Origin of the sequence: Achromobacter sp. Bel (assembly GCF_012928505.1) — a bacterium.
In the GTDB taxonomy this organism is placed as follows: domain Bacteria; phylum Pseudomonadota; class Gammaproteobacteria; order Burkholderiales; family Burkholderiaceae_B; genus Achromobacter.
In genome coordinates this window covers 1-56,177 of record NZ_JABBJN010000019.1, presented here as the reverse complement: position 1 = coordinate 56,177, position 56,177 = coordinate 1, and the positions used below count along the sequence as shown (strand labels likewise).

54 protein-coding genes and 1 tRNA gene (1 of these 55 running past the window's edge) are annotated in these 56,177 nt (G+C 66.0%); 32 read left to right on the top strand and 23 right to left on the bottom strand.

Features of this window, described 5'->3' with window-relative positions; all coding sequences use genetic code 11:
* The 6 genes from HG262_RS13960 to HG262_RS13935 form a co-directional block, all read left to right on the top strand.
* Nucleotides 1-428, top strand: partial view of a DUF4390 domain-containing protein gene (locus HG262_RS13960; protein ID WP_169271593.1) — the 3' portion only. The gene continues 184 nt to the left of window position 1, outside the view; only the last 428 of its 612 coding nucleotides appear in the window; its start codon lies off the left edge, out of view; it ends in the stop codon at nt 426-428.
* Nucleotides 425-2,740: an ATP-binding protein gene (locus tag HG262_RS13955; RefSeq protein WP_169271592.1), complete on the top strand. Its 2,316-nt coding sequence runs from the start codon at nt 425-427 to the stop codon at nt 2,738-2,740. The genes HG262_RS13960 and HG262_RS13955 overlap by 4 nt, the downstream gene beginning before the upstream one ends.
* An 11-nt stretch (nt 2,741-2,751) precedes the next feature.
* Nucleotides 2,752-3,444, top strand: a complete 693-nt coding sequence (locus HG262_RS13950; protein WP_169271591.1) for a response regulator — start codon at nt 2,752-2,754, stop codon at nt 3,442-3,444.
* Entirely contained in the window at nt 3,441-4,820 is a 1,380-nt protein-coding gene (trkA, locus tag HG262_RS13945; RefSeq protein WP_169271590.1) for a Trk system potassium transporter TrkA, read from the top strand. The genes HG262_RS13950 and trkA overlap by 4 nt, the downstream gene beginning before the upstream one ends.
* Before the next feature lie 52 nt (nt 4,821-4,872).
* Nucleotides 4,873-6,342 carry a potassium transporter TrkG gene (locus tag HG262_RS13940; protein ID WP_169271589.1) on the top strand — a complete coding sequence of 490 codons (1,470 nt, stop codon included), beginning with the start codon at nt 4,873-4,875 and terminating at the stop codon, nt 6,340-6,342.
* A gap of 327 nt (nt 6,343-6,669) precedes the next feature.
* Nucleotides 6,670-7,911 carry a YbdK family carboxylate-amine ligase gene (locus HG262_RS13935; RefSeq protein WP_169271588.1) on the top strand — a complete coding sequence of 414 codons (1,242 nt, stop codon included), beginning with the start codon at nt 6,670-6,672 and terminating at the stop codon, nt 7,909-7,911.
* Nucleotides 7,912-7,935: 24 nt separating this feature from the next.
* On the opposite strand, the gene HG262_RS13930 is transcribed toward HG262_RS13935, so the two are convergent.
* Nucleotides 7,936-8,871 (bottom strand): methyltransferase domain-containing protein, encoded by a 936-nt coding sequence (locus HG262_RS13930; RefSeq protein ID WP_169271587.1) that lies wholly within the window; start codon nt 8,869-8,871, stop codon nt 7,936-7,938.
* Between the two features lie 252 nt (nt 8,872-9,123).
* Here HG262_RS13930 and HG262_RS13925 point away from each other — a divergent pair, with 252 nt between their 5' ends.
* Together HG262_RS13925 and HG262_RS13920 are read left to right on the top strand one after the other, a co-directional pair.
* On the top strand, nt 9,124-9,669 hold the full coding sequence (locus HG262_RS13925) for a phosphoribosyltransferase family protein (protein WP_248293355.1): 546 nt from the start codon (nt 9,124-9,126) through the stop codon (nt 9,667-9,669).
* A gap of 137 nt (nt 9,670-9,806) precedes the next feature.
* Nucleotides 9,807-10,277 (top strand): tRNA (cytidine(34)-2'-O)-methyltransferase, encoded by a 471-nt coding sequence (locus tag HG262_RS13920; RefSeq protein WP_088588732.1) that lies wholly within the window; start codon nt 9,807-9,809, stop codon nt 10,275-10,277.
* Between the two features lie 5 nt (nt 10,278-10,282).
* Here the strand turns inward: HG262_RS13920 and HG262_RS13915 are convergent, their stop codons facing one another.
* Genes HG262_RS13915 through HG262_RS13895 form a run of 5 tightly spaced genes read right to left on the bottom strand, consistent with a single transcriptional unit; the run spans nt 10,283 to nt 13,738 of the window.
* Nucleotides 10,283-11,275 carry a tripartite tricarboxylate transporter substrate binding protein gene (locus HG262_RS13915; RefSeq protein ID WP_169271586.1) on the bottom strand — a complete coding sequence of 331 codons (993 nt, stop codon included), beginning with the start codon at nt 11,273-11,275 and terminating at the stop codon, nt 10,283-10,285.
* Between the two features lie 50 nt (nt 11,276-11,325).
* The gene (locus HG262_RS13910; protein ID WP_169271585.1) at nt 11,326-12,408 is read right to left on the bottom strand and encodes an NAD(P)H-dependent glycerol-3-phosphate dehydrogenase; all 1,083 of its coding nucleotides are present in this window, start codon (nt 12,406-12,408) and stop codon (nt 11,326-11,328) included.
* Between the two features lie 15 nt (nt 12,409-12,423).
* The gene (gene secB / locus HG262_RS13905; protein WP_169271584.1) at nt 12,424-12,969 is read right to left on the bottom strand and encodes a protein-export chaperone SecB; all 546 of its coding nucleotides are present in this window, start codon (nt 12,967-12,969) and stop codon (nt 12,424-12,426) included.
* Between the two features lie 40 nt (nt 12,970-13,009).
* A complete protein-coding gene (grxC, locus tag HG262_RS13900; RefSeq protein WP_006224674.1) occupies nt 13,010-13,267 on the bottom strand; it encodes a glutaredoxin 3 in 258 nt (85 codons plus the stop codon).
* A 48-nt stretch (nt 13,268-13,315) separates the two neighbouring features.
* Nucleotides 13,316-13,738, bottom strand: a complete 423-nt coding sequence (locus tag HG262_RS13895) for a rhodanese-like domain-containing protein (RefSeq protein WP_169271583.1) — start codon at nt 13,736-13,738, stop codon at nt 13,316-13,318.
* Nucleotides 13,739-13,922: 184 nt separating this feature from the next.
* Between HG262_RS13895 and gpmA the strand changes: the two genes are divergently transcribed.
* The 7 genes from gpmA to HG262_RS13860 all read left to right on the top strand — a co-directional run bounded on the left by gpmA (nt 13,923) and on the right by HG262_RS13860 (nt 22,108).
* A complete protein-coding gene (gene gpmA / locus HG262_RS13890) occupies nt 13,923-14,675 on the top strand; it encodes a 2,3-diphosphoglycerate-dependent phosphoglycerate mutase (RefSeq protein WP_169271582.1) in 753 nt (250 codons plus the stop codon).
* A gap of 7 nt (nt 14,676-14,682) precedes the next feature.
* Nucleotides 14,683-16,278 (top strand): peptidoglycan DD-metalloendopeptidase family protein, encoded by a 1,596-nt coding sequence (locus HG262_RS13885; protein WP_169271581.1) that lies wholly within the window; start codon nt 14,683-14,685, stop codon nt 16,276-16,278.
* Between the two features lie 84 nt (nt 16,279-16,362).
* Nucleotides 16,363-17,808, top strand: coding sequence for a S41 family peptidase (locus HG262_RS13880; protein WP_169271580.1), 1,446 nt, complete (start codon nt 16,363-16,365; stop codon nt 17,806-17,808).
* Nucleotides 17,805-18,560: a molybdopterin-synthase adenylyltransferase MoeB gene (gene moeB / locus HG262_RS13875; protein WP_169271579.1), complete on the top strand. Its 756-nt coding sequence runs from the start codon at nt 17,805-17,807 to the stop codon at nt 18,558-18,560. The genes HG262_RS13880 and moeB overlap by 4 nt, the downstream gene beginning before the upstream one ends.
* A gap of 139 nt (nt 18,561-18,699) precedes the next feature.
* A complete protein-coding gene (locus HG262_RS13870; protein ID WP_169271578.1) occupies nt 18,700-19,896 on the top strand; it encodes a GGDEF domain-containing protein in 1,197 nt (398 codons plus the stop codon).
* Between the two features lie 83 nt (nt 19,897-19,979).
* Nucleotides 19,980-20,699: an FCD domain-containing protein gene (locus HG262_RS13865; RefSeq protein WP_169271577.1), complete on the top strand. Its 720-nt coding sequence runs from the start codon at nt 19,980-19,982 to the stop codon at nt 20,697-20,699.
* Entirely contained in the window at nt 20,696-22,108 is a 1,413-nt protein-coding gene (locus HG262_RS13860) for an FAD-binding oxidoreductase (RefSeq protein ID WP_169271576.1), read from the top strand. Before HG262_RS13865 ends, HG262_RS13860 begins: the two co-directional genes overlap by 4 nt.
* 609 nt (nt 22,109-22,717) lie before the next feature.
* On the opposite strand, the gene thiC is transcribed toward HG262_RS13860, so the two are convergent.
* Nucleotides 22,718-24,631, bottom strand: coding sequence for a phosphomethylpyrimidine synthase ThiC (gene thiC, locus HG262_RS13855; protein ID WP_169271575.1), 1,914 nt, complete (start codon nt 24,629-24,631; stop codon nt 22,718-22,720).
* Between the two features lie 329 nt (nt 24,632-24,960).
* On the opposite strand from thiC, the gene HG262_RS13850 reads away from it, so the two are divergent.
* Nucleotides 24,961-25,518: a preprotein translocase subunit SecD gene (locus tag HG262_RS13850; RefSeq protein ID WP_169271574.1), complete on the top strand. Its 558-nt coding sequence runs from the start codon at nt 24,961-24,963 to the stop codon at nt 25,516-25,518.
* A 139-nt stretch (nt 25,519-25,657) separates the two neighbouring features.
* On the opposite strand, the gene HG262_RS13845 is transcribed toward HG262_RS13850, so the two are convergent.
* Nucleotides 25,658-26,086 carry a helix-turn-helix transcriptional regulator gene (locus HG262_RS13845; RefSeq protein ID WP_211187294.1) on the bottom strand — a complete coding sequence of 143 codons (429 nt, stop codon included), beginning with the start codon at nt 26,084-26,086 and terminating at the stop codon, nt 25,658-25,660.
* A 100-nt stretch (nt 26,087-26,186) separates the two neighbouring features.
* Here HG262_RS13845 and HG262_RS13840 point away from each other — a divergent pair, with 100 nt between their 5' ends.
* A complete protein-coding gene (locus tag HG262_RS13840; RefSeq protein ID WP_169271572.1) occupies nt 26,187-26,870 on the top strand; it encodes a transcriptional regulator in 684 nt (227 codons plus the stop codon).
* An 18-nt stretch (nt 26,871-26,888) separates the two neighbouring features.
* Here the strand turns inward: HG262_RS13840 and proB are convergent, their stop codons facing one another.
* The 5 genes from proB to HG262_RS13815 all read right to left on the bottom strand — a co-directional run bounded on the left by proB (nt 26,889) and on the right by HG262_RS13815 (nt 31,044).
* Nucleotides 26,889-28,025, bottom strand: coding sequence for a glutamate 5-kinase (gene proB / locus HG262_RS13835; protein ID WP_169271571.1), 1,137 nt, complete (start codon nt 28,023-28,025; stop codon nt 26,889-26,891).
* A 55-nt stretch (nt 28,026-28,080) separates the two neighbouring features.
* Nucleotides 28,081-29,217, bottom strand: coding sequence for a GTPase ObgE (gene obgE / locus HG262_RS13830; protein ID WP_105558809.1), 1,137 nt, complete (start codon nt 29,215-29,217; stop codon nt 28,081-28,083).
* Between the two features lie 176 nt (nt 29,218-29,393).
* Complete coding sequence (rpmA, locus tag HG262_RS13825; RefSeq protein WP_105558808.1) at nt 29,394-29,654, bottom strand: 50S ribosomal protein L27; 261 nt, start codon at nt 29,652-29,654, stop codon at nt 29,394-29,396.
* 34 nt (nt 29,655-29,688) lie between these two features.
* Nucleotides 29,689-30,000 (bottom strand): 50S ribosomal protein L21, encoded by a 312-nt coding sequence (gene rplU, locus HG262_RS13820; protein WP_006216228.1) that lies wholly within the window; start codon nt 29,998-30,000, stop codon nt 29,689-29,691.
* A gap of 285 nt (nt 30,001-30,285) precedes the next feature.
* Nucleotides 30,286-31,044 (bottom strand): IclR family transcriptional regulator, encoded by a 759-nt coding sequence (locus HG262_RS13815; protein ID WP_169271570.1) that lies wholly within the window; start codon nt 31,042-31,044, stop codon nt 30,286-30,288.
* Between the two features lie 144 nt (nt 31,045-31,188).
* Between HG262_RS13815 and HG262_RS13810 the strand changes: the two genes are divergently transcribed.
* The 3 genes from HG262_RS13810 (at nt 31,189) to HG262_RS13800 (ending at nt 33,764) form a co-directional block, all read left to right on the top strand.
* Complete coding sequence (locus tag HG262_RS13810; protein ID WP_169271569.1) at nt 31,189-32,343, top strand: fumarylacetoacetate hydrolase family protein; 1,155 nt, start codon at nt 31,189-31,191, stop codon at nt 32,341-32,343.
* A gap of 160 nt (nt 32,344-32,503) precedes the next feature.
* Nucleotides 32,504-33,469 carry an octaprenyl diphosphate synthase gene (ispB, locus tag HG262_RS13805; RefSeq protein WP_169271568.1) on the top strand — a complete coding sequence of 322 codons (966 nt, stop codon included), beginning with the start codon at nt 32,504-32,506 and terminating at the stop codon, nt 33,467-33,469.
* Nucleotides 33,470-33,687: 218 nt separating this feature from the next.
* Nucleotides 33,688-33,764: transfer RNA gene (locus HG262_RS13800), tRNA-Pro, on the top strand.
* Nucleotides 33,765-33,804: 40 nt separating this feature from the next.
* On the opposite strand, the gene HG262_RS13795 is transcribed toward HG262_RS13800, so the two are convergent.
* Nucleotides 33,805-35,286: a PLP-dependent aminotransferase family protein gene (locus HG262_RS13795; RefSeq protein ID WP_169271567.1), complete on the bottom strand. Its 1,482-nt coding sequence runs from the start codon at nt 35,284-35,286 to the stop codon at nt 33,805-33,807.
* Nucleotides 35,287-35,408: 122 nt separating this feature from the next.
* On the opposite strand from HG262_RS13795, the gene HG262_RS13790 reads away from it, so the two are divergent.
* From HG262_RS13790 to HG262_RS13775, 4 genes are all read left to right on the top strand, one after another.
* On the top strand, nt 35,409-36,179 hold the full coding sequence (locus tag HG262_RS13790) for an arylamine N-acetyltransferase (protein WP_169271566.1): 771 nt from the start codon (nt 35,409-35,411) through the stop codon (nt 36,177-36,179).
* A 129-nt stretch (nt 36,180-36,308) separates the two neighbouring features.
* A complete protein-coding gene (locus tag HG262_RS13785) occupies nt 36,309-36,824 on the top strand; it encodes a DUF1801 domain-containing protein (RefSeq protein WP_169271565.1) in 516 nt (171 codons plus the stop codon).
* 337 nt (nt 36,825-37,161) lie between these two features.
* Entirely contained in the window at nt 37,162-38,208 is a 1,047-nt protein-coding gene (locus HG262_RS13780) for a hypothetical protein (protein WP_169271564.1), read from the top strand.
* A gap of 38 nt (nt 38,209-38,246) precedes the next feature.
* Nucleotides 38,247-38,921 carry a lysozyme inhibitor LprI family protein gene (locus HG262_RS13775; RefSeq protein WP_169271563.1) on the top strand — a complete coding sequence of 225 codons (675 nt, stop codon included), beginning with the start codon at nt 38,247-38,249 and terminating at the stop codon, nt 38,919-38,921.
* Here HG262_RS13775 and HG262_RS13770 read toward each other — a convergent pair whose 3' ends face one another.
* From HG262_RS13770 to HG262_RS13760, 3 genes are all read right to left on the bottom strand, one after another.
* Entirely contained in the window at nt 38,922-41,015 is a 2,094-nt protein-coding gene (locus HG262_RS13770; protein WP_169271562.1) for a PhoX family phosphatase, read from the bottom strand.
* 210 nt (nt 41,016-41,225) lie between these two features.
* Nucleotides 41,226-42,434, bottom strand: a complete 1,209-nt coding sequence (locus HG262_RS13765) for an ABC transporter substrate-binding protein (protein ID WP_169271561.1) — start codon at nt 42,432-42,434, stop codon at nt 41,226-41,228.
* 102 nt (nt 42,435-42,536) lie between these two features.
* Nucleotides 42,537-43,268 (bottom strand): enoyl-CoA hydratase/isomerase family protein, encoded by a 732-nt coding sequence (locus HG262_RS13760; RefSeq protein WP_169271560.1) that lies wholly within the window; start codon nt 43,266-43,268, stop codon nt 42,537-42,539.
* Between the two features lie 171 nt (nt 43,269-43,439).
* Here HG262_RS13760 and HG262_RS13755 point away from each other — a divergent pair, with 171 nt between their 5' ends.
* Nucleotides 43,440-45,062, top strand: a complete 1,623-nt coding sequence (locus HG262_RS13755) for an AMP-binding protein (RefSeq protein WP_169271559.1) — start codon at nt 43,440-43,442, stop codon at nt 45,060-45,062.
* 42 nt (nt 45,063-45,104) lie between these two features.
* Here HG262_RS13755 and HG262_RS13750 read toward each other — a convergent pair whose 3' ends face one another.
* Nucleotides 45,105-45,746 carry a TetR/AcrR family transcriptional regulator gene (locus tag HG262_RS13750; protein WP_006225908.1) on the bottom strand — a complete coding sequence of 214 codons (642 nt, stop codon included), beginning with the start codon at nt 45,744-45,746 and terminating at the stop codon, nt 45,105-45,107.
* Nucleotides 45,747-45,962: 216 nt separating this feature from the next.
* On the opposite strand from HG262_RS13750, the gene HG262_RS13745 reads away from it, so the two are divergent.
* Genes HG262_RS13745 through HG262_RS13725 form a run of 5 tightly spaced genes read left to right on the top strand, consistent with a single transcriptional unit; the run spans nt 45,963 to nt 50,624 of the window.
* A complete protein-coding gene (locus tag HG262_RS13745; protein WP_169271558.1) occupies nt 45,963-46,442 on the top strand; it encodes a MaoC family dehydratase in 480 nt (159 codons plus the stop codon).
* 5 nt (nt 46,443-46,447) lie between these two features.
* The gene (locus tag HG262_RS13740; RefSeq protein WP_169271557.1) at nt 46,448-47,323 is read left to right on the top strand and encodes an SDR family NAD(P)-dependent oxidoreductase; all 876 of its coding nucleotides are present in this window, start codon (nt 46,448-46,450) and stop codon (nt 47,321-47,323) included.
* Nucleotides 47,320-47,805, top strand: a complete 486-nt coding sequence (locus HG262_RS13735; RefSeq protein WP_169271556.1) for a thioesterase family protein — start codon at nt 47,320-47,322, stop codon at nt 47,803-47,805. Before HG262_RS13740 ends, HG262_RS13735 begins: the two co-directional genes overlap by 4 nt.
* A gap of 19 nt (nt 47,806-47,824) precedes the next feature.
* Entirely contained in the window at nt 47,825-49,402 is a 1,578-nt protein-coding gene (locus HG262_RS13730) for an aldehyde dehydrogenase family protein (protein ID WP_169271555.1), read from the top strand.
* Nucleotides 49,403-49,418: 16 nt separating this feature from the next.
* Nucleotides 49,419-50,624, top strand: a complete 1,206-nt coding sequence (locus HG262_RS13725) for an acetyl-CoA C-acyltransferase (RefSeq protein ID WP_169271554.1) — start codon at nt 49,419-49,421, stop codon at nt 50,622-50,624.
* Between the two features lie 18 nt (nt 50,625-50,642).
* Here the strand turns inward: HG262_RS13725 and HG262_RS13720 are convergent, their stop codons facing one another.
* The 5 genes from HG262_RS13720 to HG262_RS13700 all read right to left on the bottom strand — a co-directional run bounded on the left by HG262_RS13720 (nt 50,643) and on the right by HG262_RS13700 (nt 54,594).
* Nucleotides 50,643-51,032 carry a hypothetical protein gene (locus tag HG262_RS13720; protein ID WP_169271553.1) on the bottom strand — a complete coding sequence of 130 codons (390 nt, stop codon included), beginning with the start codon at nt 51,030-51,032 and terminating at the stop codon, nt 50,643-50,645.
* Between the two features lie 62 nt (nt 51,033-51,094).
* Nucleotides 51,095-52,615 carry a caspase family protein gene (locus tag HG262_RS13715; RefSeq protein ID WP_169271552.1) on the bottom strand — a complete coding sequence of 507 codons (1,521 nt, stop codon included), beginning with the start codon at nt 52,613-52,615 and terminating at the stop codon, nt 51,095-51,097.
* Nucleotides 52,616-52,623: 8 nt separating this feature from the next.
* Entirely contained in the window at nt 52,624-53,232 is a 609-nt protein-coding gene (locus HG262_RS13710) for a hypothetical protein (RefSeq protein ID WP_169271551.1), read from the bottom strand.
* A gap of 2 nt (nt 53,233-53,234) precedes the next feature.
* Entirely contained in the window at nt 53,235-53,900 is a 666-nt protein-coding gene (locus HG262_RS13705; RefSeq protein ID WP_169271550.1) for a sigma factor-like helix-turn-helix DNA-binding protein, read from the bottom strand.
* 115 nt (nt 53,901-54,015) lie between these two features.
* Nucleotides 54,016-54,594, bottom strand: coding sequence for a hypothetical protein (locus tag HG262_RS13700; RefSeq protein WP_169271549.1), 579 nt, complete (start codon nt 54,592-54,594; stop codon nt 54,016-54,018).
* A 174-nt stretch (nt 54,595-54,768) separates the two neighbouring features.
* On the opposite strand from HG262_RS13700, the gene HG262_RS13695 reads away from it, so the two are divergent.
* A complete protein-coding gene (locus HG262_RS13695) occupies nt 54,769-55,230 on the top strand; it encodes a hypothetical protein (RefSeq protein ID WP_169271548.1) in 462 nt (153 codons plus the stop codon).
* 127 nt (nt 55,231-55,357) lie between these two features.
* The coding region (locus tag HG262_RS13690; protein WP_248293354.1) for a hypothetical protein at nt 55,358-56,177 on the top strand (820 nt) is incomplete at its 3' end.

Here is a 56,177-nt window from a genome sequence, read left to right as displayed (position 1 = left end):
TGAACCAGCAGTTGCGGGACGCGGCCCAGCGCGGCGTCCCCCTGTATTTCACGGCCGACCTCACCATGACGCAGGAGCGCTGGTGGTGGTTCGACAAGTCCTTGGTCGACACGTCCCGCACGTGGCGGGTCGTCTATAACGCCCTGACCCGGCAATGGCGCGCGGGCGTGGGCGAACTGTCCTTCCCGGTGGCGTCGCTGGACGACGCCATGAGCGTCATCCGCCACATCCGCAACTGGTCGGTGGCGGATGCCGGCGACTTCGACGAAGGGGTGCTGTACGGCGGTCAGCTCCGGCTGCGCCTGGACACCTCGCTCTTGCCCCGACCGTTCCAGGTGAACGCCTTGAACAGCAGCTCGTGGGCGCAGGGGACTCCCTGGATGGACTTCTCGTTCACGCTGAGCGGCAAGGAGAAAGATCCCTCATGAGGCTGTTGCTCCGGCTGGCCCTGATGGTGGGTGCCGTAAGCGGCCTGGCGTTGCTGGGGTTGCTGGCATGGTCCACGGGCAATGCCTCGCGCTTTGCGCGCTACTACGACACGCTGCTGGTGCTGAACGGCATTTTCGCGCTTGCGCTCTTTATCTGGGTGGTGGCGCTGACGGTGCGGCTGGCGCGCCAGATCCGGCGCCGCCAGTTCGGCGCCCGCCTGACGGCGCGCTTTTCGCTGGCGTTCGCGCTGATCGGCGTGGTCCCCGGCGCCTTGATCTACACCGTGTCGGTGCAGTTCATGTCGCGCTCCATCGAATCCTGGTTCAACGTGCGGGTGGACACGGCGCTGGAGGCGGGCCTGAACCTGGGCCGCGCCGCGCTGGATTCGCTGCTGGCCGACCTGGATGCGCGCGCGCGCTCCATGGCGATGGAGTTGAACCGCAGCACCGACAGCGGCGTGATGCTGGCCTTGACCCGGCTGCGCGAAACCAATGGCGTGCAAGAGGCCATGGTGTTCACCGGTGGCGGGCGCATGGTGGCGTTTTCCACCAGCCAATATGGCCAGTTGCTGCCCGCAATGCCGCCGTCGACGGTCATGAACCAGCTGCGGCTGGCGCGCGGCTATTCCGCCGCCGAGGCCGATGACCCGGTCACGGCGGGCGCCGAGGGCGGCCTGCACCTGCGCGTGGTGATTCCGCTGACCGGGCCCGACCGCTACGACAACCTGCTGGGCGCGGCGTCCGAACCGCGCTGGCTGCAATTGCTGCAACCCGTGCCGGAGCAGATCGCGCACAACGCCAATCTGGTGCAGCAGGGCTTTCGCGACTACCAAGAGCTTGCGCTATCCCGCCTGGGGCTGCGCAAGCTCTACGGCATCACGCTGACGCTGGCGCTGCTGCTGGCCGCGTTCGGCGCCATCGCGGTGGCGCTATCGCTGTCCAAGCGCCTGGTGCGGCCGTTGCTGAGCCTGGCCGGCGGCACCCAAGCCGTGGGCGTGGGCGACTACCGCCCGCTGCCCGAGCCGCCCGAGCGCGACGAAGTCGGCCAGTTGACGCGGTCGTTCAACGCCATGACGCGCCAGCTGGACGAGGCCCGGCGCATGGTCGAAAGCAACCGCCAGCAGCTGGAGCGGTCCAACGTCTATCTGGAAAGCGTGCTGTCCAACCTGTCGTCCGGGGTGCTGGTCTTTGACGAATCGTTCCGCGTCACCACGGTCAACCAGGGCGCCCAAACCATCCTGGGGGTGGATCTGCGGTCGGTGATCGGCCGTCCGCTGGAAACCGTGGACGGCATGCTGGAATTCGCCAATATCGTCCGCCAGGCGTTTTCGACCCACGCGGCCGTGGGGTCCGAGCGCCAGCACTGGCAACAGCAGTTCGAAATCAGCCCGGCCCAGGGCGACGCGCCCGCCGCGCCGCAGCCGCTGACCCTGCTGGCGCGCGGCACCCACCTGCGGGTGGACGGGCGCGGCAACGGGTATCTGGTCGTGTTCGACGATATTACCGAAGTGATTTCGGCCAACCGGACCGTGGCCTGGGGCGAAGTGGCCCGCCGGCTGGCGCACGAGATCAAGAACCCGCTGACCCCCATCCAGCTGTCGGCCGAGCGCCTGGCCATGAAGCTGGAAGGCAAGCTGCAGCCGGCCGAGGCGCAGATCGTCGAGCGTTCCACCAACACCATCGTCAACCAGGTGGCGTCGCTCAAGCAGATGGTGGACGATTTCCGCGAGTACGCCCGCACGCCGCCGGCTGTCATGCAGCGCATCGATTTCAACGCGCTGGTGGCCGACGTGCTGTCGCTGTACGGCTGGGAACCGGACGGCGGTTCGTCCCGCCTGACCGGCAAGGCGCTGAACCTGGACGTGAACCTGGGGGCGGACCTGCCGGCGATCGAAGGCGATCCGACGCAGCTTCGCCAGGTGATCCACAACCTGATGTCCAACGCCCGCGACGCAATCGCCGAACTGGGCGGCGAGGGGCGGGTCAGCGTGACGACCCAACTGATGCGCAGCGAACAGCCTGACCGGGCCGATCAGCAGGCACTGAGATTTACCGTTGCCGACACCGGGCCGGGCTTCCCGCCGCAGGTGATGCAGCGCGCGTTCGAGCCCTACGTAACCACCAAGTCCCACGGGACTGGGTTAGGATTGGCTATCGTACGCAAGATTGTGGAAGAGCATGGCGGACGTATCGACCTTGCCAACCGCAAGGAAGGAGGCGCGCGGATTTCCATCTTGTTGACCCGGTTGGCTCCCGGGGCAGATACTATGGACGCGACCGCGCAAGAAAAGGATAATGCGGCTACGCAATAGGTGGATGCTTTATGGCCAGAATTCTGGTGGTTGACGACGAAGTCGGTATACGCGAGCTTTTGTCGGAGATCCTTTACGACGAAGGACACACGGTCGAGTTGGCCGAAAACGCGGCGCAAGCGCGCGCCGCACGCCTTCGCATGCGTCCTGATCTGGTGTTGCTGGACATCTGGATGCCCGACACCGATGGCGTGAGCCTGCTGAAAGAGTGGGGCTCGCAAGGCCTGCTCGATATGCCCGTGATCATGATGAGCGGCCACGCCACCATCGACACGGCGGTCGAGGCCACGCGCATCGGCGCCATGGATTTCCTGGAAAAACCGATCACGCTGCAACGTCTGCTGAAGACCGTCGCGGCGGGATTGGCGCGCGGGCGCGCCCCGCATCCGGCGCCTGCCGCCGTGCATCCGGCCACCGCCAACGCCACCGTGGCGCTGGAAGACGAGCTCGACCCCCCGGTCCTGGCCGCGGCGCCGCCCAACGAAGTGCCGGTCACGTCCAACGGCCAGCTGGGCAGCATTTCGCTGGACCAGCCGCTGCGCGAAGCGCGCGACGAATTCGAGCGCATCTATTTTGAATACCACCTGGTCCGCGAAAGCCACAGCATGACGCGCGTGTCCGAACGCACCGGGTTGGAACGCACTCACCTCTACCGCAAGCTCAAGCAATTGGGCATCGAGTCGGCGCGCAAGCGCAGCACATGAAGATCTTGATCATGGGCGCTGGTCGCGTAGGCACCAGCGTGGCCGAAAACCTGGTGTCCGAAGAAAACGACATCACCGTGGTGGATACCGACGCCACGCAACTTCGGTACTTGCAAGAACACTTCGACCTGCGTGTCGTCCATGGCGACGGCTCGCAGGTGTCGGTGTTGGAAGCTGCCGGCGCGGTCGACACCGACTTGTTCATTGCCTGTGCGGCCTCCGACACGGCCAATATGGTGGCGTGCAAGATCGCCCGCCAGCTGTTCAACATCCCCCGCCGCATTGCCCGCATCCGCTCGGCCGAGTTCCCGGAACACCCGGAACTGATGAGCGAAGAGGGCTTTTGCATCGACGCCCTGATCAGCCCCGAACGCAGCGTCACCACCTATCTGCACAGCCTGATCGAATTCCCTGAGGCCTTGCAGGTCGTGGAATTCGCCGAAGGCCGCGTTTGCGTGGTGACCGTGCGGGTGGGGCATGGCAGCCCGATGGCGCATTCCTCTGTCGACAAGCTGCGCGACGTCTGGCCCGACGTGAAGGCGCGTGTGATCGACGTGCTGCGCGGCGGCCGGCCGCTGCGGGCGGGTAGCGGCACCGTCATCGCCCCGGGCGACGAGGTCGTGCTGGTGGTGGATTCACGCGATGCGCGCCGCGCCGTGCGCCAATTGCGCGAAGCCGAGCGTGCCGTGCGCCGCGTGATGATCGCGGGCGGCGGCAACATCGGCCTGCGCCTGGCGCGCCAGCTAGCCGAAGAAAAATACAGCGTCCGCATCATCGAACGCGACCTCAAGCGCTGCGAATACCTGGCGACCCAGTTGCCCGACAGCGTGCTGGTCCTGCACGGCAGCGGCACGGACGAAGCCCTGTTGGAACGCGAGAACATCGAAGACATGGACACGTGGCTGGCGCTGACCAGCGACGACGAAGACAACATCATGTCGTCGCTGCTGGCCAAGCGCCTGGGCGCCCGCAAGGTGATCGCCCTGATCAACCGGCAGGCGTATGGCGAATTGATGCAGGGCAGCCACATCGATATCGCCGTGTCGCCGTCGCAGGCGACGATGAGCGAGCTGCTGCGCCACGTGCGCCGCGGCGACGTCGCGGCCGTGCACCGCCTGCGCCAGGGCGTGGCCGAGGCCCTGGAGGCCATCGCCCACGGCGACCGCTCGACCTCCAAGGTCGTGGGCCGGGCGGTGGGGCAGATCAGCCTGCCCAAGGGGGCCAGCATTGGCGCGCTGGTTCGTGGCGACGAAATCATTCTGCCGGACGCAGACACCGTGATCGAAACGGACGATCACGTGATCGTCTTCGTGCCGTCGCGCCGGCAGATGCCGCGCGTGGAAAAGCTGTTCCAAGTGTCGGCGTCGTTCTTCTGATGCGCACCCACCCCATACACCGCCGCGGGCCGCGCGCCGCAGGATAGGCCCCATGAAGCGCGTTCTGGGCACCCTCTATATCCTGGGCCTGACCATGGTGATGTTCGCCCTCACCATGCTGATCCCCTTGATGGTCGCATACGTAGGGGGCGACGCCGCGCGTAGCGCCTTCTTGAATGGATTCTTGCTTTCGATGGGTATCGGCGGTGCGATCGCCGCAGTGACGCGGCGCAGCCGCTGCGAATTGCGCGCTCGCGACGGTTTTGTGCTGGTGTCGGCGGTGTGGGCGGGCCTGCCGTTGCTGGCGGCGATCCCTCTACTGCTCTACTTTCACGGGGCGGGCTTGCCGCTGTCGTTCACCCTGGCTTATTTCGAAGCCATGTCGGGATTGACCACGACGGGGGCTACCGTGCTGAGCAATCTTGACGGGTTGCCGGCGTCCATCAATTTATGGCGCGCTACGCTGGTCTGGATCGGTGGCATGGGGATCCTGGTGCTGGCAGTGGCGATTTTGCCCCTGCTTGGCGTCGGCGGACATCAGGTTGTGCGGGCTGAGACGCCCGGTCCCATGAAGGACGAACGGCTTACGCCGCGCATCGCCAGCACCGCGAAGGCGTTGTACGCGGTGTACTTCGTGTTTTCAATACTCTGTTTCCTGGCATATCGCGCGGTGGGCCTGTCGTGGTTCGAGGCGTGGTGCCACATGGCCACCACGATGGGACTGGGGGGATTTTCCACGTGGGATGACGGCTTCGCGCATTTCGATTCCGTGGCGGTGGAAATGGTTGCCATGGTGTTTATGGTGATCGCCGGCATCAATTTCGCCACCCATTTCAACGCGTTCCGCCAGCGCAGCGCTAGCGCGTACATCCAATGCCCACAAGCCATTCCCTACCTGGTGGTCGTGCTTGGCGCAGGCCTGGTGATTTCAGTGTTCCTGTATATCAAAGGCGTCTACGCCGAGCCGCTGGAAGCGTTGCGTTATGGCATGTTCAACACCATTTCCATGGCCACCACCACGGGTTACGCCAATACGGACTTTGCCCAGTGGCCCTTGTTCGCGCCGCTGACCATGCTGTTGCTGTCGGGCTTTGCCACGTCGGCAGGTTCCACAGGCGGGGGGATCAAGATGATCCGCGCCATTTTGCTGGTCAAGCAGGCGCGCAATGAACTGGTAACAATGTTGCATCCGCATGCGGTCAGCCCGGTGCGCATTAACGACCGGGCGGTAGAAACGCGCACGATGTCCTCGGTGTTGGCTTTCATGCTGTTCTACGGCCTGTCCATTGCCGTCTTCACTAGCCTGCTGCTGCTATCGGGCTTGGATCCCATCACCGCGTTCTCGGCCGTTTTCGCCATGATCAACAATACGGGGCCGGGCCTTGGGCCGGTCGGACCCATGGGCAATTTTTCCGTGTTGTCCGATTTCCAGATTTGGGTCTGCACCTTCGCCATGCTGATCGGACGCCTGGAACTACTGACCGTCCTGGTGCTGTTCACGCCGATTTTCTGGCGTAAATAAGGGCCACCGGGCCCGGAATTTCATCAGGGATAACCCGAATCAGGGTTATCCCACCCGGTCTCGAAAACCGCTTCCCCACTGCGATTCCGGCCGCCATCGGCCCGCAACCCGCGCCATTTCTATGTTGTGAGCGCTTGCTCACCGCGCTTCAGAGGGTAAAACCGATTGCATCGCGATGTTGCACACAAATGTCACGATTTTCAATCGTTTTGCCACAAACCTGCGGCTATCATGCGTTCACAAGTCGCCGTCTAGTGCCCCCCGGGAAGTTGCCGGGCTTCAAGGTCGAACGGTGCGTCCCTCATCAAACATTCAAAGGAGTCCGAGATGGAACAGATCCCGTTCATTTCGTCGGCCCCCAACACCTTGGGCATCGAACTCGAGCTGCAACTGATCGACCCCCGTAGTTTTGATTTGACCGCAGCCTCTGACGAGCTGCTGGCCCAAATGGCCAACCATCCCATTGCCGACCGCGTTAAACCGGAAATCACGCGGTCCATGATCGAACTGAATTCCTCGGTGCATGAGCACCCCATGGGCCTCTTGGCCGAAATGCGCGAAATGCGCGACGCCCTGGTGGAAGCGGCCGACGCAGTCGGCGTGGCGGTTGCCGGCGGCGGCGCCCATCCCTTCATGCGCTGGCAAGAGCGCTCCATCTCGGATACGCCGCGCTTCCAGTACCTGGCCGAAATGTACGGTTACCTGGCGCGTCAATTTACGGTTTTCGGTCAGCACATCCACCTGGGTGTGAAAAGCGGCGACGACTCTATCAAACTGTTGCGTCGCCTGTCCCCGTATGTGCCGCACTTCATCGCGTTGTCGGCCTCGTCCCCGTATTGCGAGGGTGTCGATACCCTGTTTTCGTGCTCGCGCCTGAATGCGGTGAACAGCTTCCCGCTGGCTGGCCATATGCCGCCCGAGGTCAAGGACTGGTACCAGTTCGAGGCGCACCTGTCGCAACTGCGCGCCTATGGCGTGGCCGAGAGCATCAAAGACCTGTACTGGGACATCCGCCCGAAGCCGGAATTCGGCACGGTGGAGATCCGCGTGTGCGATACGCCGTTGACGGTCGAGCGCGCCTGCCAGATCGCGGCCTTCGCCCAGGCCTTGGCGGTCTTGCTGATGCGCGAGGACGACCCCAGCGACAACGCCTGGCTGTCTTACCGTACCAACCACTTCCAGGCCTGCCGTTTCGGCCTTCAGGGCAGCTACGTCACGCCGGAAGGCCAGCGCCTGCGCCTGATGGACCATCTGCGCGCGTTGTTCCAGCGGCTGATGCCTGTGGCGGAAGAACTGGGCACGGGCGACATGATCGCCACCCTGCGCGACGAAGCCATGCGCAGCGGCAACGATGCCCGCTGGCTGCGCAGCCAGTTCCATCGCCTGCGCGATTTGCCGCTGGTGGTGGACGCCATGACGCACACCTGGCGTGGCGAGCCGGCCGGGGCTGCCCCGGCGGAGCCTACGGCCGTGCTGCGCCGGCGCATCCGCGCCAACTCAGAGCCCATGCAGCCCTTGTCGGCGTCTGAACCCGGGGTCAGCGTGCCCTTGCCGGAACGCCTGCACTAAGCGGCCCCGTGGCGAGGCCCCGGTTCACGGGGTTCCGCGGTGCCGGCCGCCAATCGCGCTGACCGACAGCCGGGTCTCCCCGGCCACCGTGCGGTGCGTGGCGGCACGCCAGGCGTGGCCATAGGCCACTTCGATACTCAAGGCGATCAGGCCGTCGGGCCGGCGTTGCGCTTCCAGCGCGGCGCAGAGGCGGTCGCGCCAGTCGCGTCCGACCAGCCCGCCTCGGCGGCCCTCGGCGGGATTCCCGCCCAATGCACGGACATCCTGCAGCAGCTTTTCGGGGCTGCGGTAGGTCAGGGTCAGCAGTTCCTGGTCCATGACCGGGTCCGCAAAGCCGTTTTCCACCAGCAGATCGCCGAAGTCATGCATGTCCACGAAGGACGGTGTGGCGGTCGCAAGGCCGGCATCGGTCAACGCCTGGCGCAGTTCGCGCAGGGTGGCAGGTCCCAGACAGGAGAACATCGCCAGGCCGCCCACTTTCAGAATGCGACGCCATTCGGCCAGCACTGCGTGCGGGGTCCGGTGCCAGTGCATGGCCAGGTTCGACCACACCAGTTCCAGCGATTCGGGGGCCAGGCCGGTATCCGCCAGGTCGGCGTTGATGAAAGCGGGGGCCGACGGGCCGCGGCGGGCCAGCTTGCCGATCCAGGCGCCCAGGCCGGCGGGCGCATGGCGCTTGCGGGCCCGCTCCAGCAGCGGGTCGCAGTTATCCAGTCCGGTATAGGCGGCATCCGGATAGCGCTCGCGCAGCAGCGGCAGGTTGTCGCCTGCGCCGCAGCCCGCGTCCAGCATCGCCTGAGGCTGCACGCGGATGTACTGCAGGCGGCCGAGCATGCGGCGGGCCACTTCCCCATAGAGGAATTGCGCATCGGACAAGTCGCCGCGGCGGGCGAACTGCCGGGGCACGTCGGCACTGACGAGAGGAAGGGAGGGAAGCGGTACGGATTCTGGCAGGGACATTTCGGTCGCGCCCGCGTCTTCGCCGCGGGGCGGAACATGATTTCATGAGGGATGGCACACATTATTGCGCATCCCGGCGGCCGGGCCCGATTGCCCCTACAAGGCATGGGGCGGCGGCTGTGGTCCCGGATCGGTTGCGATTGCCCGTTATGCGGCGCGCGAGTGGCGGGCGCGCGGCTGTGCGGCGGCTGCGAAGCCGACATCACCGCCTTGCCCCGTGGCCGGCCCCGGTGTCCTTGCTGTGCGCTGCGGTTGCCCGCCACCGCGTCGACGTGCCCCGCCTGCCTGGGGGCGCCGCGGGCCTACGTACGCACCTTCGCGGCCTTCGAGTACGCGCCGCCCGCCGATGCCCTGATCCAGATGCTCAAGATCCGGCTGCGCCTGAGCATGGGGCCGGTCCTGGCGCGGCTGCTGGCCGCCGAGGTCCGGCGTGGCGGCGGGCTGCCTGCGGACGCCCTGCTGGTGCCCGTGCCCGCCGGCCGTGCGTCGCTGCGCCTGCGCGGCATGAACCCGGCCGGTGAAATCGCCCGGAGCCTGGCAGCCGAGCTGGCGCTACCCCTGGCGCGCGGGGCGCTGCGGCGGCTTCGCGAAACGCCCCGCCAGACATCGCTGGGGCGACGCGCCCGCCAGATCGGCGCGATGGGCCTGTTCGCGGGGGCGCCCCAGGTCCGCGGGCGTCACGTGGCGGTGGTGGACGACGTCATGACCACGGGCAGCACGGTCCAGGCGGCCGCAATCGCCTTGCTGGCGGCAGGTGCGGCTAGCGTGACGATCCTGGTGGCCGCGCGCACGCCCTGAGACAAGGCGATGGCTATGGGACGAGGGGCTGAAGAGCCAGGGATCGGGCGGGGGGCAGGGCGTCCCGACGGCAAATCGGCGACAATTCGGCTGCCCGGCCAATCTTGCGCCGTCGCCGTCCTTGGTCCCTATCCGCCATGTTTCACGTCATCCTCGTCTGCCCCGAGATTCCCCCCAATACCGGCAACGCCATCCGGCTATGCGCCAATACCGGCGCGCAACTGCATCTGGTGCGCCCTTTGGGTTTTGAACTGGACGACGCGCGCATGCGCCGCGCCGGCCTGGACTATCACGAGTGGCAGCCCGTGCGCGTGCATGACACGCTGCAAGAGGCGCTGGACGACACCGGCGCCGACGCCTCGAGCATCTACGCGCTGACCACGCAGGCGCAGCGCAGTGTGGCGGATATCGGTTTCAAACCGGGCGACGTGTTCGTGTTCGGCCGCGAAACGGCCGGGCTGTCGGCGGAGCATCAAGCGATGTTCGCGCCCCAGCAGCGCCTGCGGCTGCCGATGCGCGCGGGCCAGCGCAGCCTGAACCTGTCCAATGCGGTCGCGGTGACGGTGTTCGAAGCCTGGCGCCAGCAAGGCTTCGAAGGCGGCGTGTAGGACGCTTAATCCAGCGACAGCTTCAGCTTCTCGATCACCTGGTCCCAGCGCGCCTTTTCGTTCTTGATGCGGGCGGTCAGGGCTTCCGGCGTGGATGCCGCGGGGGTGAAGTATTGCAAGGCCAGCTGCTTGCGCACGGCCTCGCTGTCGATGATGCGGGCCAGTTCGCTGTTCAGCCGTTCGATGATCGGCGTCGGCGTGCCGGCGGGAACCAGCACGGCATTCCACGAAATGGCTTCGAAGTTGGGATAGCCTTGCGAGGCCATCGTCGGGATGCCCGGCAGCGCCTCGCTGGGTTGCAGGCTGGTCACCGCCAGCAGCTTGACCTTGCCGTCGCGGGCTTGCGGCACCGCAATCGCCGGCACCATGAAGCCGGCCTGCACGTCGCCGCCGATGATGGCGGTAATGACTTGCGGGAATCCGGAGTAGGGGATGTGCGCCAGGTCCACGCCGGCGCTTTCCTTGAACATCTCCATCGCCAGGTGGGCCGAACTGCCGGGGCCAACGGAACCGTAGTTCAGCGAATTGCCGCGGCCTTTGACCAGTTTGACGAAGTCCTGGACGTTATCGACCTTCAGGCTGCCCGGCACGACCAGCACGTTGGGGCTGGTGCCCACCAACGTGACGGGGGCCAGATCGGCAAGCGGGTCGTAGCCCAGCGTCTTCTTGTACAGCGTCGGCGCCGTGACCAGCGGCCCGTTGATCGTATAGAGCAGCGTGTAGCCGTCGGGCTTGGCCTGCGACACGATGCGCGTGCCGATGTTGCCGCCCGCACCCGGCTTGTTGTCGATGACGATCGGCTGGCCCAGCGCCTGCGACAGCGGTTCCGAGATCGTGCGCGCCAGGATGTCGGGGGACGATCCGGGCGGGAAGGGCACGACCATGTGGATGGGATGGTCGGGCCAGTCGGCATGGGCGGCGGCCGGCAACACGGCTGCCAGGCTGAGGCACAGGCCGCGCAGAAGCGGGCCGACCCGGAGTTTGCGGGTTTGCGTCATGAAGGATGTCTCCTCGGAATCGGTGCGGGTGTCTTGTTGTTGGGGGGGAGTCAGAGATGGCCGCCCAGCGACGGGTCCAGCGGGCCGCCCGCGTCCGCGCTTTCGTCGCGCGCATCGCGTGCCAGCAGGGCGGACACCGCGGTCATGGGCGCCACGCCGTCGAACAGCACGGCGCAGACGGCTTCAGTGATGGGCAATTCGACATTGATGGCGCGGGCCCGGTCCAGGGCGGCACGCGCGCAACGCACGCCTTCGGCCGTGATGCCGCTGGCCAGGATGTCGGCGAGCTTGCGGCCGGCGCCGATCTCCAGGCCCACGCGGCGGTTGCGCGACAGTTCGCCCGTGGCGGTCAGCACCAGGTCGCCCAGGCCGGTCAACCCGGCGAAGGTCTCGGCGCGGGCGCCCAGCGCCACGCCGAAGCGCGTCATTTCGGCCAGGCCGCGGGTGATCAGCGCGGCGCGGGCATTGGTGCCCAGCGCCAGTCCGTCGCCGATGCCGCAGGCGACCGCGATCACGTTCTTCAAGGCGCCGCCCACTTCCACGCCCACCAGGTCAGAGCTGGCGTAGACGCGCAGCGCGGCGCCATGGAAGGCGGCGGTGGTGGCGTCGCGCAAGGCGGCGCTGGTGCTGGCGACCGTCAGGGCCACCGGCAGGCCCTGGGCGACTTCGCGGGCGAATGAGGGGCCGGACAGCGCGCCGCCGACCGCGCCGGGCAGGGCCTCGCGCATGATTTCGTGGGGCAGCCTGGCCGTGTCGGCTTCAAAGCCCTTGCACGTCCAGACGATAGGGGTGTCCTGCAATCCCAAGGCGGGCAGCCGGCGCGACAGTTCGCCGCAAATGGCGGTCAGCCCGGCCACGGGCACGCCCAGCACGATCAGGCGGCGCGCGCCTTGGTCTTGCAGGCTGCGCAGCGTGGCGTCGAGATCGGAGGAGATATTCAGTGCCGGCGGCAGGGGAATGCCGGGCAGATAGCGCGCGTTCTCGTGCGTGGCGGCCATGCTGGCAGCCTGCGCGGCGTCGCGCGCCCAAAGCAGGGTGGCGTGGCGGCGGCTGGAGGCCGCCGCCAGCGCGGTGCCCCAACTTCCCGCACCCAGGACGGCGACGCGCAGGCGCGGCTCTGTGGGATTGTTCATCGGGGCGCGGCGAGCTTACTGGCGGGTGGCGCTGGGGGGCAGGATGATGCCCGAGTCGCTGCCGTTGCTGTTGCCATTGCCGTTAGCGGCGCCTTGCTGCTGCTGCAGTTCGGCCAGGCGCTGTTCGTACAGGGCCTGGAAGTTGACTTCGGTCAGGTGCAGCGGCGGCATCGAGGTGCGGGTGATCGCATCGGCGATGTTGGCGCGCAGGTACGGGTACAGCATCGTCGGGCAGACGATGCCCAGCAGCGGATCCAGCTGCTCTTCCGGGATGTTGGCGGCTTCGAAGATGCCGGCTTGCGTGCCTTCGACCAGGTACACGACCTTGTCGCTGATGCGGGTGGTGACGGTGACGGTGACCGTGGTTTCGAACACGGTTTCAGCCAGACGCTGGCCGCCCACGGTGATGCTCACTTCGACCTGGGGCGCTTCTTGCTCCAGGAAGACGTGGGGCGCGTTCGGCATTTCCAGCGAAAGGTCTTTCAGGTAGACGCGTTGCAGATTGAACGAGGGCGCGTCGTTGCCGCCTTCTTGCTGGGTGTTTTGGTCTTGATCAGCCATGAGTGTTTCCGTTGGTGGGAGGGGGCAAAAGTAAGGGCGATTAGCCGTTGAGCAAGGGGGCGAGGCCTCCCGAGCGGTCCAGGGCCATCAAGTCGTCGCAACCGCCGACATGGGTATCGCCGATGAAGATCTGCGGCACGGTGCGCCGGCCGGTACGTTCGATCATGACATCGCGCTGGGACGGATCCCGGTCGATCTGGATGATCTCCAGGTCGGCCACGCCGCGTTGCTCGAGCAGCGCCTTGGCGCGGGCGCAATAAGGGCAATAGTCCTTGCTGTACATGACGACTTTATTCATAGGCGCTCCTGCGATTCGGGTTTGAAAGAAGGGGACGGGCGCCCCGGTTCAACCCTTCTGGGTAACCGGCAGGCTGGCGGCCGACCATGCGCGCATGCCGCCATCGAGCGGCACCACGTCGGTGAAACCTTGCGCGCGCAGCTTGGCGGCGGCGCGGGCGGAATCGCGTCCATTGTCGCAAACCACGACCAGCGGCTTGTTCTTGGGCAGCGACGCGGCCTTTTGTTCGATGTCGGCTGCCGGCACGTTGCGAGCCTGGGCGATATGGCCGGCCTGGAACTGCTCGGCGGGACGCACGTCGACCCAGACGGCATTGCGCTGGTTGACCATCTGGATGGCCTCGCCGGTGCTGACGGCCGAGCCGCTGCGCCCCTTGCGGAGCGCGGGGATGGCCAGCATCACGCCGGAAATGACGGCGACGGCGACGATGAAGACGTTGTTTTTATCGAGCAAGAATTGCAGAAGATCCACGGGGCATCCTGAAGTACGGCGACAAGCCAGGTAGGGGCGAACCCTTGGCGTCGCCTCAGGGGCCGCGCCAGGGAAATGGGCGGGTGCGCCGGGGCAAAATCAAGGGCAAAATCACTCAATTATAAAATGAGCGCATTCTTTAACCATCCCCTAACTTTAACCCGCGCGGAAAGCGTGCCAAACCATGCATAAACTTGTTCTGATGCGCCACGGCGAAAGCCAGTGGAATCTGGAAAACCGCTTCACCGGCTGGACCGACGTCGACCTGACCGAAACCGGCCGCGAACAGGCCCGCAAGGCCGGAGAATTGCTGAAGAAAGAGGGTTACACCTTCGATCTGGCGTATTCGTCCGTGCTCAAGCGCGCCATCCGCACCCTGTGGATCGCGCTGGACGCCATGGACGCCATGTACACCCCGGTGGGTGTGAACTGGCGCCTGAACGAACGCCACTACGGCGCGCTGCAGGGCCTGAACAAGGCCGAAACCGCCGCCAAGTACGGCGACGAGCAGGTGCTGGTCTGGCGCCGCGCCTACGCCATCGCCCCGGAGCCGCTCTCGCTGGACGACGAGCGCCATCCGCGTTTCGACAGCCGCTACGCCAAGATCCCTGCCGACCAGCTGCCGGCTACCGAGTGCCTGAAGGACACCGTGGCCCGCGTGCTGCCGTTCTGGAACGAATCCATCGCCCCGGCCATCCGCGCCGGCCGCAAGGTGCTGGTCGCCGCCCACGGCAACAGCTTGCGCGCGCTGATCAAGCACCTGGACAATGTGTCGGACGACGACATCGTCAACCTGAATATTCCGACCGGCCAGCCGCTGGTCTACGAATTGGATGATGACCTGCGTCCCATCCGCCACTATTATCTGGGCGATGCCGCCGAGATCGAGGCGGCCATGGCTGCAGTCGCGGCCCAAGGCAAGGCTAAGAAGGACTGATATTTTTATGCGTCGCACGGCAGGGTGGTTGTTGGCGGTCATGTTGGCCGGTGGGGGGCTGTCGGCTCAGGCGGCGCCCAACGACCTTGCCGGACGCCAGTCCGACGCCGAACGTCAGCAGGCCGCCTTGCGCGACCGCATCGAGAACCTGCAAAAGGACATCGACGGCCGCGAGGCTGCCCGCAAGGAAGCGGCCGACGCGCTCAAACAGTCGGAATCCTCGATTTCCAAGATCAACCTGCGCTTGCGGGAGCTGGCCGATGCCAACCGCCAGGCGCAGGCTGACCTGACCGGCCTGGAAAAGCAGATCGGCGCGCAAGAGGCCGTGCTGGCAAAGCGCCGCGCCGAACTCGCCGAGCAGCTTCGCACCCAGTACACCAGCGGCGTGTCGCCCTGGACGGCCCTGCTGTCCGGCGACGATCCCCAGGTGCTGGGCCGCAACCTGGGCTACCTGGACTACGTGTCCCAGGCCCGCGCCAACGCCGTGCAGGCGTTGCGGGCCGATATCGAGCGCCTGGCCGCCTTGCAGACGCGCGCCGACGCGCGCCGTGGCGAGATTGAAAAAGTCGTGGCCGAAACGTCCGAGCAGAAGACCGCCCTGGTCGGCCAGCAGAAAGAGCGCGCCACGCTGCTGGCGCAGCTGGAAGGGCAGATCGCCGCCCAGCGCGCCGAAGCCAACAAGCTGGGGCGCGACGATCAGCGCCTGTCGCGCCTGATCACCGACCTGGACGCGGCGATCACCAAGCAGATCGAAGAGGCCCGCAAGGCCGAAGAGGCGCGCAAGAAGGCCGAGGAAGCCCGTCGGGTGGAAGAAGCCCGCCGCGCGGCCGAAGAAGCCAAAAAACGCGCCGAAGCGCAACGTCGCGCGGACGACGCCCGCAAGAAGGCGGAAGCGGACCGCAAGGTGGCGGCCGACGCCGCCGCCCGGCGCGACCGCGATAGCCGCGACGCGCAAGATGCGGCGCAGGCTCGCGAGCAGGTGGAAGCGGCGTCGCGCCAGAATCGCGTCCCGATCGCCGTGGCCGACCCGGACGCGGCCGGATTACGTCCGGCTGAACAACGCCATACCCGCCTGACGGATCCGGCCGATACGCCGGCCGCTTCGGCAAAACCCGCGGATCCCCCCAAAAAGGCGGAACCCGCCGAGGCCGAAACCACTCCAACCCGTAGCGCTTCGGCCCAGCAGACCGCCCGGGCGGTGCCGCTTGGCGGCGGCAGCGGTTTGAAGCATGGTCTGGCCATGCCGGTGCGCGGGCAGGTGCAGGGCCGTTTCGGGGTCGACCGCCCGGACGGCGGCGTCTGGCGTGGCGTGGTGCTGCGCGCGCCGGAAGGCACGCCCGTCAAAGTGGTGGCCCCCGGCACGGTCGTCTACGCCGAATGGCTGCGCGGTTTTGGCAACCTCATCATTGTGGATCATGGCCAGCAGTACCTGACGGTCTATGCTTACAACCAAAGTCTGCTCAAACGAGTGGGAGATTCGGTGACAGGTGGCGATACTATTGCTACGGTAGGGGCAACCGGCGGCCAAGTGGAATCCGGCCTATACTTTGAAATTCGCCATCGTGGCGCTCCTGTGGATCCGGCCCAGTGGCTGGCCCAGTAGGGGCATTGGCAAAATTGTCGTTGGTAAATAACCGTTGGTGAATTACCAAACCCCATCGGCGAAAACAAAATTCGGGAAGTGTGCATGGGCACTCGCAAGTTTCGCGGTTTCGGTCTGATAGCCATCGGTGCGGTGGCTGGTGTATTGCTTAGTGTTGGAGTGACAGCCGTCGCCCAGCGCGGCAGTCCCTTGCCCCTGGACGAGCTCAGGCAACTGACCAGCGTTTTCGCCGCCATCAAGAACAACTACGTCGAGGCGGTCGACGACAAGACCCTGATCGACAATGCCATCTCTGGCATGGTCTCCAACCTGGACCCGCATTCCGCCTATCTGGATGCCGACGCCTTCCGCGAAATGCAGACGGCCACGCAAGGCGAGTTCGGCGGCCTGGGCATCGAGGTTGGCGCTGAAGACGGCTTCGTGAAGGTGATCTCGCCGATCGAAGGCACGCCCGCCGCGCGCGCAGGTGTCATGGCCGGCGACCTGATCATCAAGATCGACGACACGCCCACCAAGGGCATGACGCTGAACGACGCGGTCAAGCTCATGCGTGGCGCGCCCAAGTCGCCGATCACGCTGACCATCATGCGCGCCGACCGTCCCCAGCCCATCGTGCTGAAGATCGTCCGCGACATCATCAAGGTGCGCAGCGTGCGCAGCAAGATGCTGGACAACGGCGTGGGCTACATCCGCGTGGCGCAGTTCCAGGAAAAGACCGGTTCGGACCTTGCCAAGGAACTGAAGGAACTGGGCGCGAAAGAACCGCTCAAGGGCCTCGTCCTGGATCTGCGCAACGACCCGGGCGGTTTGCTGACCAGCGCCATCGGCGTGTCCGGCGCCTTCCTGCCGGCCGACGCCCTGGTGGTGTCCACCGACGGCCGCACGCCCGACGCCCGCCACAAGTACCTGGCCACGCCGTCGGAATACGCCCGCGGCGAAAGCAACTACCTGGCCGGCCTGCCCGCCTGGACCAAGACCGTGCCGATGGTGGTGCTGGTGAACGTGGGTTCGGCCTCGGCTTCCGAGATCGTGGCCGGCGCGCTGCAAGACCACAAGCGCGCCAAGGTGCTGGGCAACCGCACCTTCGGCAAGGGCTCGGTGCAGGTCATCCTGCCGCTGTCCGAAAGCACCGCGGTCAAGCTGACCACGTCGCGCTACTTCACGCCCAACGGCCGTTCCATCCAGGCCACCGGCATCGAACCGGACTACGTCGTGGCCGATACGGCCGACGGCGACCTGTTCCGCCTGCCGCGCGAAGCCGACCTGCAACGCCACCTGTCCAACCCGGGCACGTCCAACGAAGTGAAGTCCAATTCGAATCAGGACAACGTCGATGTGCCGACCAAGGTTTTCGAATTCGGCGGCAAGGACGACTTCCAGCTGCAGCAGGCGCTGAACGTGCTGGCCGGCAAGCCGGTGCAGAAGGGTTCGGCCCGCGCGCAGGCCAAGGCTGACGCCAAGGCCGGCGGCGGCACGCCCACGCGCATGACGATCACGCCGACCGGAGTCGAGCCCAGCAAGGACAAATGAACGACGAGCAATTGCTGCGCTACGCCCGCCACATCCTGCTCGACGAGCTGGGAATCGAAGGGCAGGAAAAACTGCTGGCGGCGCGTGTGCTCATCGTTGGGGCGGGTGGACTCGGTTCACCCGCTGCGCTCTATCTGGCCACCGCCGGCGTGGGCGACATCACCTTGGCTGACGACGACGTGGTCGAACTCAGCAACCTGCAACGCCAGATCCTCCACACCACTGCAAGCGTCGGCCGCCCCAAGGCCGAATCCGGACGCGACATGCTGGCGGCGTTCAATCCCCAGGCGCAGGTCCATGCCCGCGTCGAACGCCTGAAAGACCAGTCGCTGTCCGACGCCGTCGCCGCTGCCGACCTGGTGCTGGACTGCACCGACAACTTCACCACGCGCCACGCCATCAACCGCGCCTGCGTGCAGCATCGCAAGCCGCTGGTGTCCGGCGCGGCGATCCGCTTTGACGGCCAGGTCAGCGTGTACGACCTGCGCGACGACAACGCGCCCTGCTACCACTGCCTGTTTCCGGAAGCGGACGACGTCGAGGAAGCCAACTGCGCCACGATGGGCGTGTTCGCCCCGGTCGTGGGCATCATCGGCAGCATGCAGGCGGCCGAAGCGCTGAAGCTGCTGTCCGGCGTGGGCGAGAGCCTGTCCGGCCGCTTGCTGTGGCTGGACGTTCGCACCATGCAATGGCGCAGCGTCAACGTCCAGCGCGACCCGGAGTGCGCGGTCTGCGGCCATCGCGGGCACTGAGGCCGCCGTCTCGCGCCACTCGGGATTTCCGCTCGCGCCGTGCCCTTATTGCCCTTGGGGACAATATTAAAGGCTTGAAATACCTGCTATAACGCCAGCCAGCCTACTCAATTCAGGTAATGGCGATGGACGTGACGGCGTGGATACAGGACTGAAGTTCAGCTTGCCCAAGTGGCGCCTGACGCGGTGGTTGACGCACGCCGGGCAAGACACGCCTGCGGATATTCGCGCGGCGCTGATCGCCAGCCTGTTTGGCACGCTGCCCATCTTTGCCGGCGGCGTCATCAATACCCTGATGATTTCCGGCGTGGTCACGTGGCGCCGGCCCGAACCGCTGTATATCTCGTGGCTGGCGCTGGAGCTGGTGCTGGCCATCGTCCGGGTCACCATCCTGCGCGCCGCCTTGCGCGCCGCGCCCAAGGGCGGTAACACCCATACCGACGTCTACATCCTGCTGGCACTGCTGTGGGCCTTCAGCGTCGGCTATGGCGTGTTCATCACCTTCCTGAACGGGGATTGGCTGGCCGCCACCTTGGCCGGGGTGTCCTGCGGCGCGATGGCAGGCGGCATCTGCTTTCGCAACTACGGCGCGCCCCGGCTGGTCGGCGCGATGATCTTTCTGAGCCTGGGGCCGATGTGCCTGGGCGCGCTGTTCACCGGCGAGTACGTCACCGCCATCGTCTTCATCCAGATCCCGTTCTACCTGGTCAGCATGAGCATCGCCTCGCATCGGCTGAACCGCATCCTGGTGTCGACCATGTTGGCCGAGCGCGACAGCGAACGTCGAGCCAGCCAGGACGCGTTGACGGGCCTGGCCAACCGCACCGGGTTGCAGGCGGCGTTGGAGCAGGTCTGCGCCAGCGCGCGGGGACACGACAGCCATGCCGCGCTGCTGTACATGGACATGGACGATTTCAAGCGGATCAACGACACCTACGGCCATGCCGCGGGCGATCAGGTCTTGACCACCGTTGCCCAACGCATGCGGGCCATGCTGCGGGTGGACGACGTGGCCGCCCGGATCGGGGGTGACGAATTCATCGTGCTGGTGACGGGCATCGACGCCACGGCTGCGCTGCGGCTGGGTGAACACTTGCTGCGCGACGCCTCCCAGGCTATCTCTCTGGCGGATGGCACGCGGGTCAGCGTGGGGCTTTCGATCGGCATTTCGATCATTTCGGGCGCCAATCGCAGCCCGCAGGCCGCGCTGGATTCGGCGGACGCCGCGTTGTACCGGGCCAAGGCGCGCGGCGGGCGCTGCTGCGAGATTGTCGGGGGCGGGGATGCTGACGCCTCGGTGCCGGCCGGCTCCAGCGGAGAACCCGCCCCGGCTTGAGGGGGGACGGGCGTCTGGGATTTTAGGGATAACCGCATTAAAAGTTATCAGATAACCTGAAAAGTCAGCCTATAATCCCTGCCATGCTGACCAAGACCCTGACCTTGACCGAACAGGTCGCCCGCCAGATCGCCGCGGACATTACCGATGGCGTGCATCCTGTCGGCGCCAAACTGCCGTCCGGCCGTATCCTGGCCGGGCAATACGGCGTCAGCGCCGCCGTGATCCGCGAGGCGACGGAACGCCTGCGCGCCCAAGGCATGATCCAGAGCCGGCAGGGCTCGGGTAGCACGGTGGTGTCGCGCACGGGTGCCCAGGGGTTCCAGGTATCCAGCGGCATCGGCGTGGACCGCGCCCAGTTGGCCAACGTCTATGAATTGCGGATGGAACTGGAAGGGGGCGCGGCCGCGTTAGCAGCCCTGCGGCGCACCCCCGCCGATCTGGCCGCCATGGCCGAGGCGCTGGCAGCCCTGGAGGCCCATCTTGAACATCCCGAACAAGGGGTGGAGCACGACGTGGCGCTTCACCTGGCGATTGCCGCGGCGACGCACAACAGCACCTATCAGGGCCTGTTGCAGTACCTGAACCTGCAACTGCGGCTGGCGGTGCGCACCGCGCGGTCCAATAGCCGCTTGCAGGAGGGGCTGACCGCGACCGTGCATCAGGAACACGTCGCCGTGTTCGAGGCCATTCTCGCCGGCAATCCCGAACAGGCCCGCCAAGCGGCGGTCTTCCATTTGCAGCAGGCGGCCCGCCGCCTGCAACTCGATCCCCTCTTTTCCCCGGCAACGCAGACACCATGAGCGCCTCCGACTTCACGCAACGCTTGACCCAGGCCCTGGGCCCAGACACCGTCTATACCGCCGACGCGGACATCGCCCCCTGGCTGTCCGACTGGCGCGGCCTGTACAACGGCCATGCCCAGGCCGTCGTGCGTCCGCGCACCACCGCCGACGTCGCCGCTTGCCTGGCCTTGTGCCAGCAAGAGGGCGTGCCGGTGGTGCCGCGCGGCGGCAATACCGGCCTGTGCGGCGGCGCGACGCCGGACGGCGGCGCAAAGAACGTGGTGCTTAGCCTGGACCGCATGAACGCCGTGCGTTCCATCGATACCGTGGCCAATACGATGGTGGCCGAAGCCGGCGCCATCCTGGGCAACTTGCGCCGCGCGGCGCAGGACGCGGGACGGCTGCTGCCGTTGAGCCTGGCGGCGGAAGACTCCAGCCAGATCGGCGGCAACGTCGCCACCAATGCCGGCGGCGTGAACGTGGTGCGCTACGGCATGGCGCGCGAACTGGTGCTGGGCCTGGAGGCCGTGTTGCCCACGGGCGAGATCTTCAACGGCCTGCGCACGCTGCGCAAAGACAATACGGGCTACGACCTGAAGCAGTTGTTGATCGGCTCCGAAGGCACGCTGGGCGTGATCACGGCGGTGGCGCTGCGCCTGTTCCCGCGTACCGATGTGCGTTCGGTGGTGTTGACCGCGGTCGAGTCGCCGGCGCAGGCGCTGCAGTTGTTCGAGATCCTGTTCGAGCAGTGCGGCGCGCGCCTGCAGGCGTTCGAGTATTTCTCGGGCGATTGCCTGGATCTGGTGCTGACGCACGCCGAAGGCGTGCAGGAACCCTTCGACCAGCGCTACCCGGCGTATGTGCTGGTGGAGTTGGCGGACACGGCGGACGAGGCGGGGCTGACGACGCTGCTGGAAAGCGTGATCGGCACGGCGCTGGAACGCGGCCTGTGCCTGGACGCGGCGGTGTCGGCGTCGTTGGCGCAACTGCAGACGTTGTGGAAGCTGCGCGAGGAAATCTCGGAAGCGCAACGCGCCGACGGCCCGCACTTGAAGCACGACGTGTCGCTGCCGATCGAGCGCATCCCGGAATTCATGGTGTCGGCAGAAGCGCGCGTGCGCGCGCTGTATCCGGATATCCGCCCGTTCATCTTCGGCCACTTCGGCGACGGCAACCTGCACTACAACCTGTCGCGCCCGGCAGGCGCCGACCGCGATTGGGTGGCGGTGAATGGCGCGGCGATCACGGATGCGGTGCTGGATGAAGTGAATCGCTATGGCGGCAGCATTTCCGCGGAACACGGGATCGGGCAGCTGAAGCGGGAACATTTCCTGCATAGCAAGGATGCCGTGGAGTTACGGTTGATGCGGGAGATCAAGAAAGTGATGGATCCGGCGGGGATCATGAATCCGGGGAAGTTGCTGTAGGCGGGTGTAGGTTGCGGCTTGGGGTGCGCGTTGCCGTGGCTTCGTGGGACGCTCGTCGTCGGGGTCGGGTGGGTGGCGCGCGGCACATAGCGGTTTGCGTAGCCAGACCTGCGCGCGCGCCACCCGTCTAATAGGGAGACTGTCGATGCGATCCGGCGCGGTCGTTCTGCCTACTAGCTGATCGTGACTCGTAGCATGGCTGGAGCATGATCCGCATCCTTGCACCCACACGCGAAGCGAAAATCGCTACGACGCAAGACGCTGCGTAAGCGCCCGAAGGCCGCCCGCGCGGCCGGCCGGGCGCGGGCACCGCAATATCCTCCACCACTCCCCGCCGTGGAGAAGAACCTTAAGCACGCCGACCTCCCCAGCCGCCGTGAGATTGCGGCTAGCGGAGTCCGGCGGGTTGGGGGCCTGGGGTGCGAGGGGCGTCGATAAGCCCGAGGGAATCCGAAGGCAGCCGCCGGGAGGCGGCAACGAGGATGACGCAGGGGCAGTCCGGAGCGAAGGCTCCGGACCGCAATCGTTGCCCCTCGCACCCCAGGCCGCCAACGCGACGGACGTCTAAAGAACCCGACCCCCGCCGCTCGCCATCACAAACAAAAAACCCTACTGCCGGTGATAAACCTCAGCCCCCTTCTTCACGAACTCCACTGACTTCTCCTGCATTCCCTTCTGCAAGGCATCCTTCTCGCTGACGCCTTGCGCCGCCGCGTAATCCCGCACGTCTTGCGTGATCTTCATGCTGCAGAAATGCGGACCGCACATCGAGCAGAAGTGCGCCACTTTCATGGAATCCTTCGGCAGCGTCTCGTCGTGGAATTCCTTGGCGGTGTCCGGGTCCAGGCCCAGGTTGAACTGGTCGTCCCAGCGGAACTCGAAGCGCGCCTTTGACAGTGCGTTGTCGCGGATCGCGGCGCCCGGGTGGCCCTTGGCCAGGTCGGCGGCGTGAGCGGCGATCTTGTACGTGATGATGCCGTCCTTCACGTCCTTCTTGTTCGGCAGGCCCAAGTGCTCTTTCGGCGTCACATAACAGAGCATCGCCGTGCCGTACCAGCCGATCAGCGCGGCGCCGATGCCGGAAGTGATGTGGTCGTAGCCGGGGGCGATGTCGGTGGTCAGGGGGCCCAGCGTGTAGAACGGCGCCTCGTGGCAGTGTTCCAGCTGCAGTTCCATGTTTTCCTTGATCATCTGCATCGGCACGTGTCCGGGGCCTTCGATCATCACCTGGACATCGTGCTTCCAGGCCACTTGCGTCAGCTCGCCCAGCGTCTTCAATTCGGCGAACTGGGCTTCGTCGTTGGCGTCGTAGCCCGAGCCGGGACGCAGGCCGTCGCCCAGCGAGAAGCTGACGTCATAGGCCTTCATGATGTCGCAGATCTCTTCGAAGCGCTCGTACAGGAAGCTCTCCTTATGGTGCGCCAGGCACCACTTGGCCATGATCGAACCGCCGCGCGAGACAATGCCGGTCATGCGGTCGGCCGTCATCGGAATGAACGGCAGTCGCACGCCGGCGTGGATCGTGAAGTAGTCCACGCCTTGCTCGGCCTGCTCGATCAGCGTGTCGCGGAAGATCTCCCAGGTCAGGTCCTCGGCCTTGCCGTCGACCTTCTCCAACGCCTGGTAGATCGGCACCGTGCCGATCGGCACCGGCGAATTGCGGATGATCCATTCGCGCGTTTCGTGGATGTGCTTGCCCGTGGACAGATCCATGACCGTGTCGCCGCCCCAGCGGATCGCCCAGGTCATCTTCTCGACTTCCTCGCCGATGCCGGAGCTGACGGCGGAGTTGCCGATGTTGGCGTTGATCTTCACCAGGAAGTTGCGGCCGATGGCCATCGGCTCGACTTCGGGGTGGTTGATGTTGGCGGGGATGATGGCGCGGCCGCGCGCGATCTCGTCGCGCACGAACTCCGGCGTGATCGCGGCGGGGATGGCCGCACCGAACGATTGGCCCGGGTGCTGGCGCAGCAGGCGCTTGACCATCTTTTCGCCGTCGGGGCCGCTGTCGCGCAGTGTTTGCAGATAGTGTTCGCGGCGCAGGCTTTCGCGGATCGCCACGTATTCCATTTCCGGCGTGACGATGCCGCGGCGCGCGTAATGCATCTGCGACACGTTGGCGCCGGACTTGGCGCGGCGGGGCGGGCGCTGCAGGTCGAAGCGCATGGCCGTCAACTTGGGATCGGTCAGGCGTTCGCGGCCGTAATCGCTGGTGGGGCCCGACAGCACTTCCGTATCGCCGCGTTCTTCGATCCAGCCGCGGCGCAGTTCGGGCAGGCCGCGGCGGATGTCGATCTTGGCGTCGGGGTCGGTGTAGGGGCCGCTGCAGTCATAGACGGTCAGCGGCGGGTTCTTTTCCCCGCCGAACATGGTCGGCGTGTCGTCCTGCTCGATCTCGCGAAACGGGACGCGGATGTCGGGGCGCGAGCCCGTTTCATACACGCGGCGCGATTTGGGCAGCGGTGCGACGGCCGCCGCGTCGACTTCGGCGGTGGCGGCCAGGAATTTGGGATTGGCGTTCATGGAAAGCTCCAAGCGAGTTGTTGGAGCCGATCGGGAATGGACTTCCGCCAGGCGTGCGGGGACGCGTGGCGGAAATACGGCTCCCAGCATCGGCATTATCCGTACTGGTACGAAGGGACTCTCTCAACACGTCCTGCCGGAAAGGCGGGACGAGTACCCCTGCGCGAAAGCGAAGTATAGAGCCAACTGCGAAGAGGGCTGGTATTACAGCTTTACATTTGGATTCAGTCTGGGGCGACAGTGTCATTCAGGTTCTGTACACTTTTTCAATGAAACGCCCGGCGGGCAGTCGTCTCGCCGGGACCAGCCCACTTAAGAAGGAATCGAGCATGCAACTGACCCTACGCAAATTGGCGCCCGCCCTGGTTGTTGTGACATTGGCGCTGGCTGGTTGCAAGACCGCCCCGACGAAGTCGTCCGGTGCCGCGGCCACGCCCGAAGCCGGCCAGCAGGCCACGCAGCCGGCCGCCGCCTCGTCGGTCGACTTCTATCTGGCGCAGCAGCAGCCCGCGCCAGGCCTGCGCGAAATTGCGCTGCCCGACGGCAAGCTCTACATGCAGACCACGCCCGTGCTGACGCGCGCCGACCTGACCGACGCCGCCGCGCTGGTGGATCGCCAGGGCCAGAATTTCGTGGGCCTGCGCTTCTCTGAAGCCGGCGCCCGCAAATTGACCGAGGTGAGCACGAAGAACGTTGGCAACCGCCTTGCGCTGGTGATCGACCAGGAACTGGTCGCAGCCCCCAGCATCGCCGAACCGCTGAACCGCGGCGTATTGGCGTTTGGCGTGGCCTCGGCCCAAGCCGCGTCTGAAATCGCCGCCAAGATCCGTGGCGATGCCGCGCCGGCCCCGGCCGCAGGTGGCACGGCGCCCGCGCCCAAGCCCTGATCTTCCGGCGGGGCGGGATTGCCCGCCTGACCGCCTGTTTGTTCCCGCAGACGAGGAAAATCCGCATCGGACGATGCGGATTTTTTTTGCCCGAAAAGGGCGCATGCAAACAGGGGAGGCGCGTTGTGGCCGGGCGGGATCAGCCGATCTTGCGGCCGCGTGGCTTGACGGTGCGGCGGGCTTGCGCCGTTTCAATGAAGGTCAACGTCAGTGCTTCGAGCATCGCCCGGTCTTCGGACGACAGGCCGTCGAACTGCGAGGGCGCGATATTCGGATAAGGCCAGGGCGCCTGGGGCCGGCGCCGTTTGGGCAGGCGCGGCATCGTTTCGGCAACGCCCGCGGGCGGCAGCGTGTCGGACAGGTCGTAGCCTTCCATGGGCAGTTCCATGGGGCCCTTGCCGGTTTCGAGCCATTCCGGTTCGATCTTCAGGATCTGCGCAAGCTTGCGCACGGACCGGCTGGAGTGGCGCAGCCCGCTTTCGTAACTGGCGATTGCACTTTGCGAGATCCGCGCCAGACGAGCGAGCGTCTTCTGCGTGTGGCCACGCAGAAGACGGGTTTGCTTCAATCGGTCTGAAAATGTCTTCACGCGTCGATTGAAGCTTGCTCATGGTTTACTTTGGTGGCTATAAGCATTACTTAAGTGATAATTTCGGAGGTGCGAACGCATGCGGGAACGGGGCAATGTGTTCGTCGTGCAACTTGACGAAATGACGAGCAATAATTTTGTCGCTGCCTTGCGTGAATTCCAATGGCAAGTCAGCGCGTGCGAGTCGCCGACCGAACTCCTGGGCCGCCTGCGCACGCAGAATGTCGATGCGATGGTTCTGCGGGGCCAGGGAAAGCAGGTGCCGGAGTTGATCGCTGCGCTGCGCCGCGCGGCCCCGGATGCGGTGGTGGTGTGGCAGGCACCCGCGGCGTCGCCGCGCGAACGCGTCGATGCGCTGGAGGCGGGCGTGGACGCCTACAGTTCGGTGCGCATGGAAGCGATGGAATGGGATGCGTTGTTGCGCAATGCGCGCAGGCGGCTGCTGCCGCCCGCGACCGACGGGCCCGCGTGGCGCGTGCAGGGTGGCGAACGCGTGCTGTCGGGGCCTGGCGGCGAACGGTTGCCGCTGACCGTGACCGAGCGGGCTTTTTTTCTCCGCCTGCTGAATGCGCCCGGTCAGTGCCTGCGCCGCGAACGGTTTTTCCCCAGCAATCCGCAAGAGGGGGCGCGCAGCGTGGATGTCCTGGTGTCGCGGCTGCGCAGCAAGGCGCGCCGTTTTGATATTGATCTACCTGTGCTGGCCGTGCGCGGGTGGGGCTACATTCTTCTGCAGCACTACCCGGTCACGGAGCAGCAAGATTAGGGCCCGGAGAAGTCCGCCCTACAGCACGACCAGATTGTCCCGATGCATGAGCTCGGGGTCGGTCATGCTGCCCAGGATGCGGGCGATCTGGGACGACGGCTGGCGCAGGATGCGCCGCGTATCCACCGACGAATAATTGATCAGGCCGCGGGCGCATTCGCGGCCCTGGCTGTCCACGCAGGCCACGACGTCGCCCCGGCCGAATTCACCTTCCACTTCCGTGACGCCGATGGGCAGCAGGCTCTTGCCTTCGCGCAGCAGCGCCTGCACGGCGCCGTCGTCCAGTACGACGCGACCGCGCAGCCGCAAGTGGTCGGCCAGCCATTGCTTGCGGGCGGACCACACGGGCAGCACCGCGCGCAATTCGCTGCCGATGCATTCGCCCTGGGCCAGGCGCGTCAACACATTGCGTTCGTGGCCCGAGGCGATGACCGTGTGCGCGCCGCTGTGCGCCGCGCGCTTGGCTGCCAGCACCTTGGTCAGCATGCCGCCGGTGCCGATGCCGCTGCCGGCGCCGCCGGCCATGGCTTCCAGCGCCGGATCGCCCGCTTGCGCGTGCGACATGAACTTGGCTTCCGGGTTCTTGCGGGGGTCGGAATCGTACAGGCCGCGCTGATCGGTCAGGATGATCAGCGTGTCGGCCTCGATCAGGTTGGTGACGAGCGCGCCGAGCGTGTCGTTGTCGCCCAGCCGGATCTCGTCGGTGACGACCGTGTCGTTTTCGTTCACGATCGGCACGACGCCCAGGCGCAGCAGCGCGAACAGCGTGCTGCGGGCGTTCAGGTAGCGGTGGCGGTCGGCCAGGTCTTCGTGCGTCAGCAGGATCTGTGCGGTGCGCAGGCCGTATTCGGCGAACGCGGCTTCATAGGCCTGGCACAGGCCCATTTGGCCTACGGCCGCCGCCGCCTGCAGTTCGTGCATGACGGACGGGCGCTTGCGCCAGCCCAGGCGGGCCATGCCTTCGGCGATGGCGCCGCTGGAGACCAGCACGATCTGCTTGCCCTGCTTGTGCAGGGCAGCGATCTGCGTGGCCCAGTGCGCCACGGCGGCGCGGTCCAGGCCGCGGCCTTCGTTGGTGACCAGCGACGAGCCGACTTTGGCGACAAGGCGCTGGGCGTGGGTGACGACGGAAACGACGGGTGTTTCAGCAGACATGATGGGCGCCGGCTGCGGCGAGGAAAGACGTAATCGTAAGGACTGCGATTATGGCTTATTCGTCGGCGGCGCGCGGCGCGGCGGGCTTGTCGGCATCCGTGCGCGTGTCGTCGAAGCGCGGGTCCGGCGCCACATAGGTGCCGTCGGCCTGGTCGCGCGACACGTATTCCTTTTCGCGCTCGGCGTCCAGGTAGTCTTGCAGCGCGTAGAGCAAGTCCTGCGTGCCTTCACCCGTCAGGCCGGAAATGGCGAACACGGGGCCCTTCCAGTCGTAGAGCTCCAGGAAGCGGCGCTTGGTGTCTTCGGGGTCCGGCACCATGTCCAGCTTGTTCAGGACGAGCCAGCGCGGCTTTTCGGCCAGTTCCGGGTCGTAGCGGCGCAGTTCTTCAACAATGGCGCGCGCGTCGACGACGGCTTGCTCGACGGGGTCGGCGTCCGGATCCGGCGTGGACACGTCGACCAGGTGCAGCAGCACGCGGGTGCGCGCCAGGTGGCGCAGGAACAGGTGGCCCAGGCCGGCGCCTTCGGACGCGCCTTCGATCAGACCGGGGATATCGGCCACGACGAAGCTGCGCGACGGCGAGGTGCGCACGACGCCCAGGTTGGGGTGCAGCGTGGTGAACGGGTAGTCCGCGATCTTCGGCTTCGCATTCGAGATGCGGGTGATCAGCGTGGACTTGCCGGCGTTCGGCAGGCCCAGGAGGCCCACGTCGGCCAGCACTTTCAGTTCCATGCGCAGGTAGCGGTGTTCGCCTTCCTTGCCCGGCGTCCACTGGCGGGGGGCGCGGTTCAAACTGGACTTGAAATGGATGTTGCCCATGCCGCCCTGGCCGCCGGCGGCCAGCACGACCTTCTGCTCGTGCGTGTCCAGGTCGAACAGGACTTCGCCGGTTTCGGCGTCGTGGATGACCGTGCCCACCGGCACGCGCAAGGTGATGTCCGGGGCGGCTGCGCCGTATTGGTCCGAGCCGCGGCCGTTCTCGCCCCCCTTGGCGCGGTGCAGGCGCGCGTAGCGGAAGTCGATCAGCGTATTGATGTTGCGGTCGGCGACCGCATAGATGGTGCCGCCGCGTCCGCCGTCGCCGCCGTCCGGGCCGCCTTTGGGGATGAACTTTTCGCGGCGAAAGCTCGCCACGCCATTGCCGCCTTTGCCGGCGACCACTTCAATGGTGGCTTCGTCTACGAATTTCATGGTGTCTGCGCGTGTAGTGGGTAATAGGGCTGCCGCCCGTCATGCGGGCGCCGCCAGGGGGCAAGGAAGAGCTTACTACTCGTCCGATCTAAAACAAAAAAGCCCTGCCGCGTGCGACAGGGCTTTTGCCGTTCGAGAACGCGGCAAGCCGCGTTGCTCTGACCGTGCTTGTCCGATTACTCGGCAGCGATGATCGAAACGGTCTGCTTGTTCAATGCGCCCTTGAAGCCGAATTGAACCTTGCCGTCGATCAGCGCGAACAGGGTGTGGTCCTTGCCCATGCCGACGTTCACGCCAGCGTGGAAGCGCGTACCGCGCTGACGCACGATGATCGAACCAGCGGGAATCAGTTCACCGCCGAAAGTCTTGACGCCCAGACGCTTTGATTCTGAGTCGCGTCCGTTTCGCGTAGAGCCGCCGCCCTTTTTCTGTGCCATGTTTAGCTCCTGCTAAGTGGTACCGAGTCGCTTCTTAAGCCGTGATGGCTTCGATGCGGATTTCGGTGTAGTTCTGACGGTGGCCCTGACGCTTCTGATAGTGCTTGCGACGGCGCATCTTGAAGATCTTGACCTTGTCGTGGCGGCCTTGCGCAAGAACCGTTGCCTTGACCACAGCGCCGGAGACGAGGGGCGTACCAACTTTCAGTTGGTCGCCTTCGCCCACGGACAGCACTTGGTCCAGGGTGATTTCTTGCCCAATGTCTGCCGGTATCTGTTCTATCTTGAGTTTTTCGCCAGCGGCAACGCGATACTGCTTGCCACCGGTTTTTACGACCGCGTACATGGGGTGTTCCTTAAATAGGTAAATGGGTCTATCCGCGCGACCCGCCCTGCTGGGTGGGATTGCCGCCCTGGAAAGACTGCCTTCATGTCTTGATGCCACAACCTGGCAAGAAGGAAAGCCGCCCTGTGCTTTCAGGCACCGTAGTGCTTGGAAAGTACCCAGAGGGTTTACGCGAACAACCGACGTAATTCGGGCATTGCTGACCGAATCCAGGATATTAGCCCGGGACTTTTTAAAAGTCAAAAAGCCGTTGCAGGCTAAGGGCTTAGGTGTGGCGCCCAGGCTTCAAAGTGGGGGAATCACCCGCAGCGCGATGTCGCGCGCCACCTGGCGGATGCCTGCTATCACGCTGCGCCGGTGGGCGTCGTCGAGCCTGTCGGTGGGAATCGACGTGCTGACCGCCACCCGCTTGCCCAGCGGCGTCACGCCGACATAGGCGGCATAGCAGACCAGGCCCGTCGCCAATTCCTCGCGGTCTTGACCCAGCCCCGTCTGGCGCACCTGGTCCAGCTCGCGGTAGAGCGCGTCGTGGGTGGCCAGTGTGCGGCCGGTGACGCGCGGCAGTGCCGCCGGCACGTGGGCGGCCAGCTCAATCGGGGTCAGGCTGGCCAGCAGCGATTTGCCCAGCGCGCACGCGTGCGCCGGCAGCCGCATGCCCGGTTCCGACACCAGCCGCACGGGGCGGCGAGCGTCTTCGCGGGCCAGGTAGACCACGTCGAATCCCTCCAGCACCGCCAACTGCACGACCTCGTTGCAGCGGGCGACAAACTCGTCGGCAGCCGCTTGGAAGGCGGCTATCAGGCCATCGTGGCGCAGATAGGCGGCGCCCAGCGTCATCAATTCGATGCCGACGATATAGCCGCCGTCCTTGCGTTCGATCCAGCGGCGCTGCTCCAGGCAGTCCAGCAGCAGGTAAAGCGTGCTTTTGGCCAGTTGGCAGGCCTGGGCCAGTTCCGCGGCTTTGACCGGCGTGCGGCGGCCGGCCAGCACCCGCAGGATGTCGTGTGTGCGCCGGATGGCGGGAACGTCGTAGTCGGTGGCCATGGATGCTTAATTTCCAACCTATTGGAATCAAAATCAGAATGTTGGACATGATAAGGCCATTCCCCTAGACTCGTCCTCCATCAATGGAAGGCCGGGTCGCAGGCAACGCGCGGCGACGCGGCAGGCATAACGCGAGGAGACAATATGAACCAGCAAGACACGCTGCCGTCCGATCTGTCAGAAGCCCTGCTTGTGGGGCGGGTGTGGCGTCCGGCGCCCGTGAATGGCCCCAGCGTCGTGGTGGTGCGCAACGGTGAAGTCGTCGACATCACCGCCGTCGCGCCCACCGTGGCCGACCTGTTGGACCGCGCCGACCGCGTCGCGGTCGCGCGAAACGCGGCCGGGGAATCGCTGGGCGACGTGCGGGCGTTGATGGCGGCCACGTTGCAAGGCGGTGGCGGGCCGCACTTATTGGCGCCGTGCGACCTGCAACCCGTCAAGGCGGCCGGCGTCACGTTCGCCATCAGCCTGCTGGAGCGCATGATCGAAGAAGAGGCCGGCGGCGACGCCAGCCGCGCCGACGAGATCCGCGTGCGGATGCAGGCGCTGATCGGCTCGGACCTGTCGCGCTTGCGCCCCGGTTCCGCCCAGGCCGCCAAGCTGAAGGCCGAGCTTACCGAGCGCGGGCAATGGTCGCAGTACCTGGAAGTGGGCATCGGCCCCGACGCCGAGATTTTCTCCAAGGCCCCGGCGATGGCGTCGGTGGGCTTTGGCGCGCCGATCGGCGTGCTGCCCGAATCCGAGTGGAACAATCCGGAACCCGAAATCGTGCTGGCGGTGGACAGCCGGGGCGAGGTCGTGGGCGCCACCTTGGGCAACGACGTCAACCTGCGCGACATCGAAGGCCGCAGCGCGCTGCTGCTGACCAAGGCCAAGGACAATAACGGATCGTGCGCCATCGGCCCCTTCATCCGCCTGTTCGACGGCGGCTTCGATATGGACAGCGTCCGCCAGGCCGACGTGTCGCTGCGCATCGATGGCGCGGATGGCTTTGCGTTGAGCGGCGTGAGCCACATGCGGGAAATCAGCCGCGACCCGCTGGACCTGGTGCGCCAGGCCTGCGGCGCGCACCACCAGTATCCGGACGGCTTCATGCTGTTCCTGGGCACGATGTTCTCGCCCAGCCAGGACCGCAAGGGGCCGGGCACGGGGTTCACCCACAAGCTGGGCGACCGCGTGGTGATTGCGTCCGAGCGCATCGGCGCATTGGTCAACGAGGTGCAGCTAAGCACCCAGATCGCGCCGTGGACCTTCGGGGTGCGCGCGCTGTACGCCAATCTGGCCGGGCGCGGCCTGTAACAGGATCGGGGAGGGCGCGGGGCAGGCGCGCACGCGGGGTGGACGCGCCTGCCGGCCCCCCCGTAACACCCCGTATAATCGCTGGTCGAATCCCCCGCCGCACCTGGCGGGCCCAGCGGTAAGAGCCCCCACGCGGCTCGTTTCACTTGTCGGATACGTCTTGAACCTCCCCGCGCTTATTGCCCCCATTGCTGACGATATGAAGGCTGTCGACGCGGTCATCCGCGATCGGCTGAATTCCGATGTGGTGCTGATCCGCACGATCGGCGACTACATCATTGGGGCGGGCGGCAAGCGCATGCGCCCGGCCATGGTGCTGATGGTGGCGCGCGCCCTGGGATACGAAGGAACGCATCACCAGTTGCTGGCCGCCGTCGTGGAATTCATCCACACGGCCACTTTGCTGCATGACGACGTGGTGGACGAGTCCGACCTGCGCCGCGGCCGCGACACCGCCAACGCCGTGTTCGGCAACGCCGCCAGCGTGCTGGTGGGCGATTACCTGTATTCCCGCTCGTTCGAGATGATGGTCGAGGCCGACTCGATGCGCATCATGAGCATCCTGTCCCAAGCCACCACGGTGATCGCCGAAGGCGAGGTGCTGCAGCTCTTGAACGTACACGATCCGGACGTCTCGCAAGAGCGCTACCTGCAAGTGGTGCGCTACAAGACCGCCAAGCTGTTCGAAGCCGCCGCCCAAGTCGGCGCCGTGCTGGCGGGCGCGACGCCCGAGCAGGAAGCCGCCGCGGCTGCCTACGGCCGCCATGTCGGCACGGCCTTCCAACTGGTCGACGACGTGCTGGACTACAGCGGCGACGCCGCGGCCCTGGGCAAGAACGTGGGCGACGACCTGCGCGAAGGCAAGCCGACGCTGCCGCTGATCCGCGTGATGGAAGTGGGCACGCCTGAACAGCAACAACTGATCCGCGACGCCATCAAGACGGGCGACGCCGACTTCGCCGCCGTGGCCGCCGCTATCCAGGCTACCGACGCGCTGGAACACGCCCGCCAGGCCGCCGTGGCCGAGGCCGATCGGGCCCGCGAAGCCCTGTCCGCCTACCCCGTTTCCCCTTTCCTTAATTCTCTGCTAGAATTCTGCGCTTTCGCGGTGAATAGAGATCGCTAGCGCGGAAACCTGATTCGGGGAATTGAAAAGCAAGATTGAAAAGCAAGGTTGAAAAACCCGATTTTCAAAAAAACTGAATTTAGGTTCTAATAGCGGTCGCTGTTGATAGTGAAAAATTGATAGTGAAAAAGCAGCAAGATGTTTGGTTGCACTGAGCGTAGCCGAGCAAGCAGGTAGGCAGAAATGCCTGGATAGTAAGTAGTAAGACTATTAAGACTCGGGGCGTAGCTCAGCCTGGTAGAGTACTGCGTTCGGGACGCAGGAGTCGGAGGTTCGAATCCTCTCGCCCCGACCACTTGATGTGGTCGAATTTTTGAAAGTGTTTCCCGACACTTTTAGCTGAAAGCCGGTATCGCGCGAGCGGGCCGGCTTTTTTGCGTGTTGGCTGCGGCGGCACCCAAGGCCCGCAGGCCATCGGCCATCGCGGTGCTCCAGGGCCGGGCGATGTTCAACCGCAAGCAGTGGCCGAATTTTCCCGATGCGGAGAAAAGCGTGCCTGGTGTGTAGGCGATGCCGTGCTGTACCGCCGTGCGCAAGAGCGTCAACGTATCCGTCTGGTCGGGGAGTTCCAGCCACAGCCACCATCCGCCGTCGGGCCCCCGCACGCGCGTGCCTGCCGGGAAGTGCTGGCGCACGCAGTCCCTGGCCAGCGGCACGACCGACGCCAAGCGCGCGCGTAGCTTGCGCAGATGCGCGGGCAGCTTGCCGGATTTCATGTAGTCGGCAAGCACTTGCTGTTCCAGCAACGGCGCGGCTAAAGAACTGCTGATCTTCAGCGATTCCAGTTGGCGATGCCGCTGGCCGCCCAGCACCCAGCCCAGGCGGAACGCGGGCGCGATGCTCTTGCTGCACGAGCCGCAGTAAATCACCCGGCCATCGCGGTCCCAGGCCTTTACGGCGGGTGGACGGTCGGTCTTGTGTCCCAAGTCGCCGAAGACATCGTCTTCAATCAGGGTAAGGTCATGGCGCCGCACGATCTTCAAGAGGCGCTGCTTGGCGGCCTCCGGCATGCAATCGCCCAGCGGGTTCTGGAACGACGGCATGGCCACTACCGCCCGCACGCCGCCATGATGTTCCAACGCGTATTCCAGTGCCTCCAGGCTCATTCCCTGGCCCGGCACGCAGGGTACTTCCAGCGCGCGCAACCCCAGGTTCTCGATGGTTTGCAGCAGCCCGAAGTACACCGGGGACTCCACGGCAATGGTGTCGCCCGGCTTGGCCACGGACCGCAACGCGATCTGCATGGCCTCGGTGGCTCCATTGGTGATCAACACGTCTTCGGGCTCGGCGTCGATGCCGCAGGTCGCCAGGTGGGCGATCAGTTCGGCCTTGAATGCCGGCAGCCCGGTGCCGGAGGGATAGGCGCCCAGGGCCAGTGGATCCTGCCGCAACTGCCGCTGCGCGATCCGCGCCAGGGCATCGCAGGGATACCATTGCGGCGCGGCGCTGGCCAGGTGCAGTGCCAAGGGCAGTGGTTGCGCCGTCAGCGCATACAACTGCGTCATGCGGTGCTGCAGAGACGCCAACTGGTCAAATTCCAGGCGAGTCGGGGCGGGGGCCGCGGCGGCCGCTGCGGGCGTGCTGCGGCGGGCCGGGTGCAAGGCCTTCCAATCCGCCACATACATGCCCGATTTGTAGCGCGCTTGCGCATAGCCCTCGCGTTCCAATTGCCGGTAGCAGCGGGTGGCGGTGGAAACGCTGACGCCATGCGTGACGGCCAAGGCGCGGACGGAAGGCAGGCGTTCGCCCACCGGGTATTCCGAGGCACGAATGGCGGCTTTCAGCCGCGAAGCGAGTAGCGCATAACTGTGCTGCATGACAGATAGAAGAAAACACGATCTGTACAGCTTAACCGAGGGCCGGCCTGTCGCCGTCCAGGCGCACTGTTGCGGGCACTATCCAGTTTCCCCTATCAGCCCGAAACCGGAAGGCGCATTCCATGCACGCAGATAATTTCAACCTGGCCCGCTACCTTGAACGCATCGGCCACGACGGCGGCACCCGCCCCGACATCGCCACGGTGGCCGCGCTGATGCGCCGCCAGTTGTTCACGGTGCCCTTCGAGAACCTGGACGTTCAGGCGGGACGCGTCGTATCGCTGGTGCCTGAAGCCATTGTGGAGAAAATCGTCGAGCGCCGCCGTGGCGGTTATTGCTATGAGGTAAACGGCCTGTTCGCCATGGCGCTCGAGGCGCTGGGCATTGCCTACCGCTTTGTGGCAGCCCGCCCGATGTTCTACCCCGTCAAGCGACCCAAGACCCATATGGCGCTAGTGGTCCGCGTAAGCGGCGCCGACTGGCTGTGCGATCTGGGTTTTGGCAGCTATGGGATACGCGCGCCAATGAACCTGGCGGAACTGGAGGCCGAAGTGCATCAGGATATGGACGCCTTCATGCTGAGCCGGCCGGCGGGCGAGGAATTCGTCCTGAAGGCGCGCTCCGGCGGGCAATGGCTGAATCAGTACGCGTTTGACCTGTCGCCGCAGGACTGGATCGACTTCGTGCCGGCGAACTACCTGAACTCGACCCACCCGGACGCGATCTTCGTGCAGAAGCGCGTGGTGGTGCTGCACGACGAATCGGGCCGCAGCATCCTGGTGGGCAATGCGCTGAAGGTGGTTCGGGACAACGAGGTGGTGGAAACCGCACTGGATGATGCGAGCGCGGTCTCAGAACTGGAACGACGCTTCGGACTGCGTCCGGGTATTTGAATTGCCCAAACGGGGTCCGCTTGTGGGCGCGTGGCGCAGCGCCGGGGGGGAGGAGGCTCGCGGCCAAGGGGGCTTGGCGGCCGGGGGGACTCGGTTTACTGTCGAGCTTCCCCTTAACGGAGCCATTCCATGGCCGGAAAGACGTCCGCCAGCAAGACCGCTGCCCGCGAGAATGCCGTTACCACCAAGCCGAAAACGGCCGTGAAGCCGTCCGCCGCGAAGCCGGACGATAGCGCTGACGGCAAACCCGTCCTGCTGTCTGGCGGCAATCCGCAAATCCCCAAAGGCGAAGGCGAGGGTCCCGTGCAAGCCTATATCGCGGCGATGCCCGGCTGGAAGCAGGAGCTGGGCCGCCGGGTCGACGCGCTGATCGTCCAGGCGGTTCCCAACGTGCACAAAGCCGTGAAATGGAATTCGCCGTTCTATGGTTTGAAAGGCGAGGGCTGGTTCTTGAGCCTGCATTGCTTCACCAAGTACGTCAAAGTCGCCTTTTTCCGCGGGCAGTCGTTGCAGCCCATGCCGCCGGGGGCGTCCAAGAGCCAGGACACCCGCTATCTGGATATTCGCGAGGACGATGTGCTGGACGAGGCGCAATTCAGCGATTGGGTCAGGCAGGCCAGTCGATTGCCGGGTGAACGGATGTGAGGGGAAAAGCAGGAGCGGTGCGGGTGCGCGGTGGGCCCTCCGTGGACCGATATCGCCGGGGCGTGCGAAACACTCGCAACAATAAATTACGCCCCTCGCGATGGGTTGTCAGCGCTCGCATGGCGTCTTCCGTGCCCCCTGGCATGGTCGCAGCCCGCGCCACGGCTTGATCCCAGCCAGGCATCCCTTCGCGCAGGCGAGTGGGGCATGCCAAGCGGTGCGCGTCATGGCCGGCCGGGCCATGTTTCAGTCCGCCACCCGATGGTTGCAGCCTCCTTTCAAGTCAGTAGGATGCGCGATCACGTATCCGATTCCGCCCCATTCAAGGACCGATCCCATGACGCTGGCCCAACCGCGAGTCGCCCTTTCCGCCCTGACGCTTGCCCTGGCTTTATCGGGATGCGTGACCGTGCCGGATTCACACGGCGAAGGCACCATGGACGACCCGCGATATGCCCAGCTGCTGGACTTGATCGACAAGGCGCTGAAGGCGGACATGGCGGTGGTGCTGGTGGCCGACGTGATGCCGCATGCCACGCTGAACGATGCGGAGTCCATGATGAAATGGACCGGCAATGTGATCTTTACGCATGAAAAAATGCAGAACATCACCTTTGGCCGCAAGTTCCAGAACAATGCGCTGCAACGCGACAAGGACGCCACCTATTTGTTCAAGGCGTTTGAAGTGCATATCTTGCCGCCGGGCAAATACCTGCTGACGGGCGGCGACGATTACAAGCTGAATGCCTTGCTGGACCAGGTGGGCGCGCGCAGCGGTCCGGCAGGCTCGGGGCGGGGCGCCAATGGCACCGTGTATCTGTCGCCGGAGCTCTATCGCGAGTACTACAAAGAGACCAACTGGCACGAAGGCACCACCGGCACCCAGTTGAAGACGCGCACGGTCTGCACGGCGGTGCATCGGGGGACGGGGGCCTGCGTCAGCTGGGGCGAAGAGCAGTACACCGAGACCACGCAGGGTTCCCGCGCCGGCTATTACGAGCAGACGGATTCGCGGGACATTCCCGCGATCAAGGTGCAGTCGCGCCTTGCGCCGAACCGGGCGCTGGCCAGCTTTACGCTCAGGGGCGGCCAGTTCGTGCTGAGTCAACGCGTGCACATGAAGACGCCCAGCTACCAGTACAAGCAGTCGGGTTGCCGCGCGGTCGATCCGAAGAAGATCGAGTGCCCGCTTGAGGACTTCACCGTCTACACGCGCCCGGCGCCGATGGAGTTCACCCAGAAGCTCATCGCGCAGCGCGATTTGACCGATGCGCATCGGCAACTGCTGTCCACCTTGCAACCCATGCAGATCACGCCGTTGGGCAAAGAGGGCATGGAGGATCCGATCTGGGGCGTGCCGCTGTCGATCGGCCGCGGGAAGTAAGCAGTCGACCGTCCACACCCTCTAGAGAACTTCACGCCGTGATCCGTCATCTGGTCCTTGCAGCCTCGTTGGCCACCGCGGGCAGCGCGGCGGCGGCTGCGCCCTCATTCAACTGCGCCAAAGCTTCCACGCCGGTCGAAAAATCCCTTTGCGGCAACGCCGTGCTGGCCGCCCAGGATGCGGCCATCGCACAGCAATACAACGCGGTGCGTGGCAAGCTTGACGCCGAGGCAGCCAAATCGCTGACCGCCGATCAGCGTTATTTCCTGAGCGTGCGCGACAAGATCTATGCCGAGCCCCACGTGGGAAGCACGCCGTTCAAAGAGATCGGCACCAGCATGGATTACCGTCTGCGTTTCCTGAAGGCCATCAATCCGCAGCCGCCGGCTGGTTTTATCGGCAAGTGGAAAAACATCGAAGGTGAAATCGAGATCACGCAAACCGCCGAGGGCAAGCTGTTCGTGGCGGCCAATTCCTCTCGGCCTTATAGCGGCAGCTGGGTCTGCGATTTGAGCGGCAACGCGGTCGTCTCGGGTGACACCCTGAGCGTCACCTATCAGGACGGCGCGCCCTGGGTGCTTACCCTGACGCGCCGCGGCGCTGTGCTGGTGGTCCGCGAAGTCCCGCCCGCCGGTGTCAAAGACGCCGGCTTCGGTCCGCCGTTTTGCGGCATGAACGGCAGCCTGTTCGGCGACTGGTTCGCGGTGCGCTGATCACACCCCGATCGGTCCCCCGTCCGCACGCTGGATCACCACGGTCGATGAACGCGGGCGCACCGTGCCCGTGGAGGCGACGGTGGCGTCGTCCGTGCCGTACGACGGCCAGTTCACGGGATGCTGGATGTTCAGGAACAGGCTGGTGTAGTCCGGCGTGATGGCGAAGCCGGTGATTTCGGCTTCGTTGGGGCCGACGAAGAAGCGGCGCAGGTCGGCCTGGTTGGACGCGTTGATGGCCGGGCCGGTGCCGGTGCTGTCGGCAAGCGAACCGGGGATCACGGCCAGCATTTGGTCGTTGGTGGCGCGGGCGACGTTATTGTTGCGGCCGCCGTCGATGCCGTTGTCGGTCTGGATCCACAAGATGCCGCGGGCGTCGAAGCCCAGGCCGTCGGGGCTGGCCAGCTGGTTCAGCGCGGTCAGGCCCGAGCGGTTGGTGTCGGCGTCGGCGCCGGCGTCCGAGCCGAAGACGAAGATGTCCCACTCGAACTTGGCGGAGCCCGCTTCGTCGTGCCAGCGGATGATGTGGCCGTTGACGTTGTTCAGGCGCGGATTCGGCGGGTTGGTGCCGGTAGCGGCGTTGCGGCTGCTGTTGTTGGTCAGCGTCAGGTAGATGTCGCCGTTGGTGGGGTGCGTGGCGGTCCACTCGGGGCGGTCCATGGGCGTGGCGCCCACGAAGTCGGCCGCGCCGCGCGTGTTGATCAGGATGGCGTCCAGACTGCCGAATTCATCGGCCAGCGTGCGGCCACCCGTGCCGGGGGTGGCGCCGGTCAGCGCCAGCCATTCGCCGGTGCCGTCCGCGTTGAAGCGGGCGACATACAGCGTGCCTTTATCCAGGTACTTGGCGCCGACGGCCAGGCGGTCGGTGCGTTCGGCGTCCTTCGGGTCCCACACGGCTTCGGATACGAAACGGTAGATGTACTCGAAACGCGAATCGTCGCCGCTGTAGAAGGCCAGCGGCTTGCCGGCTTCGGGCTTGCTGTAGGCGCAGCCTTCATGGGCGAAGCGGCCCAAAGCCGTGCGTTTCGTGGCGATGCTGGTGGGGTCGTAGGGGTCGATCTCGACCAGGTAGCCGAAGCCGTTGACTTCATTGCGCCAGTCCTGCGTGGCGCTGGCGCCGGTTTCCGTGACGTTGAAGCGCGCGAATTCACCGAGGACTTCCGAGGGGTCGTTCGCGGCGGTTTCCCACTGGTAGCGGGCGGCGGGACCCGCGGACACGCCGACGCGGCGCTGATGCGCCGGGCGCGTGCCGGTGTTCACGAAGCAGGCCGCCCAGTTCTCTTCGGCGGTGATGTAGGTGCCCCAGGGTGTGAACCCGTTGCCGCAATTGTTGTTGGTGCCGCGCACTTGCGTGCCGTTGGGTGAAAACGGGGTCTTGACCCAGTCCGTGCCGCCGACCGGGCCGGCCAGCTTCATGGCGGTGGCTGACGTGAAGCGGCGGTTGTAGCGCGAGTTGTTGACGATGTTCCAGCGGCCGTTTTCACGACGCACGTGGACGATAGCGACGCCGTGGGCGTTGATTTCCTTGCGCACTTCTTCGGCGGGGCGCTTGCCGGCGACGCTCGTGGGGCCGTTCGGGTGCAGGGCGCGCTCGTCGATGTATTCGTGGTTGACCGCCAGCAAGCCTTCGGTGGAGCTGCCTTCGATCGGGAAGAAGTGCATGCCGTCGTGATGCATGCCCATCGAATTGAGCAGGTCGTTCGAGCTGTTGTTGCCGTTCTGGTCCCACGGCATGGCGTTGTCGTTGAGCGGCGTGCCCCAGGGCGCGAATACGTGGGCGATGTAACCGTTGGGCACCACGCAGCCGTCGGTCATTGAGGTGGGCAGGGAGTCAAAGCCCAGCTTGACCGGAGCCGGCGGCTCGGTGCCGGGGACTTCGGGATTGGGGTTCGGGTTCGGACCGCCGTCCACGGCGTCGTCATCGTCATCGCTGCTGTTACAGCCAGCCAGGCCCAGGCTCGTCATTGTGGCGAACGCAGCGGCCAGGCCGCCGCGCATCATCGTGCGGCGCGACAGGTTCTTTTCCAGGATTTCACTGAACGGCGTGTTCAGGCCGGGATTGCGGACGGTCTTGTCGGAGATGGATTTGCTCATTGGGATTCCTGGGGCGAGGGCTGCGTCTTGATCGGACGAGCAATGCTAGAAGTCCCAAATGAAAGGTTAATGACAATTTGCTGAACGCGATGGGGAAGCGGTCCGAATGATCGGGCGGAGCAGGGTGGCTGGGAGGCGGATGCAACAAGCCGGCGCCGCGTTCACGGCGCCGGCCTGCGTCAGGATTCGGGCAAGGCGGAACGGCCTGGCTTACTTGGCCGCGACCAGCGGGCAGCCGCCCTGGTTCAGCGGGCGGAACGCGTTGTCGCCCGGGATGGTGCGCAGGATCTTGTAGTAGTCCCAGCGCGCCTTGGATTCCGAAGGCTTCTTCACTTCGACCAGGTACATATCGTGCACCAAGCGGCCGTCTTCGCGCAGGTAGGCGTTGCGGGCGAACATGTCGTCGATCTTCATGCCGCGGATTTGCTTCATGACGGCGTCGCCCTCCAGTGAGTGGCTTTCCTTCACCCCTTTCAGGAAGGTCAGCACGGACGAGTAGACGCCGGCCTGCGCCATCGTCGGCACGCGCCCTTTCATGCGGTCCGCGTAGCGCTTGGCCCAGTCGCGCGTGCGCTCGTCCATGTCCCAGTAAAAGCCGGTGGTCAGCACCAGGCCTTGCGCCTGCTCCAGGCCCACGCCGTCGACGTCGGTGATGAACATGAGCAGGCCTGCCAGTTTCTGGCCGCCTTTGATCAGGCCGAATTCATTGGCCTGCTTGATGGCCATGGTGGTGTCGCCGGAGGAATTGGCCAGCGCCACGATCTCGGCCTTGGAAGCCTGGGCCTGTAGCAGGAACGAGGAAAAGTCGTTCGAGGCGCGCGGATGTTTGACCGCGCCCAGCGTCTGGCCGCCCGCCTGTTTGACCGCGTTTTCCGTGTCGGCCTGCAAGGCGTGCCCGAACGCGTAGTCGGCGGTCAGGAAATACCACTTCTTGATGCCGGATTCCGTCAGCGCGCGGCCGGTGCCGTTGGCCAGCGCGTAGGTGTCGTAGGTCCATTGGGCCGTCGAGGCCGAGCACGCTTTGCCCGTCAGGTCCGAGGTGCCGGCGGTAGACGCCAGGAACGCGATGTTGGACGTGCGCGTGATTTCCTGCACGGCCAGCGCGACTGACGAGGTCGGCACGTCGACGATGGCCTTGACGTTGTCCTGGTCGATCCAGCGGCGTGCGGTGGCGGACCCGATGTCGGCCTTGTTTTGGTGATCGCCGGCGATGATTTCGATCTTGCGGCCCAGCACGGTGGACCCGAAGTCTTCGACCGCCATGCGGGCGGCTTCGACCGAGCCTTGGCCCGAGAGGTCGGCGTTCATGCCGGACAGGTCGGTCAGGACGCCGATGCGGATGGGTTTGTCCGACTGCGCATGCGCGACCGGCAACGCGAAGGCGCCGGCGACGAGCAGGGCGCTAAGCAATGGTTTCATGTCTTTCCTCCAGGATGGGCGCCCGCTCTGAGACGGGTCTAAAACGCGGAACGGAACAGCGGAATAGCACTGCGGAATGGAACGTTGGAACGGACCTTGGAACTACCCCGCAGCGGCGGGTGACAGCAGGTGGCACAACAGGAACTGATCGGTCTGAGCATGCGCGTGGCGGCTCGCGTCGAATTGGGCGTCGATGGCGCGTTTGGTCAGACGCAGTGCCAGCGTGGGGCAGGCGGCGGCTTCTCGAGCCAGCTCCTTGGCGGCGCGCAGCACGTCGCCGGCAGGGGCGACTCGGTCGGCCAGGCCCCAGGCTTCGGCGGTGGTCGCATCCAGCCGCAGGTCGGTGAACAGCGCCCGTTTGGCGCGGGCGGGGCCGACCAGGCCTGCCAGGCGCGGCAGGCCGCCCCAGGCAAGAGGCAAGCCCAAACGGACTTCAGGCAGACGCAGGAACGCGTCGGCGCCCAGGACGCGCCAATCGCAAGCCAGGGCCAACACGGCGCCCCCTCCCACGGCGGCGCCTTCGATGGCGGCGACGGTAACTTGAGGCAGCTCGCTCCAGGCGCGGCACATCGCTTCGCCGCGAGCCAGCGCGCGTTGCGTGACCAGCGGATCTCCATGGCTCCAGAGCGCGGGGTCTTTCAGGTCAATGCCCGCGCTGAAGATGGCGGGCGCGCCTGTCAGCACGATGGCGCGGATGTGGTCATCCCGCGCCAGTTCGCCCGCGGCGTCGATCAGTGCGTCCATCGCCGCCAGATTCAGCGCGTTCGCCTTGCCGCCCCGGTCGTAACGCACGACGGCCACGTCCTTGTCCCGCTCGATTGAAACCATGCTCATTCACTGTCCTTCGGGTTTATTTCGTGGATATACTACCAAGTATGTTGAAAGTCGCAAGACGCCGCAAGGCGGTTGCCCGGGATGGTGCGGGTAAGTCCGCATTCTCCAAGCCTGGATGGCCGCGGAAAAGTCATGAAAAATAGGCGAAACAACAAAATGAGGAGACAGTTGATGAACGACGAGGCTCGGGCGGCCGTTCCCGATCGCCAGGCGTGCGTGCTGCGCTATTTGTTGGAAGATCAGGCAAAAAAGATACCGGACAGAATCTTTGTCCGCTTCCATGGCGGTCCAACATGGACTTATGCGCAGACCCTGGCCCAGGTCCGCCAGCGCGCGGCCACGCTGCGCCGCGAAGGCGTCAAGCAGGGGGACCGGGTGCTGTGCTGGATGGGCAACGGGCCGGAGCTGCTGACCAGCTGGTTTGCCATCAATTACCTGGGTGCGGTGTATGTGCCGTTGAACACCGCACTGCGCGGCCGGCCGCTGGAGCACGTGCTGGAGAACGCCCAGGCTTCTCTGATGCTGGCGCATCGGGGGCTGGTCGAGCGCTTGCAGGCGCTGTCGCCTGGCGCGCTGACCCGCGTGCTGCTGACGGGCGAGGGCGAGGCGCCGCCCGCTGTGCCGCGCGGCGTGTCGTTCGCGGCGCTGGTGGATGGGGCGGGGGAGCCTGCGGCGGATCTGCTGGCGACCGAGGCGCCGATCGAACCCTGGGACATGCAATCCATCATGTACACGTCCGGGACCACGGGGCTGTCCAAGGGTGTCGTCACGTCCTATGTGCAGCTCTACACCATGGGGCCGGACGCCTTTGATTGCATCACGCCGGAAGACCGGTGCATGATCGCGGGCCCCATCTTCCATTGCGGCAGCACGCTGTACGTGTACGCGATGCTGGCCTATGGGGGATCGATCGCCATGGTGCCGGAGTTTCGCACGGCCGAGTTCTGGGACGCGATCCGCGATACCGAAAGCACGGTGGTGCTGTTGCTGGGCGTCATGGCCAACTTCCTGCTCAAACAGCCGCCGTCACCGCGGGACCGCGAGCACACCCTGAAGAAGGCGTTCATCGTGCCGTTCGGGGAAGACTCCCCGGCGTTCCAGGCGCGTTTCGGCGTGGATCTTTACACGGTCTACAACATGACCGAGATCGCCAGCCCCTTGAGCGCCGGCCCGGGGCTGACCGAAGCGGGGCGCTGCGGCAAGCCGCGGCCATGGTTCGAGCTGCGGGTGGGCGACGCGCAGGACCGGGCGGTGCCGGACGGCCAGGTGGGTGAGCTGCTGATCCGGTCGCATCGGCCGTGGGCGCTGTTTACCGGTTACTACCGCAATCCCGAAGCGACCGCCGCGTCGATGCGCAACGGCTGGTTCCACACTGGGGATGCGTTCCGGCGTGACGCGGCGGGCACCTTCTTCTTCGTGGACCGCTTGAAGGACGTGATCCGCCGGCGGGGCGAGAACATCTCGTCGTTCGAGCTGGAGGGCGAGATCTGCGCGCATCCTGCCGTGCGCGAGGCCGTGGCAGTGGCGGTGCCCAGCGAGCACGGAGAGGACGAGGTGCTGGCGGTGGTGACGGCCGTGGAGGGGGCGCAGGTGGAGCCTGGCGCGTTGATCGGGTGGCTGGCGGAGCGCGTGCCGCACTACATGGTGCCGCGCTATGTGCGGGTGGTCGAGGAGCTGCCGAAGACCGCCAGCGGCAAGCTGCAAAAGCACGTGTTGCGCAGCGAGGGGCTGGCGCAAGGCACGTGGGACCGGGAGGCGGCGGGGATACGGCTGCGCCGCGAACGGCTGGCGTGAGGGGGCAGGCGGCTCGCCCCGGGACGGGGCGGGGCCGCGCCCTCAGGCGCGGGCGCCCAGGCCGGCGATGATGGTGTGGACGACCTTGTTGGCCAGGATCTCTCGGTCGTCGCGCGTTTCGCCCAGGCGCGGCCGGTACCAGACGGCCAGCCAATTGATGGCGCCCAGCGCCGCCTTGACCGCGACGGAGACGTCGTCGATGGCCAGCGAGCCGTCTTCCACGCCTTCGTAGGCCACACGCTTGAACAGCGCTTCGAAGTCGTCGCGGATGGTCATGAGTTCGGCCAGGGTCTGACGCTGGGCGGGGGTGGTGGCGCCCAGGCGGTGCATGTGCACGCCTTGTACGACGACCGTCTCGAACGCCAGATTCTCCATCATCGACAGGGCATGGTGCTTGAGCATCAGCGCCAGCCGGTGCGCGGCGGTGCCTTTTTCCTTCATCACCGGGCGCACGGCTTCGAAATTGCGACGCATGCCTTCGCGATGCACGTCGAAGAAGAGGTCGGTCTTGGATCGGTAATAGTGATAGACGCGGCCCTTGGTGGCTCCCAGCCGGCGCGCCACGTCGTCGATGCTGGACGCGTGGAACCCTTGCTCCATGAAGCACTCGGCCGCCGCGGTCAGCAGTTCGATATTGCCCATGCCGTCATCGCGTGCAGCCGTCACCGTAGGTTCCCCATTCATGCGCCTTTCTCCATCCATGCGTTGCGGCAAAGCGCCAGTTTAGCCAATTGCCAGTCAGCACACTGCGTGGCGGGCAGGTTTACGCGCCTTCGCAGGACGATCCGACCGGCTGTACAAATCAGAAAATCGAAGTTTATACTACTCGGTATGTTTTAGCGTTCTGAAGCGCCATGGTGGCGGTCTGCGACGCGCTCCCTCCTGGATATTCGGCTGCCCATGACTACAGACCTTGTTCAAGCCCCTTTCACTCCCCAAGCCCTGGCCGACCAGGTGTCGCAGGAAATCGGCGTGTCGGAATGGGTGACCATTTCGCAGGCGCAAGTGGACTTGTTCGCAGATGCCACGGGTGACCACCAGTTCATCCATGTGGACCCGGCCCGCGCCGCGCGCGAAAGCGCTTTCGGCGGGCCCATCGCGCATGGCTTCCTGTCGCTGTCGTTGCTGACCGCGTTGAGCCAGAAGGTGTTGCCCGTCTTCGATGGCGCCATCGGCATCAATTACGGTTTCGATAAGGTTCGCTTCCTGACGCCAGTGCCGGTCGGCGCGCGGGTGCGCGGCCGATTCGTGCTGAGCGAGTTCACGCCGCGCAACGCGCGTGAGTTCACCACCCGGTATGCCGTCACCGTCGAGATCGAGGGCGCCGCGCGTCCCGCGCTGGTGGCCGACTGGATCACCATGACCATTCTTCAAGGATGAACCCCATGAGCATTCGTTTCGATGAACGCGTCGCCATCGTGACCGGCGCCGGCCAGGGGCTGGGTCGCAGCCATGCACTGCAGCTGGCCGCGCGCGGCTGCCGCGTGGTGGTCAACGACTTCGGAGGCGCGGCGCAGACCGTGGCTGACGAGATCCTGGCCGCGGGCGGCCAGGCCATCGCCGACGGCGGCAACGTCTGCGACAGCGCCGCCGTGGACGCCATGGTGGCGCGGGCGATGGATGCCTGGGGCCGCGTCGATATCCTGATCAACAACGCCGGCATCCTGCGCGACAAGACCTTCGCCAAGATGAGCGCCGACGATTTCAACGCGGTCATCGACGTGCATCTGCTGGGCTCGGCAAATTGCGCGCGCGCCGTCTGGCCGATCATGCGTGAGCAGCGCTACGGCCGGATCCTGATGACCACCTCCACGTCGGGCATGTACGGCAATTTCGGCCAGTCGAACTATGGTGCCGCGAAAGCAGGTGTAGTCGGCCTGATGAACGTGCTGCACCTGGAAGGCCAGAAGCATGGCATCCACGTCAATGCGCTGGTGCCCACCGCCGCGACCCGCATGACGGCCGAGATGTTCGACGCGGACGCGCTACGGGCGCTGGATCCGGCCTATGTGACGCCGGCCGCCCTGTTCCTGGTGGCCGAGGGCGCGCCCAGCCGCACGGCGCTGCTGGCGGGCGCGGGGACCTATGCGCGTCTTGCCATCGTGGAAAGCGAAGGCGTGTATTTCCCCGAAGGCGAACGCACGCCCGAGAGCATTGCCGCGCACTTCGACGAAATCGCCAGCCTGGCCCGCCTGATCGAGCCGCCCGAGGGCCTGGCGCACGTCGCCCGCATCCTGAAGCGCGCGCAGGAGGCGGCATGAACGCCCCTGCCCAGCCGCCCGCCACGACGCAGCCGCCACGCGCGGCCCCGCACGTCCGAAGCGACTATCCGCACCTGCTGCCGATGACCACACGCCTGCGCGACATCGACGTCTACGGCCACATGAACAACGTGGTCTACAACGAATACTTCGACACGGCGGTCAACCAGACGCTGGTGGAACTGGGCGTGCTGGACCTGAACAAGAGCGACGTGATCGGCCTGGTGGTGCACAGCCAGACCTCGTACTTCCGTCCCGTGTCGTTTCCCGACCGCGTCGTGCTGGGTTTGCGCGTGGGCCGCCTGGGCCGCACCAGCGTGACCTACGAGTTTGCGCTGTTCCGCGGCGAAGACGAGGCCGCGGCCGCGCAGGGCAGCTACACCCACGCGTATGTTGACCGCGCCCGCAGCCAGCCCGTCGAATTGCCGCCCGCCTTGCGACGCGCGCTGGAGCCGCTGCTGCGCGCACCGGCGCCGGCCTGAACGCCGCCCAGGAGCGACTGTGATCGACCACACCCTGCCTCGCGTCACGTACTCGAACATCCACACGGACTTCTCGGCCGTGCATGATCTGCTGGACAAGCGGCTGCCCGATTTCGAATCGCGCATGCTGGGGTTGGATTACCGGCATCGCTTCGAGGGTCGCGTGGTGGCGGGCGAACCCTTGCAAGAATCCTATTCGCCGATCGATCACTGGCTGCTGATCGGGCGCTTTCCCAGCGCCGGCGCCGACACGGTCGACCAGGCGATCGCCTGCGCCCGGCACGCCCAGCCGGCATGGGCCGCGCAAGGCTGGGCGGCGCGCATTGCCGTGCTGCGCCGGTTGGCGATGGTGCTGTCCGAACGCAAGTACGACTTCGCCATGGCGACGATGGTCGAGATCGGCAAGTCGCGGCTGGAGGCGCTGGGCGAGGCCGAGGAAACCGTGGACCTGATCCGCTATTACTGCGATCAGGCTGAACGCAGCGATGGCTACCGGCAGCCGCTGGCGCGCGCCTTCGACAACGAAAGCACGCACGACGTGCTGCGTCCCTACGGCGTGTTCGCGGTGATCGCGCCGTTCAATTTCCCGCTGGCGTTGTCCGTGAACATGGTCTGCGCCGCGCTGCTGGCAGGCAATGCCGTGGTCTACAAGCCGTCGCCCCGCGCCGCGTTGACCGGCGCGTTGCTGTTGAGCGCCTGCGACGGTGCCGGCGTGCCCCCGGGATGCGTGAATGGCGTGTTCGGCGGTGCGCAGACGGGCGCGATGCTGGCGCAGCACGCCGGCATTGACGGTTACGCGTTCACGGGCAGCCTTGAGGTCGGCATGGATTTGCTGCAGGCGGTGGCGGCGGGCCGCCATGCGCGGCCCGTCATCGCCGAGATGGGCGGGAAGAACCCGACCTACGTCACGGCCAGCGCCGATCTGGATACGGCCGTGCAAGGCGTGGTGCGCTCGGCCTTCGGCTTGCAAGGGCAAAAGTGTTCGGCGGGGTCGAAAGTGTATGCGCACGCCAGCATCCACGACGCCTTCCTGGACCGGCTCTGCGCCGCCACTGAAGACGTGAGCGTCGGCGACCCGCGTGAACGCGGCGTCTTCATGGGGCCGGTGATCGACGAAGCGGCGTGGCGGCGCTACCGCACGGCCTGCGAAGACGTCAGGGCGGCCGGCCGGCTATTGGCGGGCGGACGCCGCCTGAGCGCGGGTGAATTGGCCTACGGCCACTATGTGCGGCCCGCCGTCGCGGCCGGCTTGCCCGCCGACCACCGGCTGAACCGCAAGGAACTCTTCCTGCCCTTCGTCTCGGTGCTGCCGTTCACCGATTTCGACGCAGCGCTCGATGACGGCAACGCGGTGGACTACGGCCTGACCGCCGGCTGCTATGCAGAAGAACAGGACGAGATCGACCGGTTCCTGAACCGCGCGCAGGCGGGCGCCCTGTATGTGAACCGGGCCAGCGGCGCGACCACGGGCGCGTGGCCGGGCGTCCAGACGTTCTGCGGCTGGAAGGGTTCAGGCATGACCGGCAAAGGCGGTCTGGGGCCGTACTACGTCGCCCAATTCGCACGTGAGCAAAGCCACACCGTCTGGCATCGCTAACACACAGGAAACCACAATGAGAGAAGCCGTCATCGTTTCAACCGCCCGCACGCCGATCGGCCGGGCCTATCGCGGCGCGTTCAATGACACGACCGCGCCCACGCTGGGCGGCCATGCGATTTCGCATGCCGTGGCGCGTGCGGGCGTCGCGCCCGGCGAGGTCGAAGACGTGATCCTGGGCGCCGCCTTGCAGCAAGGGACGACGCACATGAACGTGGCGCGCCAGGCGGCGCTGCGCGCCGGCCTGCCCGCGCAGGTGGCTGCAATGACGCTGGACCGGCAGTGCGCGTCAGGGCTGATGGCGATTGCCACGGCCGCGCGGCAAGTGACGCAGGAAGGCATGGATATTGTCGTGGCCGGCGGCCTGGAGTCGATTTCGCTGGTGCAAAACGACACGATGAACCGCCACCGATGGTTCGATGAGGCGCTGATGCGCGAGCAACCCGAAATCTTCATGAGCATGCTGGAAACGGCCGAGATCGTGGCCAGCCGCTATGGCATTCCCCGCGCCGCGCAGGATGCGTATGCCTTGCGTTCGCAGCAACGTACGGCCGCCGCGCAGGCCGCCGGGCGTTTCGACGAAGAGATCGTGCCGCTTGCCGCCATGATGCAAGTGACGGACCGCGCGACAGGCCTGACGTCGACCCAGTCGGTGACGTTGGCGCGTGACGAAGGCAATCGCCCGGATACCTCGCTGGACAGCCTGGCGAAGCTGCAACCCGTATTCAAGAGCGGCCAGCGCTTGGAGGTTGGCCAGCACATCACCGCCGGTAATTCGTCGCAGCTCTCGGACGGCGCATCGGCCTGCGTGGTCATGGAAGCCGCCGAAGCGCGTCGGCGGGGCCTGAAGCCGCTGGGCACGTACCGCGGCATGGCGGTCGCCGGCTGCGGCCCCGAAGAAATGGGTATCGGGCCGGTGCATGCGGTGCCGCGCCTGTTGGCGCGGCACGGCTTGAAGGTCGACGATATCGGCCTGTGGGAGCTGAACGAGGCCTTTGCCTGCCAGGTGCTGTATTGCCGCGATCAACTTGGCATTCCGGACGAGCGCCTGAACGTCAATGGCGGCGCCATTTCGATCGGCCATCCCTACGGGATGTCGGGCGCGCGCATGGCGGGGCACGCGCTGATCGAAGGCCGCCGGCGCGGCGTGCGCTATGCGGTGGTGACGATGTGCGTGGGCGGCGGCATGGGCGCGGCCGGCCTGTTCGAAATCACCCCCTGAGGGAAGGGCCGCGGGGCGCTATTTCGCGACGTTTTCGTCGTCCACCGTCAACCCGCCGTCTTTCATGATGCCTTGGGCGATCTCTTCGGCGGACTTGCCGCCAAAGCCATGTTCGCCGGCGGTGATGCGGAAGCTGTCGCCTTCCAGCGGGCTTTGTAGCGTGGCCGAGGTCAGCAGCACGCCATTGGAGCGCAGCTGAATGCGCTTGCCCACGCGGTTGCGCGTGAAGTCGGCCAGGGCCTTTTGGCTGTCGGGCTTCAAGGCCACGTCAACGACGCGGGCGCCTGTGTGCGGGTCGGCGCTGGGCGTGGCGCTGGCGGCTTGCAGCGTGACGGTTTCGGCGTGCGCGGCCAAGGGCAGCGACAAGGCCAGGGCGGCGGCGCAGGCCAGATGCTTCATCAAGGGCATGGCAGTTTCCTTTGACGGGGACAAGAGCTCCATCCTAGCCGAAGTGCGTTGCGCCGACGAGTTCAGGGCCGGCCGGGCGCACGCATGACCGGCGGGCGCACCCAGGGCATGTCGGGCAGCCCCTGTATCTGCGGCATGCCCGGGGCGGGCATGCCCAGGGGGTTGAGCGCAGCGTCTTGCAGCACGCTGATCCATTCCTGCGGGTTCATCGGTTCACCCATGCGCGCGCGCACGTCCAGCAGGTCCAGCGCGGCGCGGCGGTGGCCGGCTTCCGCGGCCTCGCGGAACAGGCGTTCGGCCACGTTGTAGTTCTTGGGCACGCCCCGGCCCATGCCGGTCAGTTCGCCCAGGTACGTTTGCGCGGGGGCAAAGCCCTGGTCGGCAGCGCGCTGATACCACCGGGCCGCCACCTGGTAGTCCTGCTCCACGTGTTCGCCGTTTTCGGCGATGAGGCCCAAGGTGGTCATGGCGACCACGTCACCCGCTTTGGCCCGCGCTTGCAGCGAGGCCAGCCTGGGCTCGTCCAAGTATTTCGCGCCCCGTTCGATTTCGAATTCCCACGCGCTCATGCGCGCCTTGATCAAGTCGCGGCCGAGCGTGGGCGAGGGACCGCGGCCGGCTTGACCGGGCTTGCCGCCCGGCACGGCGGGCGTCTGACCGTCGGCCAGTGTGGTGAAGGTGACCGTGCCGACCAGGCTGCTGGCGTAGTGCGGAATCTGCCGGTAGGCGGTGGCGACTTGCACATCGCCCGTCAGCTGCTTGAAGAAATTCTCGACCGGGGCGGACGCGGGCAGGGCGTCCAGGCCTTGCGCGAAGTAATACGCGTACGGGCTATGGCGCGGCCCTTCGTTGCCAAAGCCGTCTTCGGCCGTGGCGCCAGGCTGCGTCGAAAACGCGATCAGTTCGCCGCCCGCCGGCACGGTGTGAACCAGGCCCGCCGAGGGGGCGCCGCGCGTCAGATTCGTGCGGCACGCGTCCAGCACCATCAGCCGGGCGCGCACCTCGGACCGGCGCAGCGCCTGCGACACGCGCTTGATGCTCAGCGAGCTTTGCTGTGCGGTGCGGATGCGGACTTCGCCCAGGGGCAACGCCAGGTCCACGCCAAACAGATAGTTCACATCGTCCACGGCCACGGCATGGCCGGCAAAGTACACCAGCGCCAGATCTGCGTCTTTCGCGCGCGTGGCGAACTCGTCGACGGCGGTTTCCATTTGTGCGGTGGTCAGGTCGGTAAGCAGCGTGACGTCGAATTGCCGCTTGCGCAGCGACTCGGCGATCAGGCGAGCGTCGTTGACCGGGTTGACCAGCGCGTTGGCGGGCACCGCGTAGCGGGCGTTGCCAATGACCAGCGCGTAGCGACGCTTGGCGGCGGTGGGGGCGGGCGGAGCCGTTGGGACTGACCTGGCCGACGGGGCTGCGGGGGGCGAGGAGGGCGACGGAGCCGCGGCCGGGTTGGCCGTCACGCCCGCATGCAGCGGCAACAGGCCCGCGCCCAACATGGCGGCAAGCAACCGCCGGCGGGTCAAGGGCATCGTCGAGGGCATCGTCGAAGGCATCGCAACCGGAAACGGATTCGTCTTCATGCTTAGCTTCATTGACGGGGGCAAACGCCGGCCGGGCCGGGGGTAGCGGACAGTACGCCCAGCGCGTGGGCGGCATCCTGCAACGAGGATTCGCGAGCAGCGCTCAGCACGTATCGGCCGTCGGCGTCGGGACCATCCACAATCGACACGTCGTACTGGGACAAGGTGTTGCGCAGCTGTTTGGCGGTGAGCGCGTCGGGCAGGTCCACCACCAGGCGCGGGCAGGAACCGCCGCCGCGCGTCAGGACCCCGTCGGGCGCGGGCGCATCCAGCGGCGCTTGCTGCACCACCATGACCGACAGCATGATCGCCAGCGCCCAGCCCAGCGGCATCAGCGGACTGGCGGGCGTGGGCCATAGCCATTGCCACAGCCGGCGGGCGCGGGTCGGCAAGGGCTGCGCGGGGGGTGGGCGTTCGGCCAGCGCGCGCAGGAATGCGGAATCGCGGTCGGCCCGGCCGATGTCGTTGTGGGCCAGCTGGCGCGCCTGGGCCAGATTGCGCCATTCGTCGACCTCGGCCCGCAGCGCGGGGTCGCGCGCCATGTCGGCTTCGAAGGCGCGGCGGGCGTTGTCGTCGAGCTGGCCCGACAGATAGGACAGCACTCGGTCTTCAGACATGATCAGTCCATTCCTTTACGCGTGCATTCGGCCACGAGCTTGCGTGCGGCGTGCAGGCGGCTCTTGACGGTAGGCACATGCAGGTCCTGCTGCCGCGCGATCTGTTCCATGGGGACCTCGTCCAGATACAGGAACATCGTGGCGCGCAGGGTGTCGCTGAGCTTGTTCAGGCATTCGCGCATGCGCTTGATGAGCGACAGGTGCTCGTATGCGTGTGCGGGGTCGGCGAAGGGGGAGGGGTCGCCCACGTCGTCGGCGTCGCTGAAGACGTTGTCGTCCTGGCCACCGTCGCCTTCGGGCCCGGCCCATCGCACTTCGTGCCGCGTGCGCCGATGCATCTGGATCAGCTCGTGCAGCGAGCCCCGATACAGGTAGCCGCCCAGCTTGCTGACTGCGAGTTCCTGGGCAGTCCACCCGTCCGCCGGCTGGCCGTGCTGGAAGCCTTCGTCCTTGAACGTGCGCGTTTGCAGGAATTTCATGAGCGCGTTATTGAAGGCGTCCACCACGCCCTCCGGCGAGGTGTTGAAGAATTTCTTGCGCAGCTTCAGCGTGATGTGCTGTTCGGCCTTGTTGCGGAATTCCAGCGCGTAGCGCGGATCGGCATGCAGGATGCGGAGCAGCGCGTCGACGTTGTTGATGACGTAGCGCTTGGGGTCGAGCGAGTTCATGGTTCAGATTTCGGGCGGGGGGCGAACTGGACGCGGAACGTCAGCCCATCGGCGGAAAATGCCGCAGCCCTCCGGGGCGAGGGCTGCGGCACCTTAGCCGCGCAAGGCCGGAAAATCAAGCGCGTTGGCGCAGCACGGCGATACCGCGCACGGTGAATGCCACGGCGATCGCCAACGACAGGTAGAAGCCGAAGCCGAAGCTCAGGCTGCTCCAGAGCGACGACACCATGTCGCCGGCCATGTTGCGGCTGGCGCGCGAATTGCCCATGAATCCGGCGAATTGACGCGTGGCGTTCGTCAGTTCGCGCACCTGCGACACGATGCCGGCCAGTGCGATGCCCCACAGGGCAATCGGCAGGAAGTAGCCCAGGCGGGCCGCGCGGCGGGGCAGCAGGGACGGCAGCAGCGGGCCGACCACGGCCAGCAGCCACAACAGCGCGTAGATACCGGCGCCCGTGCCTTGCGAGCCCTGGAGGTTGCCGCCGTTCTGCAGGCGCAGCAGGTCGTAGAAGCTGAGGCTGGCGTTGGCTCCCATGATGCGTACCGTGATCACGGAAAGCACCGTGGTGGCCAGCAGGAACAGCAGCGCGCCTGCGGCGTCGCCACGGTTGACGCGCTGGGCGGCGGTGGCGGCCCAGCGTGCGCCGTGGATCTTGGCCTGGGTCAATACGTCGCGTGCTTCTTTGCCTTGCATGGTCTTTCCTTTTGAGTTGGGGGCGGGTGCCTGTATCTGTCGCTATGCGCGGCAGCCGGAAAGGTTCGATTTTTTTTCGATGAATATTTTTCGAACCTTTTCCCGCCGGGGGCGTAGCAGAGGGCAAGGGCGCGGATTTTCCCGTCGCCATCCACCCTCACGGAGAGTCGAATCATGTCCAATCCCACCGCGCTGACCGCCCTGTACCAGACCGTGGTTCAAGAAGAACTGGGCCTGGTGGCCCGCATCGACGACGACGGCGACGTGCTGTTTCGCCACCCCGACCTGGGCACCATGTTTTTCAGCCTGAGCGAGACGGACCCGGAATTCCTGCGCCTGGTCTACCCGAGCTTCGTGGACGCGGACGAACTGGGCCTGACCCGTGCGCAATTGCTGGAAGTCGTCAACGCGGTGAACAACCGCTGCAAGGCGGTCAAGCTGACCCTGCAGCAGGACCGGGGCCCGAAGGCCGGCCGTGTATCGGCGTCGCTTGAGGGCTTTGTGGCCGCGTCTGACACCCTGCCCGCCGAGGCGCTGCTGCGCGCCATCGTGGCGCGTTGCGTGTCGGTCATCCGCCATAGCGCCGGCGAACTGGTCAAGGACGCGCTGGAACGCAAGCAAGCCGCCGCTGATTGAGCCCCGCGCCGGCAAGGCGCAATTGAAACAAGCCTGGCCCTGTGTTGTAACTTTGCGATACATTGCAGGGCTTTGACGGAAACCGCGCTCCGCTGGCGCGAGGTTTCCCGCCACCACGATGATGTCGATGCACCCGCTCTTGTTCCGTTCGTTGATCCTCCGCCTTGCGGCCATACTGTTGTTGCTGGGGGGGCTGAGCGCGTGCGCGGTCAAGACCAATTCCCGGGGCGGACTGGTCTATGGCGTCGATACCGCCGCCTTGTTCGGCACCGAGATCGGCCAGTTCCCGTTGCAGGACGGGGGGCTGGGCACGCTGCGGCGCGAGGGCAAGAATTTCTCGGTCAAGCTGTCGGGCAATCAACGCGTGGTGCCGTTGAACAACGTGGACTCGGCCCGCGTCGCGCGTACCGAAAACGTGGGCCCGCGCACCGTCGTCGTCATCGAGACGCAGCGCCGCAACTGCGATTACCGCTATACCGTGCTGGCGATCGAAGGGTCCGACGTGCTGTCGTGGGACCTGGGCAATTGCCGCGACCGGCCAGCCGTGCTGGTGCAGGACGACCGCAGCGCCATGACCTTCGATTTTCCGAAGGGATCCAACATCGAGCGGTTCGTCTACACGCAGGACGGCCGCATGCGCCGGGGCGACGTCAAGACGGTGGCCGGCCTGAATCCGCGCGCCAAGCCGTTCGCCGACGAATCGCTGTATCCGCCGGGTTATCAGGATTCGCTGCGCCGGTACGGCGTCTATCCGCCGCCCGCTGCGCCAGCCGCAAAGACCGGAAAATCGGGCAAGCCGGGCAAAGCGCCCAAGCCCGCCCGGCCCGACGCGCCCGCCAGGACGGCGCCCGCCGACAACCCGGCGGGCAGTCAGCCCCAGAGCCAAACGCAGACTGCCGGCCGCGTCGTCCCGCCGCCGCCCCAGCGCGTGCCGGGCGGCGACGGGC

Bases quoted from the DNA above. Each gene is read 5' to 3' on its own strand.
- HG262_RS13955 (WP_169271592.1), top strand. From the start codon at position 425: ATGAGGCTGTTGCTCCGGCTGGCCCTGATGGTGGGTGCCGTAAGCGGC.
- HG262_RS13950 (WP_169271591.1), top strand. From the start codon at position 2,752: ATGGCCAGAATTCTGGTGGTTGACGACGAAGTCGGTATACGCGAGCTT.
- trkA (WP_169271590.1), top strand. From the start codon at position 3,441: ATGAAGATCTTGATCATGGGCGCTGGTCGCGTAGGCACCAGCGTGGCC.
- HG262_RS13940 (WP_169271589.1), top strand. From the start codon at position 4,873: ATGAAGCGCGTTCTGGGCACCCTCTATATCCTGGGCCTGACCATGGTG.
- HG262_RS13935 (WP_169271588.1), top strand. From the start codon at position 6,670: ATGGAACAGATCCCGTTCATTTCGTCGGCCCCCAACACCTTGGGCATC.
- HG262_RS13930 (WP_169271587.1), bottom strand. From the start codon at position 8,871: ATGTCCCTGCCAGAATCCGTACCGCTTCCCTCCCTTCCTCTCGTCAGT.
- HG262_RS13920 (WP_088588732.1), top strand. From the start codon at position 9,807: ATGTTTCACGTCATCCTCGTCTGCCCCGAGATTCCCCCCAATACCGGC.
- HG262_RS13915 (WP_169271586.1), bottom strand. From the start codon at position 11,275: ATGACGCAAACCCGCAAACTCCGGGTCGGCCCGCTTCTGCGCGGCCTG.
- HG262_RS13910 (WP_169271585.1), bottom strand. From the start codon at position 12,408: ATGAACAATCCCACAGAGCCGCGCCTGCGCGTCGCCGTCCTGGGTGCG.
- secB (WP_169271584.1), bottom strand. From the start codon at position 12,969: ATGGCTGATCAAGACCAAAACACCCAGCAAGAAGGCGGCAACGACGCG.
- grxC (WP_006224674.1), bottom strand. From the start codon at position 13,267: ATGAATAAAGTCGTCATGTACAGCAAGGACTATTGCCCTTATTGCGCC.
- gpmA (WP_169271582.1), top strand. From the start codon at position 13,923: ATGCATAAACTTGTTCTGATGCGCCACGGCGAAAGCCAGTGGAATCTG.
- HG262_RS13885 (WP_169271581.1), top strand. From the start codon at position 14,683: ATGCGTCGCACGGCAGGGTGGTTGTTGGCGGTCATGTTGGCCGGTGGG.
- HG262_RS13880 (WP_169271580.1), top strand. From the start codon at position 16,363: ATGGGCACTCGCAAGTTTCGCGGTTTCGGTCTGATAGCCATCGGTGCG.
- moeB (WP_169271579.1), top strand. From the start codon at position 17,805: ATGAACGACGAGCAATTGCTGCGCTACGCCCGCCACATCCTGCTCGAC.
- HG262_RS13865 (WP_169271577.1), top strand. From the start codon at position 19,980: ATGCTGACCAAGACCCTGACCTTGACCGAACAGGTCGCCCGCCAGATC.
- HG262_RS13860 (WP_169271576.1), top strand. From the start codon at position 20,696: ATGAGCGCCTCCGACTTCACGCAACGCTTGACCCAGGCCCTGGGCCCA.
- thiC (WP_169271575.1), bottom strand. From the start codon at position 24,631: ATGAACGCCAATCCCAAATTCCTGGCCGCCACCGCCGAAGTCGACGCG.
- HG262_RS13850 (WP_169271574.1), top strand. From the start codon at position 24,961: ATGCAACTGACCCTACGCAAATTGGCGCCCGCCCTGGTTGTTGTGACA.
- HG262_RS13840 (WP_169271572.1), top strand. From the start codon at position 26,187: ATGCGGGAACGGGGCAATGTGTTCGTCGTGCAACTTGACGAAATGACG.
- proB (WP_169271571.1), bottom strand. From the start codon at position 28,025: ATGTCTGCTGAAACACCCGTCGTTTCCGTCGTCACCCACGCCCAGCGC.
- obgE (WP_105558809.1), bottom strand. From the start codon at position 29,217: ATGAAATTCGTAGACGAAGCCACCATTGAAGTGGTCGCCGGCAAAGGC.
- rpmA (WP_105558808.1), bottom strand. From the start codon at position 29,654: ATGGCACAGAAAAAGGGCGGCGGCTCTACGCGAAACGGACGCGACTCA.
- rplU (WP_006216228.1), bottom strand. From the start codon at position 30,000: ATGTACGCGGTCGTAAAAACCGGTGGCAAGCAGTATCGCGTTGCCGCT.
- HG262_RS13815 (WP_169271570.1), bottom strand. From the start codon at position 31,044: ATGGCCACCGACTACGACGTTCCCGCCATCCGGCGCACACACGACATC.
- HG262_RS13810 (WP_169271569.1), top strand. From the start codon at position 31,189: ATGAACCAGCAAGACACGCTGCCGTCCGATCTGTCAGAAGCCCTGCTT.
- HG262_RS13795 (WP_169271567.1), bottom strand. From the start codon at position 35,286: ATGCAGCACAGTTATGCGCTACTCGCTTCGCGGCTGAAAGCCGCCATT.
- HG262_RS13790 (WP_169271566.1), top strand. From the start codon at position 35,409: ATGCACGCAGATAATTTCAACCTGGCCCGCTACCTTGAACGCATCGGC.
- HG262_RS13785 (WP_169271565.1), top strand. From the start codon at position 36,309: ATGGCCGGAAAGACGTCCGCCAGCAAGACCGCTGCCCGCGAGAATGCC.
- HG262_RS13780 (WP_169271564.1), top strand. From the start codon at position 37,162: ATGACGCTGGCCCAACCGCGAGTCGCCCTTTCCGCCCTGACGCTTGCC.
- HG262_RS13770 (WP_169271562.1), bottom strand. From the start codon at position 41,015: ATGAGCAAATCCATCTCCGACAAGACCGTCCGCAATCCCGGCCTGAAC.
- HG262_RS13765 (WP_169271561.1), bottom strand. From the start codon at position 42,434: ATGAAACCATTGCTTAGCGCCCTGCTCGTCGCCGGCGCCTTCGCGTTG.
- HG262_RS13760 (WP_169271560.1), bottom strand. From the start codon at position 43,268: ATGAGCATGGTTTCAATCGAGCGGGACAAGGACGTGGCCGTCGTGCGT.
- HG262_RS13755 (WP_169271559.1), top strand. From the start codon at position 43,440: ATGAACGACGAGGCTCGGGCGGCCGTTCCCGATCGCCAGGCGTGCGTG.
- HG262_RS13750 (WP_006225908.1), bottom strand. From the start codon at position 45,746: ATGAATGGGGAACCTACGGTGACGGCTGCACGCGATGACGGCATGGGC.
- HG262_RS13745 (WP_169271558.1), top strand. From the start codon at position 45,963: ATGACTACAGACCTTGTTCAAGCCCCTTTCACTCCCCAAGCCCTGGCC.
- HG262_RS13740 (WP_169271557.1), top strand. From the start codon at position 46,448: ATGAGCATTCGTTTCGATGAACGCGTCGCCATCGTGACCGGCGCCGGC.
- HG262_RS13735 (WP_169271556.1), top strand. From the start codon at position 47,320: ATGAACGCCCCTGCCCAGCCGCCCGCCACGACGCAGCCGCCACGCGCG.
- HG262_RS13725 (WP_169271554.1), top strand. From the start codon at position 49,419: ATGAGAGAAGCCGTCATCGTTTCAACCGCCCGCACGCCGATCGGCCGG.
- HG262_RS13720 (WP_169271553.1), bottom strand. From the start codon at position 51,032: ATGCCCTTGATGAAGCATCTGGCCTGCGCCGCCGCCCTGGCCTTGTCG.
- HG262_RS13715 (WP_169271552.1), bottom strand. From the start codon at position 52,615: ATGAAGACGAATCCGTTTCCGGTTGCGATGCCTTCGACGATGCCCTCG.
- HG262_RS13710 (WP_169271551.1), bottom strand. From the start codon at position 53,232: ATGTCTGAAGACCGAGTGCTGTCCTATCTGTCGGGCCAGCTCGACGAC.
- HG262_RS13705 (WP_169271550.1), bottom strand. From the start codon at position 53,900: ATGAACTCGCTCGACCCCAAGCGCTACGTCATCAACAACGTCGACGCG.
- HG262_RS13700 (WP_169271549.1), bottom strand. From the start codon at position 54,594: ATGCAAGGCAAAGAAGCACGCGACGTATTGACCCAGGCCAAGATCCAC.
- HG262_RS13695 (WP_169271548.1), top strand. From the start codon at position 54,769: ATGTCCAATCCCACCGCGCTGACCGCCCTGTACCAGACCGTGGTTCAA.